This window comes from Enemella evansiae (assembly GCF_002250705.1).
GTDB lineage: Bacteria > Actinomycetota > Actinomycetes > Propionibacteriales > Propionibacteriaceae > Enemella > Enemella evansiae.
Genome location: NZ_NMVP01000016.1, coordinates 1 through 45224, shown reverse-complemented (window position 1 = coordinate 45224; position 45224 = coordinate 1). Strand labels below are relative to the sequence as shown.

The 45224-nt window shown below is 70.5% G+C and carries 41 protein-coding genes and 2 pseudogenes; 17 read left to right on the top strand and 26 right to left on the bottom strand.

Annotated features, from left to right (window positions below; genetic code table 11):
* Together BI335_RS11345 and BI335_RS11340 are read right to left on the bottom strand one after the other, a co-directional pair.
* Positions 1-1643: proline dehydrogenase family protein (locus tag BI335_RS11345; RefSeq protein WP_172421853.1), on the bottom strand; the 1643-nt coding region annotated here is incomplete at its 3' end.
* A 47-nt stretch (positions 1644-1690) separates the two neighbouring features.
* Positions 1691-2905, bottom strand: a complete 1215-nt coding sequence (locus tag BI335_RS11340; RefSeq protein ID WP_229119555.1) for a YibE/F family protein — start codon at positions 2903-2905, stop codon at positions 1691-1693.
* Positions 2906-3042: 137 nt separating this feature from the next.
* Here BI335_RS11340 and BI335_RS21435 point away from each other — a divergent pair, with 137 nt between their 5' ends.
* The 3 genes from BI335_RS21435 (at position 3043) to BI335_RS11325 (ending at position 5790) form a co-directional block, all read left to right on the top strand.
* The gene (locus BI335_RS21435) at positions 3043-3903 is read left to right on the top strand and encodes a DUF3152 domain-containing protein (protein WP_094431050.1); all 861 of its coding nucleotides are present in this window, start codon (positions 3043-3045) and stop codon (positions 3901-3903) included.
* Between the two features lie 82 nt (positions 3904-3985).
* Complete coding sequence (locus BI335_RS11330) at positions 3986-4741, top strand: SDR family NAD(P)-dependent oxidoreductase (RefSeq protein ID WP_094431048.1); 756 nt, start codon at positions 3986-3988, stop codon at positions 4739-4741.
* 29 nt (positions 4742-4770) lie between these two features.
* Positions 4771-5790, top strand: coding sequence for an LLM class flavin-dependent oxidoreductase (locus BI335_RS11325; protein WP_094431046.1), 1020 nt, complete (start codon positions 4771-4773; stop codon positions 5788-5790).
* Between the two features lie 5 nt (positions 5791-5795).
* On the opposite strand, the gene BI335_RS11320 is transcribed toward BI335_RS11325, so the two are convergent.
* Genes BI335_RS11320 through BI335_RS11310 form a run of 3 tightly spaced genes read right to left on the bottom strand, consistent with a single transcriptional unit; the run spans position 5796 to position 6896 of the window.
* Complete coding sequence (locus BI335_RS11320) at positions 5796-6251, bottom strand: MarR family winged helix-turn-helix transcriptional regulator (RefSeq protein ID WP_094431044.1); 456 nt, start codon at positions 6249-6251, stop codon at positions 5796-5798.
* Positions 6248-6628: a hypothetical protein gene (locus BI335_RS11315; RefSeq protein WP_094402136.1), complete on the bottom strand. Its 381-nt coding sequence runs from the start codon at positions 6626-6628 to the stop codon at positions 6248-6250. Before BI335_RS11315 ends, BI335_RS11320 begins: the two co-directional genes overlap by 4 nt.
* Before the next feature lie 46 nt (positions 6629-6674).
* Complete coding sequence (locus BI335_RS11310; protein ID WP_094431042.1) at positions 6675-6896, bottom strand: hypothetical protein; 222 nt, start codon at positions 6894-6896, stop codon at positions 6675-6677.
* Positions 6897-6993: 97 nt separating this feature from the next.
* On the opposite strand from BI335_RS11310, the gene BI335_RS11305 reads away from it, so the two are divergent.
* Entirely contained in the window at positions 6994-7911 is a 918-nt protein-coding gene (locus BI335_RS11305; protein WP_208109214.1) for a DNA-3-methyladenine glycosylase family protein, read from the top strand.
* Positions 7912-7920: 9 nt separating this feature from the next.
* Positions 7921-9399 carry a CapA family protein gene (locus tag BI335_RS11300; protein WP_094431040.1) on the top strand — a complete coding sequence of 493 codons (1479 nt, stop codon included), beginning with the start codon at positions 7921-7923 and terminating at the stop codon, positions 9397-9399.
* Positions 9400-9567: 168 nt separating this feature from the next.
* Here BI335_RS11300 and BI335_RS11295 read toward each other — a convergent pair whose 3' ends face one another.
* From BI335_RS11295 to BI335_RS11270, 6 genes are all read right to left on the bottom strand, one after another.
* Entirely contained in the window at positions 9568-11196 is a 1629-nt protein-coding gene (locus tag BI335_RS11295; protein ID WP_094431038.1) for a hypothetical protein, read from the bottom strand.
* Positions 11197-11583: 387 nt separating this feature from the next.
* On the bottom strand, positions 11584-12606 hold the full coding sequence (locus tag BI335_RS11290; protein WP_094431036.1) for a M28 family metallopeptidase: 1023 nt from the start codon (positions 12604-12606) through the stop codon (positions 11584-11586).
* Positions 12607-12765: 159 nt separating this feature from the next.
* Positions 12766-14187 (bottom strand): sensor histidine kinase, encoded by a 1422-nt coding sequence (locus BI335_RS11285; protein WP_229117931.1) that lies wholly within the window; start codon positions 14185-14187, stop codon positions 12766-12768.
* A complete protein-coding gene (locus BI335_RS11280) occupies positions 14184-14882 on the bottom strand; it encodes a response regulator transcription factor (RefSeq protein ID WP_094358980.1) in 699 nt (232 codons plus the stop codon). Before BI335_RS11280 ends, BI335_RS11285 begins: the two co-directional genes overlap by 4 nt.
* A 5-nt stretch (positions 14883-14887) precedes the next feature.
* A complete protein-coding gene (locus tag BI335_RS11275) occupies positions 14888-15373 on the bottom strand; it encodes a low molecular weight protein-tyrosine-phosphatase (protein WP_094431034.1) in 486 nt (161 codons plus the stop codon).
* On the bottom strand, positions 15374-16288 hold the full coding sequence (locus BI335_RS11270) for a cobalamin biosynthesis protein (protein ID WP_094431032.1): 915 nt from the start codon (positions 16286-16288) through the stop codon (positions 15374-15376).
* A gap of 72 nt (positions 16289-16360) precedes the next feature.
* Between BI335_RS11270 and BI335_RS11265 the strand changes: the two genes are divergently transcribed.
* Positions 16361-17035 carry a 4a-hydroxytetrahydrobiopterin dehydratase gene (locus BI335_RS11265; protein WP_094431030.1) on the top strand — a complete coding sequence of 225 codons (675 nt, stop codon included), beginning with the start codon at positions 16361-16363 and terminating at the stop codon, positions 17033-17035.
* Here BI335_RS11265 and BI335_RS11260 read toward each other — a convergent pair.
* The 7 genes from BI335_RS11260 to BI335_RS11230 form a co-directional block, all read right to left on the bottom strand.
* A complete protein-coding gene (locus tag BI335_RS11260) occupies positions 17032-17562 on the bottom strand; it encodes a bifunctional adenosylcobinamide kinase/adenosylcobinamide-phosphate guanylyltransferase (protein WP_229119554.1) in 531 nt (176 codons plus the stop codon). The genes BI335_RS11265 and BI335_RS11260 overlap by 4 nt on opposite strands.
* Complete coding sequence (locus BI335_RS11255) at positions 17559-18323, bottom strand: adenosylcobinamide-GDP ribazoletransferase (RefSeq protein WP_094431026.1); 765 nt, start codon at positions 18321-18323, stop codon at positions 17559-17561. Before BI335_RS11255 ends, BI335_RS11260 begins: the two co-directional genes overlap by 4 nt.
* Positions 18323-19354: a nicotinate-nucleotide--dimethylbenzimidazole phosphoribosyltransferase gene (gene cobT / locus BI335_RS11250; RefSeq protein WP_094431024.1), complete on the bottom strand. Its 1032-nt coding sequence runs from the start codon at positions 19352-19354 to the stop codon at positions 18323-18325. Before cobT ends, BI335_RS11255 begins: the two co-directional genes overlap by 1 nt.
* 39 nt (positions 19355-19393) lie before the next feature.
* Positions 19394-20476: an Rv2231c family pyridoxal phosphate-dependent protein CobC gene (cobC, locus tag BI335_RS11245; RefSeq protein ID WP_094431022.1), complete on the bottom strand. Its 1083-nt coding sequence runs from the start codon at positions 20474-20476 to the stop codon at positions 19394-19396.
* Entirely contained in the window at positions 20460-21074 is a 615-nt protein-coding gene (gene cobO / locus BI335_RS11240) for a cob(I)yrinic acid a,c-diamide adenosyltransferase (protein ID WP_094431020.1), read from the bottom strand. Before cobO ends, cobC begins: the two co-directional genes overlap by 17 nt.
* A 195-nt stretch (positions 21075-21269) precedes the next feature.
* Positions 21270-22790 (bottom strand): M20/M25/M40 family metallo-hydrolase, encoded by a 1521-nt coding sequence (locus tag BI335_RS11235; RefSeq protein ID WP_094358996.1) that lies wholly within the window; start codon positions 22788-22790, stop codon positions 21270-21272.
* 131 nt (positions 22791-22921) lie between these two features.
* Entirely contained in the window at positions 22922-24373 is a 1452-nt protein-coding gene (locus BI335_RS11230; protein ID WP_094431018.1) for an L-lactate permease, read from the bottom strand.
* 47 nt (positions 24374-24420) lie between these two features.
* Between BI335_RS11230 and BI335_RS11225 the strand changes: the two genes are divergently transcribed.
* Positions 24421-25092, top strand: a complete 672-nt coding sequence (locus tag BI335_RS11225) for a response regulator transcription factor (protein ID WP_094431016.1) — start codon at positions 24421-24423, stop codon at positions 25090-25092.
* Positions 25089-26465: a HAMP domain-containing sensor histidine kinase gene (locus BI335_RS11220; RefSeq protein ID WP_094431014.1), complete on the top strand. Its 1377-nt coding sequence runs from the start codon at positions 25089-25091 to the stop codon at positions 26463-26465. The genes BI335_RS11225 and BI335_RS11220 overlap by 4 nt, the downstream gene beginning before the upstream one ends.
* Positions 26466-26523: 58 nt before the next feature.
* Here the strand turns inward: BI335_RS11220 and BI335_RS11215 are convergent, their stop codons facing one another.
* From BI335_RS11215 to fdhD, 5 genes are all read right to left on the bottom strand, one after another.
* The gene (locus BI335_RS11215; RefSeq protein WP_094431012.1) at positions 26524-27768 is read right to left on the bottom strand and encodes a DUF1501 domain-containing protein; all 1245 of its coding nucleotides are present in this window, start codon (positions 27766-27768) and stop codon (positions 26524-26526) included.
* A complete protein-coding gene (locus BI335_RS11210; protein WP_094431010.1) occupies positions 27765-29069 on the bottom strand; it encodes a DUF1800 domain-containing protein in 1305 nt (434 codons plus the stop codon). The genes BI335_RS11215 and BI335_RS11210 overlap by 4 nt, the downstream gene beginning before the upstream one ends.
* A gap of 265 nt (positions 29070-29334) precedes the next feature.
* On the bottom strand, positions 29335-31260 hold the full coding sequence (locus BI335_RS11205; RefSeq protein ID WP_094431008.1) for a penicillin-binding transpeptidase domain-containing protein: 1926 nt from the start codon (positions 31258-31260) through the stop codon (positions 29335-29337).
* A complete protein-coding gene (locus tag BI335_RS11200; protein WP_166646760.1) occupies positions 31260-33215 on the bottom strand; it encodes a penicillin-binding transpeptidase domain-containing protein in 1956 nt (651 codons plus the stop codon). The genes BI335_RS11205 and BI335_RS11200 overlap by 1 nt, the downstream gene beginning before the upstream one ends.
* Positions 33216-33296: 81 nt before the next feature.
* Positions 33297-34196: a formate dehydrogenase accessory sulfurtransferase FdhD gene (gene fdhD, locus BI335_RS11195; protein WP_094431004.1), complete on the bottom strand. Its 900-nt coding sequence runs from the start codon at positions 34194-34196 to the stop codon at positions 33297-33299.
* Positions 34197-34254: 58 nt separating this feature from the next.
* Between fdhD and BI335_RS11190 the strand changes: the two genes are divergently transcribed.
* Together BI335_RS11190 and BI335_RS11185 are read left to right on the top strand one after the other, a co-directional pair.
* On the top strand, positions 34255-34653 hold the full coding sequence (locus BI335_RS11190) for an MmcQ/YjbR family DNA-binding protein (protein WP_094431002.1): 399 nt from the start codon (positions 34255-34257) through the stop codon (positions 34651-34653).
* Positions 34654-34663: 10 nt separating this feature from the next.
* A complete protein-coding gene (locus BI335_RS11185) occupies positions 34664-35902 on the top strand; it encodes a pyridoxal phosphate-dependent aminotransferase (protein ID WP_094431000.1) in 1239 nt (412 codons plus the stop codon).
* Here the strand turns inward: BI335_RS11185 and BI335_RS11180 are convergent.
* A complete protein-coding gene (locus BI335_RS11180; RefSeq protein ID WP_133626020.1) occupies positions 35880-36278 on the bottom strand; it encodes a hypothetical protein in 399 nt (132 codons plus the stop codon). The two genes, BI335_RS11185 and BI335_RS11180, sit on opposite strands and share 23 nt — an antisense overlap.
* The gene (locus tag BI335_RS11175; protein WP_229119553.1) at positions 36275-36943 is read right to left on the bottom strand and encodes a DedA family protein; all 669 of its coding nucleotides are present in this window, start codon (positions 36941-36943) and stop codon (positions 36275-36277) included. The genes BI335_RS11180 and BI335_RS11175 overlap by 4 nt, the downstream gene beginning before the upstream one ends.
* Before the next feature lie 89 nt (positions 36944-37032).
* On the opposite strand from BI335_RS11175, the gene BI335_RS11170 reads away from it, so the two are divergent.
* The 4 genes from BI335_RS11170 to BI335_RS11155 all read left to right on the top strand — a co-directional run bounded on the left by BI335_RS11170 (position 37033) and on the right by BI335_RS11155 (position 40762).
* Positions 37033-38112, top strand: coding sequence for a ferredoxin reductase (locus BI335_RS11170; RefSeq protein ID WP_172421851.1), 1080 nt, complete (start codon positions 37033-37035; stop codon positions 38110-38112).
* A gap of 13 nt (positions 38113-38125) precedes the next feature.
* Complete coding sequence (locus tag BI335_RS11165) at positions 38126-39349, top strand: fatty acid desaturase family protein (protein WP_094430998.1); 1224 nt, start codon at positions 38126-38128, stop codon at positions 39347-39349.
* A gap of 115 nt (positions 39350-39464) precedes the next feature.
* Complete coding sequence (locus BI335_RS11160; RefSeq protein ID WP_094359022.1) at positions 39465-40457, top strand: patatin-like phospholipase family protein; 993 nt, start codon at positions 39465-39467, stop codon at positions 40455-40457.
* 20 nt (positions 40458-40477) lie between these two features.
* The gene (locus tag BI335_RS11155) at positions 40478-40762 is read left to right on the top strand and encodes an acylphosphatase (protein WP_094405847.1); all 285 of its coding nucleotides are present in this window, start codon (positions 40478-40480) and stop codon (positions 40760-40762) included.
* Positions 40763-40890: 128 nt separating this feature from the next.
* Here BI335_RS11155 and BI335_RS11150 read toward each other — a convergent pair whose 3' ends face one another.
* Positions 40891-41319: a hypothetical protein gene (locus tag BI335_RS11150; RefSeq protein ID WP_094430996.1), complete on the bottom strand. Its 429-nt coding sequence runs from the start codon at positions 41317-41319 to the stop codon at positions 40891-40893.
* 189 nt (positions 41320-41508) lie between these two features.
* Between BI335_RS11150 and BI335_RS11145 the strand changes: the two genes are divergently transcribed.
* The 3 genes and pseudogenes from BI335_RS11145 to BI335_RS11135 form a co-directional block, all read left to right on the top strand.
* The gene (locus BI335_RS11145; RefSeq protein WP_094430994.1) at positions 41509-42891 is read left to right on the top strand and encodes an MFS transporter; all 1383 of its coding nucleotides are present in this window, start codon (positions 41509-41511) and stop codon (positions 42889-42891) included.
* Between the two features lie 100 nt (positions 42892-42991).
* Positions 42992-44556: pseudogene (locus BI335_RS11140) on the top strand (catalase).
* Positions 44557-44806: 250 nt separating this feature from the next.
* Positions 44807-45224, top strand: a pseudogene (locus BI335_RS11135) (hypothetical protein); the annotation flags it as partial.

Here is a 45224-nt window from a genome sequence, read left to right as displayed (position 1 = left end):
AGCACCTCGGCCCGTTCGGCGGCCGGCCGCGCCGCCCAAGCGGCCGCCGCGCCGACGGCGGTGGCGATCGCGGCATCGACCTGTTCGGTGCTGGACAGCAGGCCCTGTTCCCGCAGCGCGGCACCGGGCAGCGTCGCCAGCCGGCGCTCCCGCTCGGCCTCGGTCTGCTCCGGGTCCTCGACGTGCTCCTCGGCCCAGGCGCGGACCTCCGGCAGTGCCGGATCGGAATCGGGAGTGTTGTCGAAGTGGTCGCCGATCCGCGCCGCCCCGGCGTACCGGCGCGGGCCGACGGTGCCCTCGCCGATCGCGGCCACCGACTCGCGGAAACGCTGCTCCTGGTTGTCACCGGGGCGCAACCCGTCGGCGGAGAAGAAGGAGTGCAGGAAGTTCTGCGGGGCCGCGTTCTCCTCCAGTCGGCGGACCAGATAGGACACCGCGACATCGAAGTCCTGCGGCGCGACCACCGGGGTGTAGAGGATCACGGTGCCGACGGTGTCGCGGACCGCCCGGGCCTGGCTGGGCGCCATGCCCTGCAACATCTCGACATCCATCGCATCGGTGACCCCGCGGGACTCGGCCAGCAGATGGGCGGCGGCGACGTCGTAGAGATTGTGCGAGGCCACCCCGACGCGGATCGTGCCGGCGAGTTCGGGCCGCAGCACCCGCTCCACGCAGCGCAGATAGTTGGCGTCCACCTCGGCCTTGTCCGGGTACGGTGCCTGGTTCCAGCCGTGCAGCCGGGCCTCCACCTGCTCCATCGCCAGATTCGCACCCTTGACCAGGCGTACCTTGATCCCGGCACCCCCCGCGGCCACCCGCTGCCGGGCGAACTCGATCAGATCTTCCAGCACCGGCAGGGAATCCGGCAGATAGGCCTGCAGCACGATGCCCGCTTCCAGGCCCATGAACTCCGGCTCCGACAGCAGCGTCTTGAACACCTCGGTGGTCAGCGCCAGGTCCCGGTACTCCTCCATGTCGAGGTTGACGAACGAGTGCGGTGAGCTCCCCAGCGCGATCCGGTAGATCGGCCGCAGCCGCTCGACGCAGCGTTCGACCGAACCCTCGTCGTCCCAGGTGGAGATCTGGCTGATCAGCGAGGACACCTTGATCGAGACATAGTCGATGTCGTCGCGGGCCAGCAGCTCGGCGGTGCGCCGGGCCCGGGACTCCGCCTCCTGTTCACCGAGCACCGCCTCGCCGAGCAGGTTGATGTTCAGCCGGAAACCCTCGGCGCGGGCGCGGGCCAGATGCTTGCCCAGCCCCGGATCGGTGGCGTCCACGACCAGGTGCCCGACCAGCTGCCGCAGCCGGGTCCGGGCCAGCGGGACGACCAGTGCGGGAGCCAGCGGGGCGGCGTACGCCCCGGCCCGCAGCAGCCCCCGGTCGACCGGTGACAGGAAGGTCGCACCGCGCCCGATCCGGCGCAGCTCGTTGGCCGCCACCCGCAGATCATCGGGCCGGGCGACGCGGTCCACGAAGCGCACCGCCAGGTCCAGACCGCGCCGATCCTTCAGCAGCGACGCGAGCTGACCGGAGGTCCGTTTCTCGGCGCGCGTCTGGCCCGCGACCGTGGCCGCGGACCACTGCTGGGCCAGCGCCACGGCGTCATCGATGAGGTCGGTGTAGGGGGCATCAGTGGACATATGCGGAGGGTAACGCCGCCGCCCGGGGAACCCCTAACCACTCCGGTTCAGCTGGAGTAGCGGTCCCGGTCGATCAGTTCGTCACCGGGGCCGGCGGTCGGCCCGTCGGTGGCGAGCGAGATCTCACCGCGGGACTTCTTCGAGGCGCTCACCACGGCCACCCCGATGGCGGTGGTCAGGGGCACCGCCAGGACCAGGGCGATGGAGCCGACCAGGGTGCGGATGATCTCCTGGGCGAACTGCTCGTCCTGGATCACCTCGTAGAGCGGCCGCTGGAAGATGCTCAGCAGCAGCAAGGTGCCGAGGGTGGCGCCGGCGGTGGCGAAGGCGATCGTGTAGACGGTGGAGGCGATGTGGTCGCGCCCGATCCGCATCGCGCGGCGGAACAGCCGGGTGCCGTCGGGATCGGTTTCGGCCAGCTCCCAGACCGCGGAGGCCTGGGTGATGGTGACGTCGTTGAGGACGCCGAGTCCGGCGATGATGATGCCGCAGATCACCACCGAGGTGAGCTTCAGGTTCGGCGCGGACGCCGACAGGATGAAGTCGTCCTCGCTGGTCACACCGGTGAAGTGCGCCCAAGTGGTGGCTATCCAGCCCAATCCGGCGGCGGCGAACAGGCCGAACAGCGTGCCCAGCAGGGCGGTGGTGGTGCGGGCACTGAACCCGTGTGCGGTGTAGAGCACCACGAACATGATCGCCGATCCGCCGACCAGTCCGACCAGTGTCGGGTTCGAGCCGGCGACCAGGGCGGGGAACATGAACTTCACCATGATGAAGGCGGCGAAGGCCAGACCGACCAGGGCCAGCAGGCCCCGCAGCCGGGCGACCGCGATCACCGCCAGCGCGAACAGGGCGGTGAAGACCAGCATCGGCGTACTCCGCTCGAAGCCGTTGAACTGGTACTGCGGCGGTACGCCCTCGGCCGGGATCCGCCAGAGCCGGACCGACTGGCCGACCTTCACCCCGGAGCTGTAGTCGGAGGCCTTCATGGTGACCTCGTCGATCGTCTGACCCTGCTCCGGGCCGCTGGTCAGCTCGACCTTGGCCCGGCCACAGGTCTGGTTCGGGGCGTTCGCCGCCGACCCGGTCTGCCCCTCGCAGTTGATCTCGGCGATCTCGGTGATCCGGCCGGTCTCGATGGTCGCCCCCGGGACCGAGTAGGTGGAGATGCCGGGGGTGATGCTCTGCTGGACGTTGGTCGGCCACATCACGATCAGCGCGCCGAGGGTCCAGACCGCGATCGGGATCAGCGCGATGATCATCAACCGGAGGGCGCGACGCCGCCGCGCCAGGTCCTCCGGGGATCGCGACGCGGGCGTGCTGCTGTGAATGTGGGACACGTTTATGACCTAGTCTTGTTCATCGATGCGTGGTTCGGTGGTCGGCTCCGGCGGTGGGCATGCGTACACCTGATTCTGCGCAAGATACCCCCCGGGTCGCAAAGCGAGGCCGTCGAACGCCGCCGCCACCGCCGCCCAGACAGCGCTGGAAGCCGCTGCTGGCGGGGGTCATCGCGACCGGGATCACCCTCTGGCTGCTGGTCTGGGGTGGCGCCTTCAACACCGCGCCGACCGGTTCGAGTACGCCGCAGGCGGCCCCCGAGGCCGAGGGTTCGGACGCCCCGGCTGCCCCGGCGCCCCCGGCCTCCGGCGCACCCGGCCCTGCCCCCGCGCCCGCTCCCGCACCCGCTGCGCCCGCGCCGCGGCCGGAGGTGCAGGTGCCGGCCCGCGGTTCCGGTGAGCTGCGCACCGCCGCGTTCGCGCGGCCGGCCCCGCCCGGGCAGCAGGGTCGGACGGTCAAGGTCCGGGTCCAGGTGGAGCGTGACCTGCCGCTTGATCCCGAGGCGGTGGCCCGGGAGGCCGCGGACGTGCTGCAGGACGGCCGCAGCTGGACCGCCCGCGGGGAGGCGCAGTTCGACTTCGTCGGTACCGAGGCGGCCGAGCTGACCGTGAAGGTGCTCACCCCCGGCACCACCGATGCCCGCTGCCTGCCGCTGCGGACCCTCGGCGAGGTGTCCTGCCAGCAGGGCAACTCGGTCAATCTGAACGCGGTCCGCTGGGTCGAGGCGGTGCCCGACTACCACGGTGACGTCGCCGGTTACCGCAAGTATCTGGTGAACCACGAGGTGGGCCACTTCCTCGGCCATTCGCACGCCCAGTGCCCCCGTCGCGGCGCGGTGGCGCCGGTGATGATGCAGCAGACCAAGGGGTTGCTCGGCTGCCAGGCCAACTCGTGGCCGCTGTCCGGGCGTACGCCGTGACCGCTGCCGCACGCGTGGTTGACCCGGTCATCCCGCTGCCGTTAACTGTCCGCGTCCAAGACTCCAGCGGAGGGAACCCACGATGAGCGAGTTCGACGGAATCCGGGCGCTGGTCACCGGCGGCGCCCAGGGCATCGGCGGCGCCACCGCCAGCGAGCTGATGCGCCGCGGTGCGCGGGTCGCGGTGCTCGACCTCGACCCCGACGGTGCGCCCGAGGGCGCGATCCAGATCCGCTGCGACGTCGGTGACACCGACGACGTCAACCGCGCCGTCGGTGAGGCGGTCGGGCAGCTCGGCGGGTTGGACGTCGTGGTCAACAACGCCGGCATCGGCGCCCAGGGTGACGTCGCCGCCAACGACGACGCCGAATGGCAGCGGGTGCTCAACATCAACGTCCGCGGCATGGCCCGGGTGGCCGCTGCCGCGCTGCCCGCGCTGCGCGAGTCCGAGCATGCCGCGATCGTCAATGTCGCCTCGATCGCCGCCACCGCAGGACTGCCCGAGCGGGTGCTCTATTCCGCCTCCAAGGGCGCGATCTATTCGATGACGCTGGCGATGGCCGCCGACCATGCCCGGGAGGGCATCCGGGTGAACGCCGTCTGCCCGGGTACCGCGCACACGCCGTGGATCTCCAACCTGCTTGCGAAAGCGGCCGATCCGGACGAGGAGCTGCGCCAGCTCAACCTGCGCCAGCCGCACCTGCGACTGGTCGAACCGGAGGAGGTGGCCGGGGCGATCTGCTATCTCGCCTCGCCCTCCAGCGGCTCCACCATCGGCGTCGCGCTCGCCGTCGACGGCGGCATGCAGGGCCTGCGGCTGCGCCCGCCGAGCGCCTGACCCGCCCACTGACGCGTACGCTTCCCGGCATGGATATCGAGTTCGGCCTGGACACCTTCGGCGGATTGACCCGTGACGAGCAGGGCGAGTTTCTGCCACACCCACAGGTGATCCGGGACCTGGTTGCCGATGCGGTGGTCGCCGATCGGGCCGGGTTGGACTTCTTCGGCATCGGGGAGCACCACCGGCCGGACTTCGCGGTCTCCAGCCCGGAGATGGTGCTCGCCGCGATCGCCGGGCAGACCGAACACATCCGGCTCGGCTCGACCGTCACGGTGCTCAGCTCCGACGACCCGGTCCGCGTGTTCGAGCGGTTCGCGACCCTGGACGCGGTCTCCAACGGGCGCGCCGAGATCGTCGCCGGCCGGGGCTCGTTCATCGAATCCTTCCCGCTGTTCGGCTACGACCTCAACGACTACGAGGAGCTCTTCGAGGAGAAACTCGAACTGCTGGCCGCGCTGCTCACCGAGGAACCGGTCAGCTGGCGCGGCAACACCCGCGCGCCGCTCACCGACCAGCGGGTTTTCCCGACCACCGAGAACGGCATCCCGGCCTGGGTCGGGGTCGGCGGCAGCCCCGAGTCGGTGGTCCGCACCGCGCGGTACGGGTTCGGGCTCTTCCTGGCGATCATCGGCGGCCCGCCCGGGCGCTTCGCGCCCTACGTCGACCTGTTCGAACGCGCCCAGGACCAGCTCGGCGTACCCCGCGCCAGGCTCGCGGTGCATTCGCCGGGCCTGGTCGCCGAGAGCGACCAACGGGCCCGGGACCTGGTCCGCGACGGCTGGTTCGCGATGCGCGAGCGGATGGGCCGCGAGCGCGGCTGGCCACCGCCGGAACCCGGCGATTTCGAGGACGAGATCGAGAACGGCTCGCTCTACGTCGGCTCCCCGAACACCGTTGCCCAGAAGATCGCCGACACGGTGCGGACGCTGCGCGTGGATCGCTTCGACCTGAAGTTCGACCAGCCGGTGCGGCACGAGTACCAGCTCGAATCCATCCAGCGGTACGGGGATGAGGTCGTACCGATGGTGAAGAAGCTGCTCGGCTGAGGGGGTCAGCCGCGGCGTCGATCCGCGGTGATCAGATCGGCCATCGCCCGCCGGAACTCATCGCGCCGGCGCTGGCTCCAGCCGGTGGTCAGTTCGTCGAATACCTGCTCCTGCCAGCGGTGTGCGTTGCGCAGCATGACCCGGCCGGTCGTGGTGAGGGTGGCCTTTCGTTGCCGGCCGTCGGCCGGTGTGCTGGCCAGGGTGAGGTAACCGGCATCGGCGGCGTTGCGGAGCAACCGGGACGCGCCGCTCTGATCAATGCCGAGGTCATCGGCGACGGCATTCACGGTGGCGGGATCGCCGCGTCCGGTGAGCGCGTGCACGGCCTCGGTGACCTGGACCAACCGGCCCTGGTCGGCGGCCCGCGGGTCACCGGCCGCGGCGCGGCGGGACCAGTGCCGGACGAAGGTGAACAGCAACTCGCCCGGGCCCGGTTCCGGCTGCTGGTTGCGGGCGGTCATTCGGTGGCGGCGAGTTCGCGGACGAGGTACGCCAGCTCGAGCGCCTGGCGGAGGTCGGGCAGCCGCAGCGCGGCGGTGACCCGGCCGTCCTTGGCGCGGAACAGAGTTGCCACCCGGGTGGGCTTGGCGTTCTCGGGCCAGCTCGCGTCCTGCTCCACCACCACCAGCTTTTCGCTGATCGGATGCCAGGAGCGCGGGGTCAACCGGATGCCGGAGCGCTGCACCCAGTCAGCGAACTGTTCGGGCGTGATCGGGCCGGCGCCCTTGGGGCCGAACACCACGACCGGGTCGCCCACCGCCCGCGCGGACCGCTTCAGGTCACCGGCGTTCACGCTCTCGTGCCATTCGTTGATGGCCTGTTCGAGGTCGACAGTCATGGGCAGAAGTATATGCGAAACGCATAGATTCGGTGATCGGGTCAACTCAGCGGGGTTCGATGATCCGCTTCAGGTGGCGAAGTTCCACCCGCGCATGCTCGCGATCCCGCTCGATCCCGTTGAGCAGGTGCACGAAGATCCACTCGACCGCCCGCCCCAGCAGTCCGGCGGGAAACGTGGCCCACACCCGGGCACTGATCCGCGATGTGTGATCGCCCATGGGCTCGATCCGCCAGGTGACACCCTCGCCGACGGTGAACTCGAACACGGCCGACCCCTCTCGCCGCAACCGGTGGGTACGCCCCGCGCCGTCGCCTTCGCTCAGCCTATGTCTGCCGGTCAGGTCCCGGAACTACGCTGACCCCGTGCCCGAGTTGACCCGCAGTCTGCCCGCGCGGCCGTTGGCGCCGTATCTGGGTCGGCTGCGGCGCGGGTCCGGTGATCCGACGCACCGCTTCGTCGACGGTTGCTGGTGGCGGGCCAGCAGTACGCCCGAGGGCCCGGCGCTGCTGGCGATCCGCTGCACCGACCGGGTGCGGGGGTACGCCTGGGGTGCGGGGGCGGTGTGGGCGCTCGAGCAGCTCCCCGAATTGCTCGGCGACGGGGACGATCCGGCCGGCTTTCACGTCGCGCATTCGTTGCTGGTCGAGGCCCGGCGACGCCATCCCGGGCTGCGGGTGGGGCGTACCGGGCTGGTCGTGGAGGCCATGGTCCCGGCGGTGATCGAGCAGAAGGTGACCGGTGCCGAGGCGTTCCGAGCGCAGCGGCTGCTGGTGCGGCGCTTCGGTACCCCGGCCCCCGGGCCCGCGCAGCAGGTGGGCGCTGGGGCGTACGGGATGGTCTGCCCGCCGACCGCCGAGCAATGGGCGCGGGTCCCGAGTTGGGAGTGGCTGCGGGCCGGGGTGGAGCAGAAACGCAGCCGCGCGGCGGTTGGAGCGGTCCGCCGAGCCGCCGCCCTGGAGCGTACGCTCACCCGCCCGAGCGCCGACGCGCACGCCGCGCTCTGCTCGCTGCCGGGGATCGGCGCCTGGACCTCGGCGGAGGTCCGACAGCGCGCCCACGGCGACCCGGACGCGTGGAGCACCGGTGACTATCACGTGCCGGGGATGATCACCCTGGCGCTGACCGGGGAGGTGCTCGACAACGACGCCGCCGAGGAGGTGCTGGAGCCCTATCGCGGGCACCGGTACCGGGTGCAGCAGCTCATCGAGCTGGTTGGGCCTCGCCCGGAACGGCATGGGCCGCGCCGGTCGCTGCCGACCCATGTTGGTGGCCGCGCATAAATTCACTGCATGAAGCATCGGGCGGATCGGGCTCGTCGCGGCATCGGCGGGGTGAGTGCCGCGCTGGTCGGGCTGCTGCTGGCCGGCTGCGCCCCGGCGGCGCCGCAGCCCGCTCCGGCTCCCGTTCCGCCCACCCCGAGCGCCGCCGCGCCCGCTCCGGAACCGACCCCCGAACCCAGTCCCGAGCCGCAGACGCCGCTTGCGCTGGTGGTGCATGCGAGCAATCCGATGCTGGAGGTGAGCGAGCAGGCCGCCCGCGCCGTGCTCGACCAGGGCGCCGACGACTGGGCGGATCTGGGACTGCCGGCCGGCCCGCTGACGGTGGTCACCTCACTGCCGCTGGTGCCCGGCGCGGAGTCGTACGCCGATCCCGGTGCGGCCCTGGAGCGTGTCCGGCAGCGCCCCGATGTGCTTGCGGTGGTACCGGCCGATGCGGTCGATCCGAGCGTGCGGGTGCTGACCGTCGGTGGCCGCCACCCGCTCGCCGACCCGGTGGCATATCCGCTGCGCACCGCGGGGCGCCCGCCCGAATCCGTGGCGCGGGTGACGATCGTCGGCGATGTGATGCTCGGTCGCCGGGTGGGTCAGCGGCTCGCCCGCGGCAACGATCCGGCCGCGGTGTTCCGGCCCCTGGCCGACCGGTTGGCGGCCGCCGATCTGACGGTCGGCACCTTCGAGGCGTCGCTGTCCGACGACGGCCCGCCCTTCCAGGGTGGGGATTCCTTCAGCGCCGATCCCGAGGTGGCACTGCCGGGGCTGCGGTCCGCCGGCTTCGATGCGGTCAGCCTGGCCAACAACCATGTCGGTGATTTCGGGGAGCGGGCGCTGCTGCAGACCTTCGACCTGTTCGATGAAGCCGGCATCGCGCGGTTCGGCGCCGGCCGGAATGTTGCCGAGGCGCGGGCGCCGCGGATCCTGGAGGTGAACGGACAGCGGATCGCCTTTGTGGGCACGGAATCCATCGAGGGTGTGGCCGCCGGGGAGAACTCACCGGGGGTGAACCGGTTGTCGATGCCGCCGCGGACCGGGCCGCTCAACCTCGCCCAGCGGGAGGCCACCACCCGGGTGATCGAGGAGGTGTCGCAGCAGGCGGATGTGGTGATCGTGATGCCGCACTGGGGTACGCAGTACACCCATCGGCCGGAGGCGTCCCAGCGCGATACCGCGCAGGCGTTCGTCGATGCCGGGGCCGATGCGGTGATCGGCAGCCATCCGCACTGGGTGCAGGGCTGGGACCGGGTCGGTGATGTCACCGTGGTGAACTCGCTGGGCAATTTCGTCTTCGACATGAATCAGTCGGCGCAGGTACGTCAGGGTGTGTTCGTGGAGCTGACGATCTGGGACGGTCGGGTGGTGGCGGTCGACCCGGTCGCCTACGAGATCGGAGATGACTTCGCCCCGCGGCTCGCCGGAAACACTGCCCGGGAAGACATTCTCGGCGACATCACCGGTACCAGCACTGGTCCGTACGCCCGTCCGACACAGTGACGCCACGTTCCTCGAGTAGCTCGCGCAGCGAGCGTCCCTTTCACGTTCCTCGAGTAGGTCGCGCAGCGACCGTGTCGAGAGGTGCGAGGCGTGGTTGCTCATCTCGACACGCTCGGCATTGCGCCGCTTCGCTGCGCATGCCGCGCTGCTCGATGAGCGTGCGGAAGCCTAGTCCTGGTTGGGAATCAGGGCAGGTTGGGACTCCGGCGGAGCCGGTTTCTTCGGTCGCTCCGCCTGCTTCGCGTACTGCTCCGATGCGGATCGCTGTTCGGCCTGGTCGCGGGCAGCTTGGCGTAGGTCGCGGAGGCGTTGCTTCTTGCGGGCGCGGCGGAGTCGCTCGCGTTCGCGGGCTTCGTCGGCTGCTTGTTCGGCTTCGGCCCGTTCCTTCTCCAACTGGGTTCGCCCGTTGCCGAGGGTGTCGCGGAGGAGTTGTTCGGTCCGGGAGAGCGAGGCGGCGGGATCGTTGATCAGGTGATCGGGTGGTGGATGGTCCCAGGTCCCGTGGCGGTTGACCCAGGCCTCCTGCCCGGCCGGGGTTTTCCAGTGGAACACCCCGGGTGAGGGTTGCTCGAGGGTGAATCCGGCGTGGGTTCTGGCGCGGTGGGCTGACCGGTTCAACGGCCCCAGGTTGCCCGAACTGGTCGGCCCCTCCGGGGCGGGGATCGTGTGGTCCAGATCGATCCCGCGGCCGAACGCACTGCGATTCGATCGGGGGAACATCACATACCGGTCCCGCAGCTTCACCCGCTGCGCGAGTTCGTCGCTGGGTCGGTAGGTGTTGACCATCACCGGCGCGGCCAGGTCGATTACCGGCCGCACCTTCACGGTCCCGGTGCACCGGGCGAGCAGCTCCTTCAGGTGTTGCAGGGTGACCGGTCCGAGCGCTTCGCCTTCACCGCCGCGGCGGTTGGCGAGGTCCTTCTGGTGGACGTGCAGGATCAACTCCGCACCGTGCCGGCACCGCTCGCCGGTGGGCGTGACGATCTCGCCATCGCGGTTGATCACCTCGCCGGTGGGGGTGACGGTGGCGCCGTCGAACAGGGAGGGTTGCAGGAGTTGCCGGGCCCGATCGGGATGCGCGAGGTGCCCCAGGGCTTCGGCACGCAGCTCATCACGACTGGCGGTGGAGCCACCGGCCTTGAGCACATCCGCCAGCCGATCCAAGGTGCCGTTCAACTGGGCGGCGTCACCGGCGTCGAGGTTGGCGTAGAGGTCGGTGATGCCAGCGATGGTCCGGCTGGGGGTGAACTCCACACGACGCTGTTTCTTGGCGGCCTGGCGTTCGGCTTCCTTGTCCTCGTTGAGGATCAACGCGACCTGGGCCTCGGTCGTCGCTACCGCGCGCTTGGGCGTGAGGTTGATCAGCCGGAGTGACCAGAGGGAGTCGAACTCGCGGGCCTGGGTGAAGGACAGCTGCAACGCGGCCCGGGAGACGTCCCGGGCGACCCAGACGGGGATGTCGCAGTCCAAGGTGGCCTGCCACAGGATCGGATGCCGATGGCGCAGATTCAACACGTCGGCGGTCCACACCTGCGCGGTCTCCGGTGAGCAGCCCAGCGACATGGCCAACTCGAGGTGGAAGAACTCGGTGATGCCGGGCGTACCGTCCGCACCGGGGAACACGAGTTGTTCACCGTGCAGGACGTGGGCGGTCAACTCGTCGGTGTGGGTGTTCAGTCCGGAGTAGGTGTCGCAGGCGGCGGCGATCGCGACCAGGCGGCGGGCTTCGGTCTGGGCGATGGTGTCGCTTTCGGCGCGGATCGCTGCGAAGACTTCGGCTCGTGGGTTGGTGGTCATCTTTGGTCACCTCCTCTCATCTGCTAGGTCAAACAATAGTCATGGTGTTCGAATAACTCAAGGGGTTTGAGGAAAGTTTCTGGATTCATCTCGACACGTCGGCCATTGCTCCGCTTCGCTGCGCATGGCCGACTACTCGATGGACGTGGGGGCTTGGCTTCGACTCCCTCCTTCCTCGGTCGCTCAGCCGGCGCAGGGGCGTGCCGCTTCATCTCGACACGGTCGCTGCGCGACCTACTCGATGAACGTGGGGGCTTGGTTTCGACTCGTCGCTGCGCTCCTCGCTCAACCGGCGCAAGGGGCGTACTGGTTCATCTCGACACGGTCGCTGCGCGACCTACTCGATGAACGTGGGTAGCGGTCGCTGGGCGACCTGCTCGATGGATGTCAACCGGTGGGGGAGCTCAGCCATGCCCAGGCGAGCTGGCCGACGCGTTCGAGTTGGCGGGGGTCGATGACGTCGGGGGTGTCGCGGCGGGAATGGTAACCGGCGTAGGGAACGCTGCCGATCCGCGCGGCCGGCAGCCCGGCCTTCTCGAAGGACCAGTGGTCGCTGGCGCGGTTGTTGTCGGTGGGCTGCACCGGTACCCCCACCCGATCCGCGGCAGCACGGAGATCGTTGCGTACCGGCAATCCCCGCGGTCCACCGTTGCTGATCGGCACCCGATCGGAGCGGACGCCGACCCGGTCCAGGGAGATCATCCCGGCCAGCTCACCGGGCTGTCGGGCCAGCTCGTCGACATAGAACCGGGACCCGTAGTGATGGTTCGCATCCCCTTGCGCGCGGGGTTCCTCGGCGCCGAAGGCGATGAAGCGGACCTGCTGATTCTGTTCCTGGGCAGCCATTCGGGCCAGCTCGAGCATGACCGCCACTCCGGAGGCGTTGTCCTCCGCGCCCGGTGCCACCGCGATCGTGTCCAGGTGTGCGCCGACGATCCGATAGGGACGGGCCGGGTCGAAGCCGAACGGTTCGGCGATCACGTTCGCCGAGCTCCCCGCCGCCACCGGCGTACCCCAGGAGTCCCCGGCCGGTACCTCGAACTCCTGTCGCGCCACCCGGAATCCCAACCCCGCGAAGCGTTCCGCGACCAGACCCGCGGCCCGGTCGAACTCCGGGCCGGTGGCCAGCCGCGGCCCGATGTCGCCAGCCAGGGTCCGGACATCGGCGATCGCACGCTCGGTCTCGAAGACCGCCGGCACCGGTGACGGTATCGCGCTGGGTGTCGGCGTCGGTGCAGGGCTCGGCGTTGGCGTCACACTGGGCGCCGGGGACGCCGTCGTACCGACCGCCGGGCTCGGTACCGGTTGGCCGGAATCGCTTGCGGTGCAGGCAGAGGTGGCGATCACCGCGGCCACGGCCAGTCCGGCCGCGCTGCGGCGTACCGTCTGCCGGTTCCGATCCGCCCTCATGCACCAAGGGTAGGAAGGCGGCCAAGGGAGGAGTGCGTTCATCTCGACACGCTGCCCCGGCTCCGCTGCGCTGCGCCGGGCCAGCTACTCGATGAACGTTGGCTTCGACACACTGGCCCGGCTCCGCTGCGCTGCGCCGGGCCAGCTACTCGATGAACGTCAGCTCACCAGATCGGCGTCGGCGAGCAGTTCTTCCCGGGTGGTACGCCCGGGGAGCCGGACGGTGAACTCGGCACCGCCCTCGGCGGAGCGGGAGGCCCGCACCCAGCCGCCGTGCCGGGCAACGGTCTGCGCCACGATCGACAGACCCAGACCCGTGCCCGGGGTGTTCCGGGCACGGTCGGAGCGATAGAAGCGGTCGAAGATGTGCGGCAGGTCCTCATCGGCGATACCGGGGCCCTGGTCGGAGATCCGCAGCTGGTCGCCTTCCAGCAGCACGTGGATGGTGCCACCGGGTGGAGAGAATTTCACCGCATTGTCCAGCAGGTTGGTGATCGCGCGCTCCAGGGTGTCCGGCTCGCCGATCAGATAGAGCGGGTTCAACTCGACATCGAAATACAACCCCGGACCGCGGCGGCGTACCCGCTGCAGGGCCGCATTGACCACATCGCGCAGATCCACCGGTTCGCGGGCCGGCCGCACCTGGTCACCGCGGGAGAGCTGCACCAGGTCACCGATCAGCGAGGTGAACTCGGCCAGCTGGGCGGCGATGTCGGAGAGGATCTCCCGACGCGCGCCCTCGGGCAGCATGTGGTTCTTCTCGTCGGCGACCAGCAGCTCGATATTGGTCCGCAGCGAGGTCAACGGCGTCCGCAACTCATGCCCGGCATCGGCGATCAACCGGTTCTGCCGCGCCCTGGACGATGCCAGCGAATAGAGCATCGTGTTGAACTGCCGGGTCAGCTCGGACAGCTCGTCGTTGCCGTGCACCGCGATCGGATCCAGCACATCGGTCTGGGTGACCCGCGCGACCGCCGCCGACAACTGGCCCACCGGGCGTACCGAACTCCGCGCGACCAGCGAACCGACCAGGGTCGCCAGCAGCACCCCGATCGAACCCACCACGATCAGCACGATCCGCAGGCTGTCCAGGATCGCCAGCGTCGGCCCGAGCGGCCGGCCGAGCACCAGCGCGTACCGGCCGCCGGCCTGCGGCAACGGCACCGCCGCGATCCGATACACCATGCCGTCGGTCGTGGTGCCGGTCCGGGTCGAGGAACCCTGCTGCAACCGGGCCAGCGCCAGTTCGGTCGAGTCGAGCTCGAGGCTGACCCGCTCACCGGGGACCCGGATCGTGGTGCCATCGGATTTCAGCAGCACCAGCGTCACATTCAGCGAGCGCAGCGACTCGGCATCCATCCCGCCCAGCGTCTGCAGGTCGCTGCCGGCGATGGACTCGGCGGTCACCTGCGCCATCGAGGTGAGTTCCCGGTCGAGTTGGTCGTAGAGCGAGACCCGGGCAGTGATGTAGCCGGCCATACCGGTGAGTGCGACACCCAGGAACACCGCGACCGCGGTGAGCGTGCCCACCCGGCGTTGCAGTGACGGAGTGCGCAGCCACCGGCGGAGCCGTCTGATCACGGCGCCGATTCTCGAAGCACGTAGCCCACGCCGCGGACGGTGTGGATCAGCCGCTGCTCACCCTCGGCCTCGGTCTTGCGGCGCAGATAGCCGATGTAGACCTCGAGCGAGTTCGCGGTGGTCGGGAAGTCGAATCCCCACACCTCGTTCAGCAGCCAGCCGCGTTCCAGCACCCGGCGCGGATTCTCCATGAAGGTCTGCAGCAGCGCGAACTCGGTCCGGGTCAGGCTGATGTGCCGACCGGCGCGGGAGACCTCGCGGGTCTGCGGATTGAGGCTGAGGTCGGTGAACACCAGCGTCTCGTTGGCCTCCGACTCACCCGGCTCCCCGCCGCCACCGGAGCGGCGGACCAGGGCCCGCAAGCGGGCCAGCAGTTCCTCCAGCGAGAACGGCTTGGCCATGTAGTCGTCGCCGCCGGCGTCCAGCCCGTCGACCCGGTCGCCGACCGCGTCGCGGGCGGTGAGCACCAGGATCGGCACATCGTTGCCGGTGGAGCGCAGCATCCGGGTGGTCTCCAGGCCGTCGAGCCGCGGCATCATCACATCCATGATCACCGCATCCGGGCGGGACGCGGAGAGACGGGCCAGGGCCTCCACCCCGTCGCTGGCGGTTGTCACCTCGTAGCCGCTGTATTGCAGGGAACGGGCCAGGGAATCTCGGACGGCCTGATCGTCGTCAACCACGAGGATGTGCATGGCGCCTATTCTGCCCGGATTCGCGCGATCTCTGCGAAGACTCCCGGCATCGCCGCCTCGATGCTGGCGAGCGTGTCGCCGAAGCCGTCCGCGTCGCCATACCAGGGATCGGGTACGCCGGAACCGGGCTCGGCGTCCGGGTCGAAGTCGGTCAGCAACCGCAGCTTCTCCGGATGCTCGGGTCGCAGGCGCCGCATCCGATCGACGTGCAGATCCTCCATCGCCACCACCAGATCGGCGCCGTCGATCTCTTCACGGGTCACCTGGTGGGCGGTGTGGTCATCGGCCCGGTAGCCGTTCTCTCGCAGCCACTGAGCGGCCCGCGGGTCCATCGGATTGCCCAGTTCCTCCGAGCTCACCCCGGAACTGCTGAACTCGACATCGGTGATGCCCTCGCGTTCGGCGTACGCCTCGGCGACGCGCTCGGCCATCGGGGAGCGGCAGATGTTGCCCCAGCAGACGAAATCGACTCGGATCGGATCACTACTCATTCATTTCAGCCTAGTGGCCCCGGCCAGCAGCGCGGCAGCGGCGGCCACCGCGAACGCCAACCGGTTCGCCCGAGCGATGTCGGTACGCCGCGGAGGCGGGCCGTCGCCGAGCTGGCCGCGGTCCTCGACCTGGCCGGCATAGCTGTTCCGCCCGCCCAGGCGGACGCCCAACACACCGGCGAACGCCGCCTCGATCGGGCCGGCGTTCGGGCTCGGGTGCTGGTGGGCGTCCCGGCGGATGGTGCGCAGCGCCCGGGCCGGTGACCCGCCGACCACCGGCGCCAGCAGCACGGCCAGCTCGGCGCAGCAGCGCGCCGGCAGCCAGTTCGCCAGGTCGTCGACCCGGGCCGCCGCCCAGCCGAATCTGCGGTAGCGGTCCGATCGGTGCCCGACCATGGCGTCCAGGGTGTTGATCGCGCGGTAGCCGAGCAGGCCCGGCAGCCCGGCCACCGCACCCCAGAACAGCGGAGCGACGACCGCGTCCCCGGTGTTCTCGGCCACCGATTCGATGGCGGCCCGGGCCAGTTCGTCGGGCCCGAGGGCGCTCGGGTCGCGGCCGACCAGGCTGCGGATCCGCTCCCGGGCCGCGGGCAGGTCGTCGGCGGCGAGCAGTTCGTCGACGGCGGCCGCCTCCCGGCGCAGGCTGCGCCCGCCCAGTACCAGCCAGGTCGCGGCGATCCGCACCGGGAGCCGCAGCGCGGTGGCCCGGGTCACCCGGTCCAGCCACACCGCGGCGCCGATCGTGCCGCCGACCAGAAGGATTTCGTACGCCACCCCGGCGGCCCGGGTGTCCCGCCAGCAGCGCCGCTCCAGCCGCCGCGCCAGGCGGCCGAAACCGGCGACCGGGTGCCCGCGCCGCGGGTCACCGAGGGCCTCGTCGGCGAGCCAGCCGAGCAGCAGCGCGGGGAGGGGCACGGCGTCAGTGTAGGGCGCGATGGCGCCGCGGGGCCGGTGGCGGTGAGGGGCTGCTGGTCCTACGGTGGAGGTATGTCCAATCCATACGGGCCGAAAGAGAAGCTCACCGCCGAGCAGGCCGTCGAGGCGATGCCGAAGTGGCGACTGGTGCACGGCCGGATGCACCTGGTGGCGAAGTTCTCCGATTTTCGGCGGTCGCTGGAGTTCGTGAACCGGGTGGGCGAGCTCGCCGAGGAGATGAACCACCATCCCGAGATCGACATCCGCTACAACAAGGTGCATCTGGCGCTCAGCTCGCACGATGTCGGCGGCATCTCCGGCCGCGATGTCGACCTGGCCGCGGCGATCGTCCCGGTGGTCAAGGTGTCCGACGGGCAGATCGACCTGGCGGGGCTGAGCGAGACCCAGATCGCGATCGACGCCCAGGACATCGCGGCGATCCTGCCGTTCTGGCAGGCGGTCTACGGCTATGACCAGGTCGACGACGACGAACTCGTCGACCCGAACAAGTCCGGTCCCTCGATCTGGTTCCAGCCGACCGACGAGCGCCGCGACCAGCGCAACCGGATCCACATCGACGTCGACGTGCCCGCCGATCAGGCCGAGCAGCGCGTCCAGGCGGTGCTGGATGCCGGCGGCCGACTGGTCACCGACCAGTACGCCCCCGCCTGGTGGGTGCTGGCCGATGCCGAGGGCAACGAGGCCTGCGTCTGCACGTTCCAGTCGCCGGCCGACTCGCAGGGCTAGGTCAGTTTCAGCGTACGGCCGGCGACGACCAGCCAGACCTCGTCGCTGGCCGCACCGATCGCCTGATTGGTACGCCCCAGCCAGTCGGTGAAGACGCGACCGGAACGGTGGTCGGAGACCAGCCCCCAGCCGACCTCGTTGGTCACCGCGACGGCCTGGTGCGGGTACGCCCGCCACGCGGCGGCCAACGCCTCGATCCGCTCGGCGATCGCGGATTCCCAACCGGACAGGGAATCCCAGGCGCCGGTCTCGCCCAACTGGGCGGCCAGCCAGGTGCCGAGGCAGTCCAGCAGCACCGGGCCGTCCAGCGTGGGCAGCGCCGCGGCGACCTCGGTGGTCTCGATGGTCCGCCAGTGCGCCGGCCGCTGCTCCTGATGGTGCGCGATCCGCTCCGCCCACTCGGGGTCGGTGACCGGATCCGCCTTCGGCCCGGGCGCCAGATAGACCACATTGTCCTGCCCGGACAGGGTTTCCTCGGCCATCCGCGACTTCCCGGACCGGATGCCGCCGGTGATCAGCACCCTCACAGCGCCCAACCGATCAGCAGCGTGGTCAGCGACACCTCGATCGCCGCGCCCATCACGTCACCGTTGATGCCGCCGAAGACCCGCCGGGCACGGGTCACCAGCCAGTTCGCCACCAGCACCGCTGTCAACCCCACCTGCGCCCCGCGCCAGGGCGACAGCCCGGCCCACCAGGCCAGCAGCGTCGCCCCGGCGACCGTCGCCGCCGCACAGGACCAGGCGAGCCAGCCCGGTACCTGACCGGCCAGCGCCCGGCCCAACTGTGACCCGGGCATCGCCGGAATCCCTGCCCGACAACAGATCGCGATCGCCCAACGGGACAGCAGCACCGACCCGCCGACGAGTGCCCAACCGTGCGGCTGCTCGGCCAGGGCACCGATCGCGACCACCTGCAGGCCGAGCAGCACGATCAGCGCGATGATCCCCATCGGGCCGATGTCACCGCGCTTCAGCACCTCCCGGGCCCGCTCCGGTGACCAGCCGGCGCCGAATCCGTCGGCCACATCGGCCAACCCGTCGACGTGCATCGCCCGGGTCGCCAGCGCCAGCCAGCCGATCACCAGCAACCCGGTGAGCAGATCGGGGGATCCCCACAGATTCCCTGCCTGGGTGATGATCGCGGCGACCAGCGCCAGCGGCAGCACCGCCAGCGGCGCGACGGCCACCATCACCCGGGCCGCGGCCGGACCGGTCTCGAACCGCCCGCTCGGCAGCACGGTGAGCGTACCCACCGCCCATCGCCACCCGTCGCCGAAGGCCGCCATCAGGACCCCTCGCCCAGTTCGCCGAGCAGCGCCATCTCAGCCAGCAGCAGCGCCGCGGACCGCAGCAGCGGCACCGCGGCCATCGCCCCCGACCCCTCGCCGAGCCGCATCCCCAGATCGAGCAGCGGTGTCAGCCCGAGCTTGTCCAGCGCGTACGCCTGGGCCGGCTCGGTGGAGCGGTGTCCCGCCGCGAACCAGGCCATCGCACCCGGTGCGAGATCCTCGGCGAGCACCGCCTCGGCGACCGCGATCACCCCGTCCAGCAAGACCGGTACCCCGGCTTCGGCCGCGCCGGCCAAGAAGCCGGCGCCGACCGCCAGATCCGCCGATCCCAATCCGGCAAGGCGTTCCAGCGGATCGGCGGCGCGCTCACCCACCCGCCGCAGCGCCGTCTCGATCACCGCGGCCTTGTGGGCCCGGCCGGCCTCGTCGAGCCCGGTCCCGATCCCGGCCACCTGCTCCGCGGTCAACCCGAGACCGGCCGCGATCAGCGCGGCGGCCGGGGTGGTGTTGCCGATGCCCATGTCGCCGAGGATCAACAGATCGGTGCCGGCGGCCACCTCCTCGGTGGCGATCTGCCGACCGACCCGGACCGCCTGCTCGGCCTCGGTGCGGGTGATCGCATCGACCCGGTCGATCGATCCGCAGGAGCGGCGCAGCTTGAACCGGGTGACGGCATCGCCGAGGTCGGACAAATCTGCGTCCACCGCGATGTCCAGCACCCGGACCGTGGCGCCGTGCTGGCGGGCGAGCACGTTCATCGCGGCCCGGCCGGCGACGAAGGCCCGCACCATCAGCGCGGTCACCTCGCTCGGATAGGCCGACACCCCGCGCGCGGCCACCCCGTGATCACCGGCCAGGATCACCGCGCGGACCCGCTCCGGCGGTCGCGGCGGGCACACCCCCTGGCAGGCGGCGAGCCAGGCGCCGAGCTCCTCCAACCGGCCGAGCGCACCGACCGGCTTGGCCAGGGTGTCGCTGCGCTCCCGCGCCCGCTGGCGGGCCGCCTCATCCGGTGGCGTGATGGCCATCGACGGCTCCCTCCGCTGCCTGACTGGTCCCCTCGCAGCCTAGTGCCCCAGGGCCCGGCCCAGCGCGGCCGCGAGCGCATCGCTGACCGCCGGTTCGCGGACCGCCAGCCGGAGGTACCGCTCGTCCAGACCGGGGAAGGTGTCACAGCGCCGGACCGCGAACCCCTCCGCCCGCAGCCGCTCCCGCAGCCCCACCGGCCCCCGGGCCAGCACGAACGGTGCGCTCCGCCCGCCGACGATCTCGAGCCCGGCTTCCCGCAGCCGGGTCACCAGGTGCGCCCGCTGCTCGGCGATCGACGCCACCTCGCGTCCGGCCTCGGCCAGCGCCTCGGGGCTGCTCGTCGCCACCATCGCGGCCAGGGCCGGAGTGGACACCGACCAGTGCGGCTGCTGCGCCGCCAGCCGGTCGATCAGCGTGGGGTCGCCGACCGCGTACCCGGCCCGGATCCCGGCCAACCCCCAGGTCTTGGTCAGCGAGCGCGCCACCAGTACGCCGGGCATCACCGGGGCGATCAGGGATTCGGGTTCGGTGGGGGTGGTTTCGACTCGCTCGTTCCTCGCTCGCTCAACCAGCGTGGGGACCGCGTCCATGAAGGCCTCGTCGACCAGCAGCACCCGGCCCGGCCGGGCCAGGGCGCGCAGCGTCGCGGCCCGATGCAGCACCCCGGTCGGATTGGTGGGGTTTCCCACCACCACCAGGTCGGCGTCCGCGGGCACCAGGTCCGCGTCGAGCGCGAAGTCCGGCCCGGGCAGCAGCACCCGCTCGACCGGCACCCCGGCGGCCCGCAGCGCGGCTTCCGGCTCCGTGAACTGCGGATGCACCACCGCGGCCCGGCGTACCCCCGCGCCACGGGCCACCAGGGTGAAGGCCTCCGCGCCGCCGGCGGTCGGGAGCACCTGCTCCACCGCCACCTGGTGCCGCGCGGCCAGCGCGCGGCGGGCCGGTCCGGCGTCGGGGTAGGCGCCCAGTTCGCCGATGGTCCCCGCCAGCACCTCCGCCAACCAGGCCGGTGGTGCGGGCCGGCGGACGTTCACCGCCAGATCGATCAGCGCACCGGCTGGCCCGGCACCCAGTTCGTCGTCACCGTGCCAGCGCAGCGGATCCTCACCACTCGATGCCACGCTGACCCTTCTGGCCGGCGTCGAAGGGGTGCTTGACCTTGGTCATCTCGGTGACCAGATCGGCCTGCTCGACCAGCCGCGGATGGGCACCCCGCCCGGTGATCACCACATGTTGAAATCCCGGTCGGTCGGCCAGCGTGGAACAGACGTCGTCGATGTCCAGCCAGCCCCAGGTGATCGGATAGGTGAACTCGTCCAGCACGTAGAGGCCGTGGCGCTGCGCGGCGAACCGGCGCTTCACCTCCGCCCAGCCCTCGGCCGCCTGGGCCGCGTGATCGTCCTCGGTGCCCTGTTTGCGGCTCCACGACCAGCCGGCGCCCATGATCTGCCAGTCCACCGGCCCGCCCGCACCGGTCTGCTCGTGCACCCCGCCCAGGGCACGCAGCGCGGCCTCCTCACCGATCCGCCACTTGCCGTTCTTGACGAACTGGAACACCGCGATCGACCAGCCCTGGTGCCAGCCGCGCAGCGCCAATCCGAAGGCGGCGGTCGACTTGCCCTTGCCCTCACCGGTGTTGACGGCCAGCAGTGGCCGGTTGCGGCGCTGCCGGGTGGTCAGCCCGTCCTCGGGGATCTGATCGGGCTCGCCCTCGGCCATGGCGTACTCCTCAACCCCGGATGTCACTCGACGCGGAAACGGGATCGGACCCGCTCCTCGGGGGGAGAGCGGGTCCGACCGACATTATTTTTAGCAGACAATCAAAAGTTGAAGTAGTTGGCCGCGCTGAAAATGGACGGCGCGCCGGAAAAAGTCCGGGCCCCCGGCACCCCGAAGCGCCGGGGACCCAGACGATCAGGAAGCGGCCTTGCCCATCGGGGTGCCCGGGCGGACCTTCTTCGGCTTGCCCGACTTGCCGTTGCTGGCCTTGCCGTTCACCATCGAGGTGTCGTACGCCAGGGTCCCGGCGGCGTAGGCCATCGCCTTGAGGTTGATGTCGATCGCCTCCCGGCTGATGTTGTTGATGTCGTCTTGAGCGGTGTGGTAGTTCGGGTCGTAGAGGATGCCCTCGGTGCCACCGAACATCTCGACTTCCTCAGCGGTCTTGGTGCCATCGGCACCGGTGAACAGACCGGAGGAGGGGATGCCGTTCTCGATGAACGGCTGGTAGTCGGAGCGACCGGAGAACTCGGTGTCCACCCACGGCTGCTGGATCGCATCGAAGCGGTCGGTGAAGATCTTCTCCAGCGCCGCCGAACCCTCGGGCACCGGAACCGGGGCCTCGTAGGTCGACTGGTTGGCGTCGTAGACACCGATGATGTAGTTCGGCGAACCGACCATGTCGTAGTTCAGGTAGCCGGCGATGTTCTGCAACTCGGCCGGGTTGTTCTCGACCAGATCGTTGACGTAGTAGGTCGCACCGAGCAGGCCCAGCTCCTCGGCACCCCACCAGGCGAACCGCACCTTGTTGTTGACCTTGTTCGCCCGGCCCAGCTGCACCGCGGTCTCCAGCTGCGTGGCGGCACCGGAGGCGTTGTCGCTCATCCCGGGGCCCTCATAGGCGCCGTCCAAGTGGGCGCCGAGCACCACGACGTTGTCGGTGCGGCCGGTCTTCGTCTCGGCGAAGATGTTGAAGGTCTGGCGCTCCTCGACGACCTTGTCGAGCACGAACTTCATCACCACCGGGCCGCTGGCCATCTTGGCGACCAGCGTCTGGCCCTCGGCCTGGGTGACACCGGTGGTCGGGACGTAGTTGTCACCGGGGGCGCCGAGGGTGCCGTTCAGGGCGCCGTCGGTGTTGTTGTAGATGATCGCGGCCGAGGCGCCGGCGGCCTTCGCCGCGGCCGACTTCTGGCCGAAGGAGCAGGTGCCCCGGCTGATCAGGGCGATCTTGCCGGTCGCGTCCACGCCGCCCCACTCGCTCGCGTCGCAGCCGGTGGCGACCGCGGGGGCCACCAGTTCGGCGGTCACCCCGGCCGGTCCGGTGGACGGCGAGTAGCTCATCGGGGTGTGCTCCACCGAGCGGGCGGTCGGCGAGACCTCGTCCAGCGAGGTGGCGTTCACCTGCTCGAAGATGAAGTCGAAGTATTGCCGGGTGGTGGTGTACCCGGCGGCGGCGAGGGTCTTCTCCACATACTGGGCGGAGGCCTCGTAGCCGGGGGTGCCGGCGGCGCGGTTGCCACCGTTGGCGTCGGCGATCGCCTGGAACTGGTTCAGGTGCTGCATCGCGGTGTCGGTGGAGACGGCCCTCGCCATCTTCTCGCCCGAGTTCGGATTGGGTGCGGCGGAGGCCGGAGCTGCGGCGAGCCCCGATCCGGCGAGTGCGGTGGCTGTCAGCGCTGCGGCGAGCGCGGTTGATCGGCGGCGGATGCGCACGGGGTGTCTCCTCGTCGTCTTTGATGGGATGGCCCGGCTTGTGACCGGGATCACAGCAACCTATGACCCGCGGCAGACAGTGGGCCAGCGCAATGAGAGGAGTCTCAGGTCACGAATGGGTCACTTGTCCGTCAGAAGCCGACGGTGAGGGCCAATCCGCCGAGCCCGAGCAGCGTGATCAGGCAGAGCCCGAGCAGCCAGCGGTGCGCGTGACCGAGGTCCGGCGGCGGGTCCGCGGAGTCCTTCGCACCGGCCCCGTCGGCCGCCGGCACCAGTGCCAGGGCGACCCGGGTCGGGGCGGCCATGGTGAGTACGCCGGAGGAGAGGTTCTGGATGGCGACGAGTTCCAGAGCGGGTACGCCGATGGCGTGCGCGGCCTGCGCCTGGCTGGCCACGAACATCGCATTCGCACCGACCACCGTGCCGCTGACCAGGCCGCCCAGGCCGCCGACGAACGGCGCCAGGAACAGATAACCCCGGCCGAGCTGGGCCAACCCGGTCGCCACCGCCGCGCTCATCCCGGTCAGCGTGAGCACCGCGCCGAGCAGCAGGAAGCCGGCGGTAGCGCTGCCGACCGGCCACCAGCGGCGTACCGAGGCGACCAGATCGGATCGGACGAGTGCCGCCGAACTGTGGTGCTGGCGCAGCGCCACCGCGCTCGCCACCACCAGCCACAGCGACCCCAGCCCGAGCAGCTGCCAGGCCCCGCCGGTCCCGGTCACCCGCAGCGCGATACCGCTGACCAGCAACCCGACGACCAGCACCAGATAGGGCAGCAGGGCTGCCGCGGTCTCGCGATCCAGACCGACCCGGGCACCGGCCAGCCGGAACCGCAGCAGCGCCACCGCGGTCGCCGCCAGCGCACCGAGCACCCCGGCCAGCGGCGGACCGAGCAGCCAGTTCGTCGCCACCAGTACGCCCCACAGCACCGCGCCGATGAGCAGCACGTCGAGCAGCGGCGTCACCCGCAGCGCCTGTCGGCGGTAGCAGAGCGCCTGGGTGGCCAACCCGGTCAGCAGAATCGGCAGCCAGGCGAGCTGGGCGCTGCGCACCCCGAGCTCGATCTCACCCACCCCGCCGAGCGCGGAGGCGACCAGCGCACCGGGTGCGAGCGCACCCCAGGTGGTCAGGAACAGCCCGAACAGGGCCAGGATCAGCGAACGCGTCCGGTCGAAACCGAGATGCCGCAGCAACGGGACCGCGACCATCGCACCGAGCCCGTAACCGGTCACCGATTCGGCGAACGGGGTGAGCCCGAAGACCAGCAGCAACGCCGCCCGCTCCCGCTGTCCGGCGCCGCTGCGCTCCACCCAGGCGGCGATCGTCGCCTGCGCGCCGACCCGGTCCAGCACCCGATTCAGCAGCACCCCGCCGAACAGCACCGCGAGCACCTCGGCGATCGTCGGCGCCAGTCCGAGCAGGCCCGCGGACCAGCCGGCGGCCGGCGCCCGGAAGAGCGTCAACCCCAGCAGGACGGCGGCGGTGAGGGAGAGCAGGGCCGCCGTCAGTGCCTTCATCCGCAGCGCCAGCGCGAGCACGGCGACCAGCAGCGGCAGCGCCGCCAGCAGAGTGGTGAATTGCACCGGCCGAGCCTACCGAGCAGACCCCGGCCGAACGGCACCATGGACACATGGGAGCCAGCCGCATCCTCGTCGTCGAGGACAACGACGCCATCCGCCTCGCCCTGCGCTCGGCGCTGCGCGGGCAGGGTTTCGAGGTCGGTGAGCTGGCCTCGGGGGACGGGGTGGAGGCGAGGTTGGCGGACTTCGCGCCGGAACTGGTGGTGCTCGATGTGATGCTCCCCGGCGGCCGGGACGGGTTCGATCTGCTGCCGGTGATCCGGGCGCACAGCAGGGCCGGCGTGCTGATGCTGACCGCCCGGGACACGATGGCCGACCGGGTCCGCGGGCTGGCCGAGGGTGCGGATGACTATCTGGTGAAGCCGTTCGCGATGGTCGAGGCGATCGCCCGCTGTCACGCGATCCTGCGGCGTACCGGGGCGATCGGCGCCAGCGTCACGATCGGCGAGCTGACGATCGCCGACGAGGCCACCCGGGTCAGCTGCGGCGGCGTACCGGTCGAGCTCACCGCGACCGAACGCAGGATCCTGGCACTGCTCGCCCGCCAGGTCGGCCGGGTGGTGCCCAAGTCACAGCTGCTGACCAGCATCTGGGGCTATCACGGATACGACGCCAATGTGGTGGAGGTGCACGTGTCGACGCTGCGCAGGAAGCTGGAGCGGTACGGCCCGCGGGTGGTGCACACCGTGCGCGGCGAGGGCTATCGGCTGGGGGAGTCGTGACCGAACCACCCCGTACCGAGGCACCCCTGCCGGCCGCCAGCCTGCGGACCCGGGTGCTGCTGGCCATGCTGGCGGTGCTCGCGGTCACCCTGGTGGTGCTGGTGACCACAGTGGGCCAGATCTACACCGCCCAGGCGCGCCGGGATGTGACCACGCTGGTGAACCAGCGGATCGGGCTGGCCCAGCAGCTGGCCCGCACCCCGATCGGCCCCCAGGGGTTGGCGGATCGGGTGTCGGGCCGGGAGCTGCAGGTGGAACTGGTGCTGCGTGGCGGGCAGCGCTACCAGTCCGGCCCGGAACCCGAGCGGCCCGGACGGGCCCGCACGGCGACGCTGCAGGGCGGCCGGGCGGCGTATGAGGGGGCGACCCTCACCGTGACCGCCGACCTGGCGGCGACGAACGCCTCGTCGGCGGCGGTGCAGCGGGCGCTCTGGATCGCCGCCGCGGTGGTGCTGCTGCTCGGCGGTCTGCTCACCTGGCTGGCGACCTGGTTCGCGCTCCGGCCGCTGAAACGGATGGCCGGCTCGGCCCGCCGGATCGCGGGCGGGGAGCGCGGGGTCCGGCTGCGGCCGACCAACCCGCGGACCGAGATCGGTGCCACCGCGACCGCTGTCGACCAGATGCTCGACGAGCTGGAGGGTGCCGAGCTGCGGGCCCGGGAGGCCGAGCAGGTCGCCCAGGGGTCGGCGGAGCGGATGCAGTCCTTCCTGGCCGACGCCGCCCACGAGCTGCGTACCCCGCTGGCCGGGATCCAGGCGGCCAGCGAGGCGCTGCTCACCGAGTCGTCGCCGGCGGAGCGACAGCAGTTGGAGCTGCTGCTGGCCCGCGAGGCGCAGCGGGCGGGGGCGATGGTGTCCTCGCTGCTCGACCTGGCACGGATCGATGCCGGGCTGGATCTCAACCGGGGGCCGGTATCGCTGGGTGCGCTGGTTGGTGCGGAGGCGGAACGGGTCGAGCTGGCGGGACCGGCGGTGACCGTGCACCGGGTCGGGTTGGCCGACCTGGCGATCATCGGCGACGCCGACCGGGTGGCGGGCGCGCTGCGGAATCTGGTCGACAACGCGATCCGGTACGCCGCAGTGGGCGGCCCGGGTGGGTGGATCGAGCTGGGCCTGGCGCAGGACGGGGACACCGCCGTGCTCACCGTCACCGACTCCGGGCGCGGCGTACCCGATCACCAGCGCGAGCGGATCTTCCACCGGATGGTCCGGCTGCGCGGTGAGGAGGTCGGCGCCGGATCGGGGCTGGGGCTGAACATCGCCCGCGGGTACGCCCGGGCGCACGGCGGTGAGGTGATCTGCGCTCCCGCCGAACCCGGCCGCGGCGCCCGCTTCGTGCTCACCCTCCCGCTCACCGACCAGTTCGCGCAGTGACGCCCTCTCGTTCATCGAGTAGCTCGCGCAGCGAGCGTGTCGAGATGAACCCCAGTGATCAGGAGATGACGGGAAGCTCCTTGTTGAAGCCAGCAAGGAAACGCGCCGGATCGGCATCCAGCACCCGGGTCAGCAGATTGGCGTACACCTGCCGGAAATCGAGGTTCGACTTGAGGTCGCCGTTGTCGAGATCGGTGAGGCTGGGCTGATCGCCGTGGAAACCCGGCCGCACCCCGCGGCCCATCAGGAACATCGGACCCGCCGTTCCGTGGTCGGTCCCGTCCGAACCGTTCGCCCGAACCCGCCGGCCGAACTCCGAATGCACCATCGTCACCACCTGCTTGCCCCGCTCGGTACCGTTCAGCCGCTGTTGGAAGCGGGACAGGCAGTCCGACAGATGCCCGAGAAGCCCTTCCAGGCTGGCCTTTTCGCCGGCATGGGTGTCGAAGCCACCGAGCGAGACCGAATAGACCCGCGACGGTACGCCGAGCTCGATCATCGCCGCGACCAGGTCGAGCTGCTGCTCCAGGGCCTGTTGCCCACCGGTCCCGGTGCCCGACCCCTGCCCCTGCGGCGCCTGGGCCTCCTCGCGCGCTCGGGCCACCGAGGGATCCAGCGCGACGCCGATCCGTGCCACCTCGCTCAGCGATCGTGCCGCGGCGGCCTGCAGCGGACAGTCCGCCGGATCGGGTCGGCCGAGCATCGCCAGCGGATTCGCCGTCGGCCCTTTGCCCAGTTGCAATCCCTTCGGTGGGCAGGAGGCCGCCGCGGTCCGGGAGCCGACCAGCACCGGTGGCAGCACCGGCTCGACCGAGACCGCCTGCAGCGGGTCACCGGTGGCATCGAGCCAGCGACCGAGCCAACCGCTCGGCTGGGGCGTACGCGGGTCCGCGGTCTGCCAGATCGCCATCGAACGGAAGTGGCTGCGGTCCGGCTGCGGATAGCCGACCCCGCGCACGATCGCCAGCTCCTTGCTGTCCCACAAGGATTTCAGGCCCGTCATCGCCGGGTTGAGGCCGAGCCCGTCGCCCAGGTCGAGGACCTCACCCGGCTGGTACGCCAGGTCCGGGCGGGCATCCTGGTAGGCCCTGTCGGCGGCCGGGATGACGGTGTTCAACCCGTCGTTCCCGCCATAGAGGGTCACCAGCACCAGCACCCCGGACCGCGGATCCAGCGGTGAGTCGATGGCCGCCTGACGCAGCACGTCGGGATGGGTCCAGGCGTAACCGCCGCCGGCGGCCAGGGCGCCGGCACCGGCCGCAACCCCTGACCAGGTGAGGAACTTGCGTCGGGAGAAAGTCATCGGGACACCACCACCTCGGGAGAGCAGGCGGCCGTCACCAGCATCGCCTGGGGTCTGTCGGCCTGTTGCAGTGCGGCCCTGGTCCGCTCGGTCCAGGTGACGCCGAAAGTCGTTGCCAGCAACGAGATCCGGGCATCAGCGCTGGTCTTCGCTGCCTCTTTCACGAAACCCGCCCGGGCGGCCACCAGATCGGCCAGGGTGGCCCGTGCCACCGCCGTCCCGGTGTTCAACCAGAGCTGGTCCGAGGGCCAGCCGCCGACACTCGGCGGGGTGAACGGCACCTGGCCCATGGCCCGCAGGGCGCGCTGCACCCTGGCCAGGTCGTCATCGGACCAGTCCTGGGGCCGGACGCCGAGCACCCGCAGCAGACCGACGAGCCACTCCACCGGGGACTTCACCAGCGCATGGCGGTCGTCCCGGAAGGCCGGTCCGCTCGCCACCGCGGTCAGCACCGAGGCCACCGATCCGCTGCCGAAAGTCCGCGGGAGGCCGGCGAGCACGTCGTCGGGGATCGGGTGGTCGCCGACCAGCCGGAACCAGAGCCGTTGCGGGACGAAGGTCGTCCATGCCGGTTTCTGCAGGACCACGTCGGCGAACCCGGCCGCGTCGAAGTTTCCGGTCCGACCGAGGATCGTCTTCGGTTTCCGATCCTGCCGCTTCGGCTGCAGCACGGCGCGCTCACCGGTGATCACCCAACCGGTCAACGCGCGTGCGGCCTCCCGGACATCCTGTTCGCTGTACTGGCCGACACCGAGGGTGAACAGTTCCATGAACTCGCGGGCCAGGTTCTCATTCGGTGCCTTGAGGGTCGACTTCTCCCCGTCCAGCCAGTCGATCATCGCCGGGTCGGTCAGCATTTCCTTCGCCAGGGTGGGAAAATCGCCGAGCGCGTTGCGGCGGAAGGTCTCGTTCTGCGGCAGCATCAGCGCGACCGGGCGGACCTTGGCGAAGCTGGTCGCGAAGTGCCCGTGCCAGAACCAGGTCAGCTTCTCCACCCCCTGGTGCTCGGCGGCGACCATCCGGGCCAGCCACCAACGGATCAGCGCGGTGCGGTTGGTCTGCTGGACCTTGGCGTAGGCGAGCTTGCTGTCCTGGTCGTTCCGGTCCCGCTTCGGTGTCGGCTGCAGCGTCGGCGGCGGGGTGGCCGCGGCGCCGGGATCATCACCGCTCGGTGTGAGCAGCGTGGTCAGCGTCTGCCGGAAACCGGCCTGCTGGGCACGCTCCCGCTCGGCCGGGGTGGCCGAGAAGGCGTACCGGTCGAGCAGTCGGGTGACCGCCTGGGCTTCGGACAGTTGGGGCATGGCAACCATGCTGGTACGCGGTGGGGTCGCCGGACAGCGGGTACGGTCCGTTCTTCAGCCATCCAACAGGTTCACCCGGCCGTCGAGCAGGTCGTGCAGCGACCCAGCGGGTTCGCACGGTCTTCGAGTAGGTCGCGCAGCGACCCAGCGGGTTCGCACGGTCTTCGAGCAGGTCGCGCAGCGACCGTGTCGAGAAGATCTGGTTCATCTCGACACGCCGACCATTGCTCCGCTTCGCTGCGCATGGTCGGCTACTCGATGAACGTCAGCGGAGGAAGGCCTGGATCAGCGGGCCGGCGGTCTTCGAACCGGATTCCCCGTCGTTGACCCAGACGGCGACGGCGAGATCGCCGCGGTAGGCGATCATCCAGGCGTGGGTGCGCGGCGGGGTCGCGGTGCCGTATTCGGCGGTACCGGTCTTGGCGCCGTCGGCGGTGCCGGAGAGGAAGCTCGCGGTGCCCTGGGAGACCACCAGTCGCATCACCCGCTGCAGCGCGGACGCCTCGTCGGCGGTCAGCGGCCGGCTCGGCTGCGGCGGCGGGTTCCCCGCGACCAGGGTCGGGATCACGGTACGCCCGGCCTGCACCGAGGCGGCGACCGCGGCCATCGCCATCGGTGACGCCTCCACGGTGCCCTGGCCGATCAGCGACTCGGCCTTGCCGACGACATTGGCCGGATCGGGTACCGAGCCGAAGAAGGAGGAGAAGCCGGCGTCGTAGTCGGTGCCCAGCCCGAGGCTGGCCGCCGCCTCCCGCAGCGCCTGCGGGCTGATCCGCTGGCTCTCCGCGATCAACGCGGTGTTGCAGGAGTACGCGACCGCATCGGCCAGGCTCAACCGGCCTACCTTCGATGCCGGGAAATCGCTGTAGTTCTTGAAGGTCCGGCCGTCGACGGTCACCGTGTCGGTGCAGTTCACCGGGGAGTCGGGGGTCATCCCGCTGCGCAACAGCGCGAGCGTGGTGACCACCTTGAAGGTCGAACCCGGGGCGTACCGGCCGAAGGTCGCATCCGGATTGCCACCGTTCCCCGCCGCGTTGGCGGCCGCCACGATCTTGCCGGTGGACGGCTGGATCGCCACCAGGGAAGCAGATCCGGACGCCCGGGAGAGCACCTGCTCGGCCTTCCGCTGGGCCGCGAGATCCAGACTCAGCGCGACATCACCACCGGTCTGGGCCGGTGCCTCGAAGAGCGTGACCGGCTTCATCGGCGCCGGGCTCGGGGTGGCCGCCGACGCGCTCGTACCGGGCGTGGCCGTCGCGGTCGGCGCCGGGGTCGGCGTCGTCCGCGGCACCAGCGACACCTTCGTCCCGGGCCTGCCGCGCAGCTGGGCATCGTCGCGTTTCTGCAGCCCGGAGATCCCGGTCTCATCACCGGGGAAGAGGGTGTAGCTCGACGCGGCGGCGACCTCCGGTGTCGCCGGTCCGGTGGTGCCGATCAGCTCGGGCGCGAACTCCTTGTCGGTGACCAGCGTCTGGTTCGACGGTACGCCGATCGCACCGGGGATCTGCCGCCAGCTGTCGTTCTGCGCCGCCTCCGGGCGCAGCGTGATCGCCTCGACGAACTGGGCCGGGCCGCCGGCGCGGACCTTGCTCAGATAGTTGTCGGGATTGATCTGCAGCGCCTGGGCCAGCCGGCGGGCCGAATCCTCGACCCGGGCCGCATCGACCCGGGACTTGTCGATGCCGACCCGCAGCACCGGCTTGTCCTCGGCGATCACCGCGGAGTCCTTGCCGGTGATCCGACCGCGGGTGGCCGGGGTGTTGGTGTGCACCAGCCGGGTGTCGAGCCCGAGCTGGGGATGGACCAGCTGCGGGGTCCAGTCGAGCACCCACTGGCCGTCGCGGTAGTTCAGCGTCGCGGTGGAGCGATAGGTCCACGGCTGGCCGGCGAACGGCCAGCTGTAGTCCAGGTCGACCGTGGCGACGTCACCATCGGTCTTCGTCCCGGTGACCGTCACCATCGGCTTGACGCCGTCCATGCCGCGGACGATCTCGCTCAGCTGACCGGCGGCGTCCTGGTCGGCGGGCACCTGGCTGAGGTCGGTGCGCTGCAGGCCGTCGATCAGCGCCTGCACCTGCGGCGCCGGGTCCGGTGGCTTCGGCACCGGCGGGGTGGAGAGCTTCGCCGCACAGCCCGACAGCAGCGCGGCCGCGCCGGCGAGCGCGAGCGGTCGGCGTACCGAGCGCAGCATCAGCGGCTGCTCCGCGAGCCACTCGACCCCGAGGATCCCGAGCTCGACGAGCCCGAGCCGGAGGAGCGGGAGGAGCTCGTGGAGCTGGACGAACTGGAGGTGACCTGCCGGGCGAGGGTGGACAGGCTCGGGGCGCTGGACTGGTCGGCGTCGGAGACCACGATCGCGACCGCGAAGGCGTCGGAGTAGCCGACCAGGATCTGGCGGCCGTCCGCCTCACCGGTGACGGCCTCCTTGAGCTGACCGTAGGAGCCGGTGGACTGCTTCATCATGGCCTGCAGGGACTTCGCCTCACCGTCGGTGAGCGGGGGTACGCCGTCCGCGCCGGCCGTCCGGTCGGGCACCACCGACGGGTTCACCGTGCGGCCGGCCTGCACCGAGGCGGCCATCACGGCCAGCGCCAGCGGGGAGGCCTGCACCGCACCCTCGCCGCCCTGGCCGATCAGCGCCTCGGCAGCGGCCAGATCACCGCTGGGTGCGGGGAAACCACCCAGGTTCACCGGCGTGCCCAGATCGGCCTGCCGGGCCAGCCCGAGGGATTTCGCCGCACCCTCCAGCTCACTCGGCCGCAGCTTCGACGCGGCCTGCGCCACTGCCGTCCGGCAGCCGCGGGCCAGTGCCTGCTCCAGCGTCATCGAGTTGCCGTTGTAGCTGAACCCCTTGGGGTTCTCGATGGTCCGGCCGCCGACATTGACGCTGCGCTCGCACGTCACCTTGTCGCTCAGCTTCACCCCGGAGCGGATCAGCGCGAGCGCGGCGACCGGGGAGGCGCCCAGCCCGGGGGCGAGCCTGCCGGTGGTCGAGTCGTCCTTGGCGCGGGCCGGCGGGGAGTCACCGGCGGCCAGCACCGCGCCGCCACCGGGACCGCTGCCGAGCCGCACCACCGCGATCGAGACCGGTTGTTTCGCCTTCGACACCGCGTCCTCGACGCGGGTCTGGACGTCGTCGTCGATCGTGGTCTGCAGGGTCTGCCCGGGCGCGTCGGGGAAATCGGCGACCAGGTTGTCCGACCCGGACTGTGCCGTGCCGGGGGCGGCGTCCCGGGGGACGAGATAGACCTTGTTGCCACCCCGGCCGCGCAGCTGCTGGTCGAAGGTCTTCTGCAGCCCGCTCTGGCCGACGACGTCACCTGGATAGATGGTGCCGCCGGAGTTCGCGACCTCCTGCTCGGTCGCATAGCCGACGGTGCCGAGCAGCGCCTTGGCGTACCCGGCGGACTTGGCGGCCGGCAGATTCACGGTGCGCGACTCGGCACCCTTGGTCCGGCTGTAGTTGGCGGGGATCTCCTCGGTGCGGACCGGGGCGGCGTCGACGAAGGCGTTCGGGCCGGCGGCGGCGACCTTCTGCTGGTACGCCGCCGGGTCCAGGTTGAGCTGGTCGGCGATGGTGCGGGCCGAGGACTGCTGGTCGCCGGTGTTGGGCACGGCCGCCTTGTTCAGTCCGAGCATCTGCAGCGGGGTGCTCTGCACCAGCACGGTCGCGCCGCGGCCGGTGATGGTGCCGCGCTCGGTGGTGGTGCGGTTGCGCTCCAACCGGTTGCCGGTGGTGAGCTTGGGGTGCAGCACCGAGGGTTCCCAGATCAGCTGCCAGGTCCCCTTGTCATCGACCAGGGTGGCCTTGGACTCATAGGCCCAGTCGGCCGAGAGCGGCCAGCTGTAGTCGAAGTCGACGGTGGCGGTGTTGCCGGCCCGCCGGATGTCCTGCACGGTGACCTTGGGCAGCAGCCCGTTCATCCCCCGCAGCAGCACCGGCAGGTCGGCGTTGGGGTCGCCGCTGCGCAGCGGCACGTTCTGCAGGCTGCCCGTGGACAGGCCCTGGGCGACGGCTGCGGCGGCGTCCTCGACGGTCGCGGCGGGCGGGCTCTGGCTGCCGGAGGCGTCGTCCGAACCACCGCCGCAGGCGGTCAGCAGGGTGGCCGTGGTGACCGCCAGAGCGATCGGAACACGCGTCCGCACGAAAGACTTCCTCCAGACAGATCCCCGGAGCATCGCCGTCGCGGGGTGTCGACAAACTGGGTCCAATTGTATGCGACCGTTTCAATCGCTGGCGGTGATGACGCGATCGGCGCGCGTGTAGACGTTGAGCCGGGGTGGCCGGACGAAGCCGAACAGCGTCATGCCGGCCTCCTCGGCGCACTCGACCGCCAGCGAGGAGGGCGCCGAGACCGCGGCGAGTGCCGGGATGCCCGCCATCAGGGCCTTCTGGGTCAGTTCGAAGGAGGCCCGGCCCGAGACGACCAGCACCGAGCCGGTCGCCGGCAACCGGCCGTTCAGCAGCGCCCAGCCGATCACCTTGTCCACCGCGTTGTGCCGGCCCACGTCCTCGGCGCTGTGCAGCAGCTCACCGGCGGCGGAGAACAACCCGGCCGCGTGCAGCCCGCCGGTCCGGGAGAAGGTGCGCTGGTGCTCCCGCAACCGGTCCGGCAGCTCGGCGATGATCGCCGGGTCCAGGCGTACCGGATCGCTCGCCACGTCCCAGCGCAACTGCTGGGTGATCGCGTCGATGCTGGCCTTGCCGCACACCCCGCAGGAGGAGGTGGTGTAGAAGTTGCGGGTCGGGTCGACCGCCGGCGGCGGGACGTGTGGCGCGAGCTTCAGCTCCAGCACGTTGTAGGTGTTCCGGGTGGTCGGCTGGTCGAGCACCCGCAGACCATCGCCCGCGGCGCCGTCGACCAGCAGCTCGTCGAGTTCCTCCACCGCGCCGGCGCAGTAGCGCGCGGTGAGCACGTCGTCGGGGCCGGCGATGATCCCTTCGGTGGCGAGGAATCCGTGCGCCAGCTCGATGTCGTTGCCGGGGGTGCGCATCGTCACCGCCAGTGGCGTCCCGTCGAGTCGGATCTCCAGCGGTTCCTCGGCGGTCAGCGAGTCGCTGCGCCGGGACGTGCCCTCGCCGAGAGTGATCCGGGTGACCGGGCGGCGTACCGTGACCCGGCCCATCAGTGCCCTGCCTGGCTGCGCATCCCCCGATCGTACGCGGGCATGGCAGGATCACCGCATGGCCCACCCGCTGCGATTCGCCGAGGACGACCCGCACCTGGCGCGGGTCCGGGAGATCTGCCTGGCGCTGCCCGAGGCCGCGGAGAAGATCTCGCACGGGCACCCGAACTTCTTCACCAGGAAGGTGTTCGCGGTCTTCGGCGGTGTCGTCAAGGGCGATCACGGTTCCGGGGAGTACGCCGACTCCATGCTGTTCCTGCCCGATCGCGAGGAGCGCGAGGCGCTGCTCGGTGACGAACGGTTCTTCGTACCGGCCTACTACGGCCCGGGCGGTTGGCTGGGCATCAACTTCCGCACCGTGACGCCGGACTGGGCCGAGGTCGCCGAACTGGCGGACATGTCCTATCGCAACACCGCGACCGCCCGGCTGGTCAGGGAGTTGGACGCCCGGGCGTAACATCCGCGCCATGACCGAGCAGCCGAGCCACCACCAACCGGGGCACCTGCACCCCTCCGCCCGTTCCGCGGCCGTACCGCCGTTCGAGGTGATGACGGTGCTGCACAAGGTCTTCGAGCTGCGCGCCGCCGGGATCGAGGTGATCTCGCTGTGCGCCGGGGAACCGTCGGCGGGTGCGCCCCAGGGGGTGCGTCGGCGCGCCGCCGAGGTGGTCACCGATGGCACCGCGCTGGGTTACTCGAACGCCACCGGGTTGATCGAGCTGCGCCTGGGACTCGCCCGGCACTACCGCCGCTGGTACGGGCTGGAGGTCCCGATCCGCAACATCGCGATCACCACCGGGTCCTCCGGCGCCTTCCTGACCAGCTTCCTGGCCGCCTTCGACGCCGGCGACCGGGTCGCGCTCGCCCGGCCGGGCTATCCGGCGTACCAGAACATCCTGACCAGCCTCGGTCTCGAGGTCGTCGAACTCGACTGCGGCCCCGCCGAACGCTTCCAGCCCACCATCGACCTGCTCGACCGGGCGTACGCCGAGGCGCCACTCGCCGGGCTGGTGGTCGCCTCGCCCGCCAACCCGACCGGCACCATGCTCGCCGCGGGACAGCTCGCCGAACTGGCCGACTGGTGCCGGGAGCGCGGGGTGCGGCTGATCAGCGACGAGATCTACCACGGCGTCACCTACGGCGCCTCGGTCGGCGACTGCGCCTGGACCCATGACCGCAACGCGATCGTGGTCTCCTCATTCTCCAAGTACTGGGGGATGACCGGCTGGCGGCTCGGCTGGGCGCTGGTGCCCGACGATCTGGTCGGCGCCTTCGAGGCGCTCACCGGCAACCTGTCACTGTGTCCACCGGTACCGGCGCAGTACGCCTCGGTGGAGGCGTTCACCGAGCAGGCATACGCCGAGGGGGTCGCGCAGGTCGCCGACTACGCCGCCGCCCGGCAGGTGGTGCTCGACCATCTCGACGAGCTCGGCTGGGTGGACGTCGCACCGGCCGACGGGGCCTTCTATTTCTATGCCACGATCACCCCGGTGCTCGGCCCCCATCCCGACTCCCGCGCCTGGTGCGAGGCACTGCTGGACCAGCAGCGGGTGGCCATCACCCCCGGTCTGGACTTCGACACCGCACACGGTGACCAGGCGGTCCGGATCTCGCTGGCGGCCGGTGCGGCGGCGGTCGCCGAGGCCGTCCGGCGGATCCTGGAATTCCAGCGGGGGTTGGGAGTCAGCGCCCCGACAGCCGGGTGATCGGCACCCAGGCCGCCACCATGATCGAGGCCGCGACCAGGCTGATCGTCTTGTTGAGGACGTCCTGACCACCGATCACCCCGATCACCGCCCAGGCGAGCAGGGCCAGCGCGACGAGCACCAGCAGCGGCCGGATCGAGGCGCCGATCAGCCCGGTCAGCGAGGTCGCCGCGCCGGGGCCGAAGACGCCGACCATCAACCCGACGAAGGTGCCGATCAGGATGCCGTAGAAGGTCCGGGCATAGTCGGTGTGACCGAGCCAGCCGAGCACCGGCGAGGCCACCACGATGATGCCGGCGACCAGGCTGATCGCGCGGGCACTGCGCACGGTCGGCGAGCGCCGCGCGGGGGCTGGATGCAGATCGGTAGGGCTCACTCGTTCAGCCTAGTCGCCGGTTCGGAGGAGTCCTCGGCCGCGTGGCGCGCAGAACGGCGCGCGCGGACCCGGCGGACGATGAAGAGGATCAGGGCGATGGCGACCACGGCGATCACGACGTTCTGCAGCACCCCGGTCCAGCGCTCGACCAGCTGCCAGTTCGCGCCGAGCTGCCAACCGGCCAGGATCAGCACGGTGTTCCAGATCCCCGACCCGAGCAGGGTGTAGAAGGTGAACTGCCACCACGGCATCCGCTCCACCCCGGCCGGGATCGAGATCATGCTGCGGAACAGCGGCAGCAACCGGCCGAAGAAGACCGCGGAGCGGCCGTGCCGGTTGAACCAGGCGACGGTGCGATCGATGTCGGAGACCTTCATCAGCGGCATCCGGTCGGCGAACACCCGCAGTCGCTGGACGCCCAGCTTCACCCCCAGCAGATAGAGCGCCCAGGCGCCGACCACCGATCCGGCAGTGGTCCAGGCGATCGCCGAGGTGAGGCTGAAACGGCCCCGGCTGGCGGTCAATCCGGCCAGCGGCAGGATGACCTCGCTGGGCACCGGCGGAAAGATGTTCTCCACCGCGACCGCGATCCCGGCCCCGGGCGCACCGATGGTCTGCATCAGGCCGACCAGCCAGTTGATGAGCGGCCCCAAGAAGTTGCCCACGCCGAAATCCTAGGGAAGTCGACAAAATGTGAGACGGGACACGAGACCACCTTTTGAAACTTACGGTCCCGTAGCTTACGGTTGCGTATGTGAGCCTCCACCAGAGCGTACGCCGCCGCCGACTGGTCGGTGGGCTGCGTTGGCTCGCGGAATCGCTCGCCACGCCGCTGGCGCCCGGGGACTTCTGGGATCTGATCGATCCGCTGCGCCCGGGGGCCGAGCTGCGCGGCCGGATCCTCGCGATCCGGGCCGAAACCCCCGATGCCGCCACGCTGGAGATCCAGCCGGGGCGGGATTGGCTGGGGCACCGGCCGGGGCAGTATGTGCGCCTCGGCGTCGATGTCGACGGCGTCCGGCAACACCGGGCGTACTCGATCACCTCGCCGGTCGGTGCACCCACCCTGACCATCACGGTCAAGGCGATCCCCGACGGTGCGGTCAGCAACCATCTGGTCCGGCACGCCCGGGTGGGGGAGCTGGTGCGGCTCAGCCAGGCCACCGGTGACTTCTCCCTCGGTGACCCGACCTCGGGCCCGGTGCTGTTCCTGACCGCCGGTTCCGGGATCACCCCGATCCTCGGCATGCTGCGCAACCACCTCGACGAGCTCACCGACGCGGTGCTGCTGCACAGCGCCCCCCGGCCGCTCGATGTGATCGCCCGCGAGGAGCTCGAGGGGTACGCCGCAGCGGGCCGGCTGCGACTGCGCTGGCGGCACACCGCCACCGAACCGATGCTGCAGCTCGGCGAGCTGGACGCCCTGGTCCCCGACTGGCGGGACCGCCGGGTGCTGGCCTGCGGGCCGATCGGGCTGCTGGACGCCTGCGAGGCGCACTGGGCCGAGCACGCGCTCGGCGACCGGTTGCACACCGAACGCTTCCGGCCCGCACCCTTCGCCGCGATCGGCGCCGGCGGCACGGTGTCCTTCACCGCCTCCGGGCGCAGTGTCACCGCCGAGGGCTCCCAGCCCCTGCTCGACGCCGGGGAGGCCGCCGGGATCCCGATGCCGTCGGGGTGCCGGATGGGCATCTGCCGCGGCTGCCTGGTGCCGCTGCGCCGCGGTGCGGTTCGCGATCTGCGCAACGGGGTATTGACCACTGCGGACGAGGATCCGATCCATATCCAGACCTGCGTCTCGGCTGCCGCCGGTGACTGCGAACTCGATCACTGACCGAGGAGATCCGATGACCCTGTCCCTCGAGGCGCGCGACCACGCGCGATCCGATGGGCTCGACGAGACCGGCTTCCGGGCGCTCGATGAGGCGACCATCGACCGGATCGGGGCGGAACTGGACGCGATCCGAGCCGAGGTGACCGCCGACCTCGGGGCCGAGGATGCGGCGTACATCCGCCGGATCATCCGGATCCAGCGCAGCCTGGAGCTGACCGGCCGGGTGGTGCTGCTGTTCTCGATCCTGCCGCCGGCCTGGCTGGTCGGCACCGCCGCACTCTCGGTCGCGAAGATCCTGGAGAACATGGAGATCGGGCACAACGTGCTGCACGGTCAGTGGGACTGGATGCGCGATGACAGGATCCACTCGACCACCTGGGACTGGGATGCGATCAGCCCGGTCCGGCAGTGGCAGCGCTCGCACAACGACACCCATCACACCTGGACCAATGTGCTCGGCCGCGACGAGGACCTCGGCTACGGGATCATCCGCGTCGACGAGAAGCAGCCCTGGACGCTGGCCTCGCTGCCCCAGCCGCTGGTCGCCATCCTCAACGCGATGTTCTTCGAATACGGCATCGCGGCCTATGACATGCGACTCGGCCCCTACCTGAAGGGTGAGGTGGATCGCGAGGAGTTCCGCCGCAATGCCCGCGAGGTGCTGGCCAAGCTGCGCCGTCAGGTCACCCGCGACTACCTGGTCCATCCGCTGCTGTCGGGCCCGAGCTTCCTGCACACGCTGACCGCCAATGTGGTCGCCAATGTGGTCCGCAACGTGTGGAGCAACTCGATCATCATCTGCGGCCACTTCCCCGACAACGTGCAGACCTTCACCGAGGAGGATCTGGTCGGCGAGACCCGGGGTCGTTGGTACGTGCGGCAGATGCTCGGCTCGGCGAACATCTCCGGCGGCCGATTGCTGCACATCCTCAGCGGCAACCTGTCCCACCAGATCGAGCACCACCTGTTCCCCGACCTGCCGAGCAACCGGCTGGCCGAGGTGGCGCCGAAGGTCCGGGCGATCCTGGAACGGCACGGGCTGGAATACGTGACCGGCCCGTTCCACCGTCAGCTCGGTCAGGTGTGGGCGACGATCTTCCGGCTTTCCCTGCCCAACAAGGAGGTCGGGCGCTCGCGGCTGCGTACCATCGGTGCCGCGGTCGCCGACAAGCTCGGCGTACGCCGGGGGCGGCCGGCGCTCGGTCGATCACTCCGAACTCATATCCCTGCTGTGTGAACCAGGTGATCGCCCCGGGCAGCGCCTGGGTTGGTCATCGACCTGTCGGCGGCGTCATCTCCGCCGGTGACTGAACCGTGGCCGCGTACGATCGGCGACGGAGGTGTATTGAGGTATGCGGGTTGCGTTGGCCCTGGGCTCGGGAGGGGCGCGCGGATACGCGCATATCGGTGTGATCGCCGAACTCCACGAGCGCGGGCATGAAGTGGTATCGGTCGCCGGCACGTCGATGGGGGCACTCGTCGGCGGATTGCAGGCGGCCGGCCGGTTGGAGCCGTTCACCGAGTGGGCGACGGGATTGACCCAGCGGGATGTCTGGCGGCTCCTCGACCCGGCCCTGACCGGGCCCGGGGTGATCAAGGCCGAGCGGGTGATCGCCCGGGTCAGCCAGATCCTCGACGGGGCCCGGATCGAGCAGTTGCCGATCCCGTTCACCGCGGTCGCCACCGACCTGGACAGCCGCCGCGAGGTCTGGTTCCAGCGCGGCCCGCTGGATGCCGCGATCCGTGCCTCCATTGCGATTCCGAGCTTCATCACCCCGGTCGTCATCAATGGCCGGACGCTGGTCGACGGCGGCCTGGTCAACCCGGTGCCGATCGACGCGACCTTCGGCTCGGTCGCCGACTTCACCGTCGCGGTGAACCTGGCGGGGTTGCCCGGTGCGACCCACGGGCCGCCGGTACGCGAGTCCAGCCAGCCCGAGCCCGGTGCGCCCTGGTTCGAGCGGATCCGCCGCGGCTTCGGCCATCTCGACATGGACTGGCTGCGGGCCCGGGGTGCCGAGCGCGGTGACCAGGCCGCCTTGCCGACCGCCGCCGAGGAGGTCGTCGACAAGGCCGCGCAGACCGCGCAGGCGGTCGCCGAGGTGGACCCGGACCTGGTCTTCGGAGCGCTGCCGCGGGGACTGAAGACCACCGATGTGATCGTGCAGTCGCTGGATGCGATGCAGGCGATGATCACCCGCTACCGGATGGCGGCGAATCCGCCGGATGTGCAGATCACCATCGCCGCCGATGCGGCCGGCACCCTGGATTTCCATCGGGCGAGCGAGATGATCGCGCTGGGCCGGGAGAAGGCGAAGCAGGCCCTCGACGTCACCGACTACTGAGCGGGGTCCACACTGGTGGGATGGCTGAGGTGACGTTGCGGGTACGCATCCGTGGGCAGGTGCAGGGAGTGTTCTTCCGGCAGTCCACGCTGGACCAGGCACGCCGGCTGGGTGTCCGTGGCTGGGTCGCGAACCGCTCCGACGGGTCGGTCGAGGCCCTGGTCGCCGGGCCGGCCGATGCCGTCCAGCGGCTGGTCGACTGGGCCCATCGGGGTCCCGAGCCGGCGACGGTGGACTCGGTCGAGACCACCGAGGACCCGGAGGCCGAGGTGCCCGCCGGCTTCGAGGTCCGCTCCGTGGCGTAACGGGCGGCGAGACACCAGCAACTGTCGCCGGACCCCAGTTGCAGTAGGGGTCTCACCACAGTTTCTGGTGTCTCGCGAAGCCCGGATCAGCCGACTCGACGACGGCATGGCGCTCGCAACGCCGGCGCTCAGTCGGCCTGATCGAGGCCGACGGCGAGCGCCTTGACCGGGCCCCGGCCGGTGCTGAACTCGAGTTCGGCGCCGCGGCCCATCGGGTGGCAGCCGACCAGCACGATCGACTCGTGCTGCAGCCGGATCGCCAGGATGGCCAGCTGGCCACCCTGGCTGCGGACCAGCACCACGGTGCCGTCGGCGAACTGCAACCGGGTGGCGCCGGTCGTCGGCGCCCGGCGGATCCCGCGCAGTGGCGCCGCCCGCCGGATCACCGGTTCCAGCAGCGCCACCACCGCCGCCGAGGACAGCTCGTCCAGGGCGGGATCCAGTGGCAGATCCGGGTCCGGGGACGCGGCAGCGGCCGGCTGCGGCGTACGCATCCTGCGAAGCCCCCAGCCGGTGAACACCAGCACCACCCCGAGCAGCCCGAGCCACCAGTTCACCCTTCCAGTGTCCGCCCGATCGCTCGCCAGGTGAAGCCCTTTTTCGTCGGTCGTCGAGACCCTGTGGAGAGTTGGAGGAGAAGCCCACTCGGTCCAATATTTGATCAAATATCCGCAAAACTTGCGACCATGTCCTAGTTTGAGGGGCATATTGGATCAGATGAGTCCGGTTGGGATGAGGAGACAAGGATGTCCACCAACAGTCTGCAGGAGCGTCTCGATAACGCCCCGATGTCCAGATACCAGTGGCTGATCGTCGGATTGTGCCTGCTGCTGAACGCCCAGGACGGCTTCGACATCTCCGCGGTGGCATACGCCTCCACCGGGATCACCGACGAATGGGGGCTGACCGGCACCGAGCTGGGCACCGTGATCAGCGTCGGGCTGCTCGGCATCGTCGTCGGCTCCTTCCTGCTCGCCCCGCTCGCCGACCGGCTGGGCCGCAAGAACGCGGTGATCATCGCGCTGGTCCTCGATGCCATCGGGATGGCTGTCTCGGCGATCGCCCAGAGCCCGGCCGAACTGATCGTCGGCCGGCTGATCACCGGCATGGGCGTCGGCGGGGTGATCGCCTGCCTGAACGTGATCGCCAGCGAATACTCCAGCCCGCGGCTGCGCGGGATGAGCGTCGGCATCTTCACCGCCGGTTACGGCATCGGGGCCACCGTCGGCGGGATCGGCGCGGCGACCCTGCTCGGCAGCTACGGCTGGCGCTCGATCTTCGTCGTCGGCACGGTGATCACGGTCGTCGTCCTGGTGCTGGTGATCGTCGTGCTGCCGGAGTCGATCGGCTATCTGGTCACCCGGCGACCACGAAATGCCCTGCAGCGCTTGAACAGGATCGCGGTCCGCCTCGGTCAACCGGCGCTGGCCGAGTTGCCGCAGCGACCCACCGAGCAGCGCACACCGGGTCTGCTGCACCAGGTGGCCGCGCTCTTCGCCCCGCACCTGCGCACCCGCACCCTGCTGCTGTGGGCCGGCTTCTTCTGCTCCCAGTTCGCGTTCTACTTCCTCAGTGGCTGGACGCCGCGGCTGACCGTGGTCGCCGGGCACAGCCAGGAGCAGAGTGCCCTGGTCGGGCTGCTGCTGTCCCTGGGTGGTTCCACCGGTGCGCTGATCTTCGGGATCATCTCGGTACGCCTCGGCGCCGAACGCCTGGTGATCGGTTACGGGATGCTCGGCGCGCTCGCCTTCGTCGGCCTCGGGCTCGCCCTGCAGGCCGCGCCGCTGGGCGGGGTGATCGGGGTCGCGATCGCAGCCGGGCTGCTCTGCAACGGTCTGATCGTCGGCTGGTTCACCCTGGCCCCCAGCCTGTACCCGCCGAGTGCACGGGCCACCGGCGTCGGTTGGGCGAACGGGGTGGGCCGGATCGGTTCCATCCTGTCCCCGCTGGCGGTCGGGATGCTGCTCGATGCCGGCTGGCCGCTCGTCGCCCTGTACGCCTTCGCCGGCGTCTTCCTGGTGCTGGTGGGCGTGGTCGCGTTCGCCTATCGACGGGCGCATGCCGCGGCCGACGCCGCCGTGATCCCGCCGGTCGCGGTGGCCGAGGATCGCGCGGCGCCAACTGGGTAAGGGAACGGAGATCGGGGGTTTCCGGAGCCCCGACCCCCGGCTGCGGCCCGCGGTCGGGGCTCTGGAAAACTCGTGGTACACCGAGGGAAGGAGAACCACCATGACCGAGGAGCAGTTCCCTGCTGATGCCAACACCTCCGGCAGCCTGGCCGGCACCGGGAGCGGTGCGGCATCCGACCTGCACAGCCTGACCGCGGGCCCCGACGGCCCGATCATGCTGCACGACACCCACTTCGTCGAGCAGATGGCCCATTTCGACCGCGAGCGAGTGCCCGAGCGCGTGGTGCACGCCAAGGGTTCGGGTGCCTTCGGCACCTTCGAGGTGACCGGTGACGTCTCGCAATACACCAAGGCGGCGCTCTTCCAGCCGGGTGCGAAGACCGACATGCTGGCCCGATTCTCCACCGTGGCAGGAGAAATGGGCTCGCCGGACACCTGGCGTGACCCGCGCGGCTTCGCGCTGAAGTTCTACACCGACGAGGGCAACTACGACCTGGTCGGCAACAACACCCCGATCTTCTTCATCCGCGACACGATGAAGTTCCCGCACTTCATCCGCTCCCAGAAGCGCCGCGGTGGCAACGGTCTGCGCGACAACCAGATGCAGTGGGACTTCTGGACCCTGACCCCGAGTCGGCACACCAGGTCACCTACCTGATGGGTGATCGCGGCATCCCGCGTTCCTACCGCTACATGAACGGCTACGGCTCGCACACCTACATGTGGATCAACGCCGCCGGGGAGAAGTTCTGGGTCAAGTACCACTTCCACTCCGACCAGGGCGTGGAGGGGTTGACCGGCGAGGAGGCGCTCCAGGTCGCCGGTGAGGACGCCGACGCGCACCGCCGTGACCTCTACACCGCCATCGAGGAGGGCGACTTCCCGAGCTGGACGCTGCGGGTGCAGGTGATCCCGTTCGAGGAGGGCTTCAGCTACCGGGTCAACATCTTCGATGTCACCAAAACCGTTTCCCACAAGGATTACCCGCTGATCGACGTGGGGAAGATGACGCTGAACAAGAACCCGGAGAACTTCTTCGCCCAGATCGAGCAGGCGGCCTTCGAGCCGTCCGCGCTGGTACCGGGCATCGGTTTCTCCCCGGACCGGATGCTGCTCGGCCGGGTGTTCTCCTATGCCGACACCCACCGGCACCGGATCGGCGCCAACTACCTGCAGCTGCCGGTCAACAAGCCGCGCACCCAGGGCCACACCTACGCCTACGACGGCCCGATGGCCTACGACCACTCCGGGGACGCGGCGATGTACGCGCCGAACACCCAGGGCACTCCGTTCTCCGATCAGACCGGCGTCTCCGACGAGTCGTTCAAGGTCGACGGTGATCTGGTACGCCGGGCGCAGACCGTGCGCTCGGCCGAGGACGACGACTTCTCCCAGGCCGGCACGCTGGTCCGCGAGGTCTTCGACGACGCCCAGCGCGACCGGTTCGTGAAGACCGTGGTCGGCCACCTCAAGGGCGGTGTCTCCGATGAGGTGCTGAAGCGCGCCTTCGACTACTGGAAGAACGTCGACGCCAGCATCGGTGAGCGGATCGAGCAGGCGTACAACGCCGACGATGCCGGGGACAATCCCGGCGGCCAGGCCGACGAGGCGGCCGAGCGGCTGGAGACCGCGGAGCGTGAGAGCGCGACGCAGGCCAGCAACTGATCAACCGCACCGAAGCGTGACCCCGGGTCGAAACTCTCGACCCGGGGTCAATGCTTTTTCACCGACTGGTTAAGACTCTCTCAGCCGGCGCTGGGCCGCGCCCCGTAAGGGTGAACCCTGAAATGACAGGGGTGTGATCTTCCGCGGAGGCGCATGGTGCCCGCATTTCCTTGTGTGGTTCAGGTTTCACGTGTGACGAGTGGTACTCAAGAATGGCGATCGACCTGTCGATAGAACCTGAGGAACCCCCATGAGAGTCGTGCTGCGGCTGTTGGCCGTGCTGAGTGTGCTGGCCGCGATGCTGGTCGGCGGGGGGCCGGGTGCCGATGCGGCACCGACCTCGCCCACGCCGAGCGCGACCCCCGAGGCCACCCCAGAGCCCACTGCCGAATCGGCACCCGCGCCGGTCGCTTCCGCGCGGGCGACCGCGACCGCGACCCCGCAGTGCGCACCGACGCCGACTCCCACGGCCGACCCGACGGCGACGCCCAGCGCCACCCCCGGTGCGACACCCGGCACCCCCGCCGCGTCACCCACCTCGGTCACCGACCCCTGCGCGACGCCGACCCCGACCCCGAGCAGCAGGCCCACCGAGACGGCCGAACCGGGCGGCGCACCGGCCGGGCCCGACCCGCGCTGCATCACCGCCCGGGCGCTGTGCATCCCGA

Excerpts from the sequence above, each read along its gene's own strand:
- BI335_RS11340 (WP_229119555.1), bottom strand. The coding sequence starts at position 2,905 with ATGATCATCGCGCTGATCCCGATCGCGGTCTGGACCCTCGGCGCGCTG.
- BI335_RS21435 (WP_094431050.1), top strand. The coding sequence starts at position 3,043 with ATGCGTACACCTGATTCTGCGCAAGATACCCCCCGGGTCGCAAAGCGA.
- BI335_RS11330 (WP_094431048.1), top strand. The coding sequence starts at position 3,986 with ATGAGCGAGTTCGACGGAATCCGGGCGCTGGTCACCGGCGGCGCCCAG.
- BI335_RS11325 (WP_094431046.1), top strand. The coding sequence starts at position 4,771 with ATGGATATCGAGTTCGGCCTGGACACCTTCGGCGGATTGACCCGTGAC.
- BI335_RS11320 (WP_094431044.1), bottom strand. The coding sequence starts at position 6,251 with ATGACCGCCCGCAACCAGCAGCCGGAACCGGGCCCGGGCGAGTTGCTG.
- BI335_RS11315 (WP_094402136.1), bottom strand. The coding sequence starts at position 6,628 with ATGACTGTCGACCTCGAACAGGCCATCAACGAATGGCACGAGAGCGTG.
- BI335_RS11300 (WP_094431040.1), top strand. The coding sequence starts at position 7,921 with ATGAAGCATCGGGCGGATCGGGCTCGTCGCGGCATCGGCGGGGTGAGT.
- BI335_RS11295 (WP_094431038.1), bottom strand. The coding sequence starts at position 11,196 with ATGACCACCAACCCACGAGCCGAAGTCTTCGCAGCGATCCGCGCCGAA.
- BI335_RS11290 (WP_094431036.1), bottom strand. The coding sequence starts at position 12,606 with ATGAGGGCGGATCGGAACCGGCAGACGGTACGCCGCAGCGCGGCCGGA.
- BI335_RS11280 (WP_094358980.1), bottom strand. The coding sequence starts at position 14,882 with ATGCACATCCTCGTGGTTGACGACGATCAGGCCGTCCGAGATTCCCTG.
- BI335_RS11275 (WP_094431034.1), bottom strand. The coding sequence starts at position 15,373 with ATGAGTAGTGATCCGATCCGAGTCGATTTCGTCTGCTGGGGCAACATC.
- BI335_RS11265 (WP_094431030.1), top strand. The coding sequence starts at position 16,361 with ATGTCCAATCCATACGGGCCGAAAGAGAAGCTCACCGCCGAGCAGGCC.
- BI335_RS11255 (WP_094431026.1), bottom strand. The coding sequence starts at position 18,323 with ATGGCGGCCTTCGGCGACGGGTGGCGATGGGCGGTGGGTACGCTCACC.
- cobT (WP_094431024.1), bottom strand. The coding sequence starts at position 19,354 with ATGGCCATCACGCCACCGGATGAGGCGGCCCGCCAGCGGGCGCGGGAG.
- cobO (WP_094431020.1), bottom strand. The coding sequence starts at position 21,074 with ATGGCCGAGGGCGAGCCCGATCAGATCCCCGAGGACGGGCTGACCACC.
- BI335_RS11225 (WP_094431016.1), top strand. The coding sequence starts at position 24,421 with ATGGGAGCCAGCCGCATCCTCGTCGTCGAGGACAACGACGCCATCCGC.
- BI335_RS11215 (WP_094431012.1), bottom strand. The coding sequence starts at position 27,768 with ATGACTTTCTCCCGACGCAAGTTCCTCACCTGGTCAGGGGTTGCGGCC.
- BI335_RS11210 (WP_094431010.1), bottom strand. The coding sequence starts at position 29,069 with ATGCCCCAACTGTCCGAAGCCCAGGCGGTCACCCGACTGCTCGACCGG.
- BI335_RS11205 (WP_094431008.1), bottom strand. The coding sequence starts at position 31,260 with ATGCTGCGCTCGGTACGCCGACCGCTCGCGCTCGCCGGCGCGGCCGCG.
- fdhD (WP_094431004.1), bottom strand. The coding sequence starts at position 34,196 with ATGGGCCGGGTCACGGTACGCCGCCCGGTCACCCGGATCACTCTCGGC.
- BI335_RS11190 (WP_094431002.1), top strand. The coding sequence starts at position 34,255 with ATGGCCCACCCGCTGCGATTCGCCGAGGACGACCCGCACCTGGCGCGG.
- BI335_RS11185 (WP_094431000.1), top strand. The coding sequence starts at position 34,664 with ATGACCGAGCAGCCGAGCCACCACCAACCGGGGCACCTGCACCCCTCC.
- BI335_RS11165 (WP_094430998.1), top strand. The coding sequence starts at position 38,126 with ATGACCCTGTCCCTCGAGGCGCGCGACCACGCGCGATCCGATGGGCTC.
- BI335_RS11160 (WP_094359022.1), top strand. The coding sequence starts at position 39,465 with ATGCGGGTTGCGTTGGCCCTGGGCTCGGGAGGGGCGCGCGGATACGCG.
- BI335_RS11155 (WP_094405847.1), top strand. The coding sequence starts at position 40,478 with ATGGCTGAGGTGACGTTGCGGGTACGCATCCGTGGGCAGGTGCAGGGA.
- BI335_RS11145 (WP_094430994.1), top strand. The coding sequence starts at position 41,509 with ATGTCCACCAACAGTCTGCAGGAGCGTCTCGATAACGCCCCGATGTCC.